The sequence below is a fragment of the Thiocapsa roseopersicina genome, from assembly GCF_900106925.1.
Classification (GTDB): domain Bacteria; phylum Pseudomonadota; class Gammaproteobacteria; order Chromatiales; family Chromatiaceae; genus Thiocapsa; species Thiocapsa roseopersicina.
The window spans coordinates 1-57,347 of the sequence record NZ_FNNZ01000016.1; the positions used below are offsets into that span (position 1 = coordinate 1).

Sequence of the window (57,347 nt, forward strand, 5' to 3'; positions counted from 1 at the left end):
TGTTGTTCAAGCACCCCGAGGGAGGCCCACCGCTCTCCCTCATACAAGTTGACGATTTAAGAGGAAAAACCCATCAGGGAAGGTGGCCGTACTCACCGCCGCCAAAGGGAATCCGGTGCTCGCGCTCCCCGCGCGCCAGAGCCTCGGCGCCCGCGATGAGACGCCCGACCGGCTTCTTGAAGTCGCGCACCAGCCACCAGAAGGCGGCTGCGCCGGCGATGGCCCCGAAGATCGCGACCAGGCCGGCAAGGAGCTGGTTCATCCGCGCTCTCGCCTCCAGGAGCGAACGCTGGTCGGCCAGCTCCTCGAGCTGGATGTCGAGTGCCTCCTGGATCAGCCGGGCGAAGTCCTGGTCGACACGCTCGTCGAGGATCCTGGAGAGTCGCCCCCACTCCTCTGTCAAGGGGATGGGGTCATCGGTCTCCAGGACGGTCTGGTACTCGGCGAGTAGATTCTGGATCTTGTTCTCGATGCGCGCCAGCCGGTCGAGATCCGTCACCATCTCGTCGAAATCCAGGTGGATCTCCTCGGCGATGATCTCTCGGATGGCGGCGATGTCTCGTCGAATCGCGGCCAGCAGCTCGGTTTCCATCGCGCCTTGGTCGAGATCGCCGATCGTCATCGCATCGCCGAACTGCTTGAACAGTTGGTAGGTGTGATTGGATAAGGAGAGATAGCCCTCGTAAGACCGGTGGGCCAGATCGATGCGTGCAAGATTTCGGCGGGCTTCGTGCGTGCCCCAAACGGCGAGCGAGGTTCCGACGACGGCGAGACTCAGGAGCCCTGCGAACAACAAGAAGAGCTTGGTTGCAAAACGCATGGCCTAGGCCGAGCGATTACGGCGTCTCATGAGCAAGCGGCCGGCAAGCCTTTGGGCTATCGTCGTAACAGACCTCAAGAAATCCTCGCGGGCGGTATTGCCGCGACATTGCGATGCCTTGAAATAGACGCTAGCGGGCATCGCATGGCGTCGATAGCGATTGCTCCGATAAAATAGATCCGATCGCCCGAGCCACACGAACATCCATCCGAGGAATCCTAGAGCGCCTACGGACGCGATATTGGCGCGCTCGATCTCGATCGTCACCCGAGTGCCGTCGGAAAGGCCGAATTGTGTGCGCAGATGGACCAGAGACAGGATTTCGACGACCTGCAACGGAGTCGCAGGCCAGCGATAAATCCACACGCGCGCGCCGTTGAAGCGCGCCGGCCACAGGAACCCCTGTCCGCCGTTGAACGTCCGCTTGGTCTCGCGGCTCAGTCGCAACGGTGTATCGAGCACGATGTTGAGCGATCCCGGAACGATGGATTCGCCCGTTACGCCGAGTAGCTCGTTGGACGTTCGCTCGATGGTTGCGGATGTCAGATTGCGGCCGGGTAGAACGGTTCCGCGGAAAACTCTTGAGTCAGCCACTTACTTCAAGTCCGTTGATTGAGCGGTGGTGGGGTTGAGGCAGTGCACGGGCTCGATCTGCCTTGCTTTGAAACGCGGCGACGGATTTGCCTTCGGTCCGATTAAAACCCGAGCAGGTGTGTGATGTTACCACCACTCTGCTTGTCGATTGCCGTCCCTGGCGCCTCCAAGACCTAGAGTCGGCGGCACTGGTCTTCCTTGCTGCCGGACACGCGATTGTTGCCGCCGGTCGGTGCCGGCCTGTTGCTCTTGCACTGCAGATTACCGTCGATCGTGTTGCCCCGGATCACGAGGCCGCCGGTATTGCTGAATGCCTGCACATCGCCGTCTACGATATTGGCTCGCACCATGATCGACCTACGGTTGCTCTCCAGCTGAATGTTGCCGTCGACGGTATTGTTCTCGATGTAGCTGGGCGAGCCCTTGAGGTATTTTGCCTGGATATCGCCTTTGACGTAGCTGCTTCTGACCGTCACGGCGTTGGCGTTCTCCGCTTGGATGTTGCCGTCGACTCGAACGCCCGTAGCCGTGAGGGTCCCGCCGGAATAGATCTTCACGTTGCCCTTGACGTTGGTGCCCCTGAGGTTGCAGATGCCTTTCACGACGATGTCGCCGTCGATGGTCACTGCGCCGCGGTTGGGCGGGCAGGGGTAATCCCCGGCGAAGGCGGCGGGCGCGAGCCCGATACATCCGAGGGCGAGCAGAGTGGCGAGGGGGCGAAATGCTGTGTCGACGCGCATGTTGGATCTCCGATTTGACTGTTATGGTGGCCTAAACCTGGATGGCTCATGCCAATCTCGGCTCGCGATTGGTTGCTGATGCCGAAGTGGTGCGGTTTGGGTGCTGTGACTCCCTCCGTCTTCGGGCTTTCCCTGATGACGCGAAGATGGGGCATGCCTCCTGAAAGCAGGCTGTCGAATGTATGAACATCGGTTGATAAGAACATGAAAAATTTCTAAAAGCAGACAAAGGGGTGAAGCGATGCGTGTTCTGGTGACGGGCGGGGCGGGTTACATCGGCAGCCACACCTGCGTGGAGATGCTGGACGCGGGCATGGAGGTCGTGGTGGTGGACAATCTGTGCAACAGCAAGGAGGAGTCCTTGCGGCGGGTGGGCGAGATCACGGGGCGAGCGCTGACCTTCGTCAAAGCGGATCTACGGGATCGCGCGGCACTCGATGCGATCTTCCGCGACGGCGCCTTCGATGCCGTCATCCATTTTGCCGGACTCAAGGCGGTAGGGGAGTCGGTCGAGATCCCGCTTGATTACTACGAGAACAACGTCGGCGGGACCATCACGCTCTGCCGGGCGATGGCCGCCGCCGGGGTGAAAAATCTGGTCTTCAGCTCGTCGGCCACGGTCTACGGAGATCCGGCGACGGTGCCGATCGGAGAAGGATTTCCGCTGTCGGCGACCAATCCCTACGGCCGCTCCAAGCTCTTCATCGAGGAGATCCTGCGCGATCTTCACGCCTCGGACGGGGCCTGGAACATTGCCCTGCTGCGCTATTTCAATCCGGTCGGCGCGCATCCGAGCGGGCGCATCGGGGAGGATCCCAACGGGATTCCGAACAATCTGATGCCCTATGTCGCCCAGGTCGCGGTCGGCAAGCTGCCGCGGCTGCGCGTCTTCGGCAATGACTATCCGACACCGGACGGCACCGGCGTGCGCGATTACATCCATGTGGTCGATCTGGCCCGCGGACATCTTGCGGCGCTGCGTCGGCTGGAGGCGGCGCCCGGCGTGGTCGTCTACAACCTCGGGACCGGGCAGGGCTACAGCGTGCTCGACATGGTCGCGGCCTTCGAGCGCGCGAGCGGACGGCCCGTGCCCTACGAGATCGTCGCGCGCCGCGCCGGCGACATCGCCGTCTGCTATGCCGATCCGGCACTCGCCAAGGCGGAGCTCGGCTGGCAGGCGCAATTCGGGATCGACGCGATGGTCCGCGATAGCTGGCGGTGGCAGTCCGAGAATCCGCAGGGGTTCGGTGACTGAAGGCACGCCCGCGCGGGACGCAACGGATGGGCGACCTTGCCGAGGGTCCAGGATAGACAAGCGTCGCGCGGAGCGGATACTTGCACCGAAGGCGCCGCCTGCGTCGAGCGCGATGGTCGAGCTCGAGGCGATGCCCATCAGCATCACTGGAGATCACGCATGTCCGTGTTCATCGAAGTCGAGCACGTCACCACCTACCGCTATGCCAAGCCGGTCGAGTTTTCCAGGCACAAGGTGATGTTTCGTCCGCGGGCCGCGCACGACATCCGCGTGCTGCGCGCACGTCTCGAGGTCTCGCCGCTTGCGCGGCAACACTGGGTGCACGACGTCTTCTCCAACTCGGTCGCGCTCGTCGAGCTGCTCGAGCCGGCGCAGGAGCTGCGTTTCGACGCGCGCTTCACGATCGAGCATTTCGGCGTCCGCAACCTCGAGCTTCCGGTCGATCCGGAGGCGCAGAACTATCCGTTCGATTACAGTGCCGACGACCGGATCGACCTCGCCCCCTTTCTGCCGCCCCAATACCCGAAGGATGCTCCGGGCGTGAGCGACTGGGTGAAGCAGTTCATGCCGGCCCGCGGTGTCATCCAGACCCGCGACATCCTGCGCAACATCTCCGAGGGGATTCGCGGCGATTTCGCCTATGCCTCCCGCGAGGCGATGGGAACCCAGCGCCCGGCCGAGACCCTGTCGCTGCGCAGCGGGACCTGCCGCGACTTCGCCCTCCTGATGATCGAGTCAGCGCGCGGCTTGGGTCTGGCCGCGCGTTTCGTCTCGGGTTACCTCTACGACCCCTCGCTCGACGGTCCGCCGCCGGTCGAGGTCGGCAGCGGCTTGCAGCAAGGCGTGCGTCAGTCCGAGAGCTTCGACGCAGAGGTCGACACCCGCGGAGCCGGCGCCACCCACGCCTGGCTGCATGTCTACCTCCCGGGCGCCGGTTGGGTGCCCTTCGATCCCACCAACACCCTGTTCGGCGGCACCGACCTCATCCGCGTCGCCTACACCCGTACCCCCGAGCAGGCCGCGCCGATCTCGGGCGGCTGGACCGGCTCGGCCAGCGACTATCTCGGGATGACCGTCAGTGTCAGCGTGCGCCGGATCGATGCCGAGCAGGCGGCCGCCGAAGCGGAGGATCCGGCCGGGGAGCCTTGAAAGATCGGAGCGTCGCAGCGCATGGTCGGTCGCTCTGCGGCCTCGGTCGCAAGATCAGGTTAGCACCTGTTAATCGGCGTCCAGAGCGAAGTCGAGACCCGAGCTTCGGCGGGGACGCGGTTAAAAGTGCTTATTTTTTATAATCCTAAATCGCGTCAGCTCCGGCGTTCTAAGGATCTGGCGGAGGCTGATCCAATCCAAAACGATGCATATCCCTCCGGACGCGATTTAGGCCGGGAGATTCAGACAGATCCTCGCTCCCCCGAGCGTCGATGACTCGACGCTGAGGCGGCCGCCGTAGGCCTCGCAGATCTCGCGGGCCACCGCGAGACCGATGCCGTGGCCGGGAACCGCCTCGTCGGCGCGGGCGCCGCGGGCGAGGAGGCGTTCGGCATCCCGCGGCGGGATGCCGGGGCCGTCGTCCTCGATGGCAATGACAAGCAGTCCCTTGGACCTGTGGGCGCCGATCCGCACCTCCTTTCGGCACCACTTGAAGGCATTGTCGAGCAGGTTGCCGAGCATCTCCAGCAGGTCCCCCTCGATGCCGTTGAGCTGGGTCTCCGGCGGGATCTCCAGGGTCGCGCGCACGCCCTTGTCCCGGTAGACCTTGCCGAGCGAGGCGATGAGTCGGTCCGCGATGCGTCCGATTTGGACCGGCGGGGCCAGGGTGGTGTTCAGGAGTCCGCCGGTGCGGGCCCGCTGCAACTGGTGGGCGATGATGTTGTCCATCCGCGCCAGCTGCTCCTTCATCAACTCGCCGACATCGGCCCCGCCGGCGGCATCTCCGATCGCCCCTCTGATCACGGCGAGCGGTGTCTTGAGGCTGTGCGCAAGGTCGCCGAGCGCGTTGTCGAGGCGCCTCTGGCGTGCCTGCTCATGGGCGAGGAGTCCGTTGAGGTTGTCCGTCAGGGCGCGGATCTCGCTCGGATAGGTGCCGAGGATCTTGGCCTGATTGCCTGACTCGATCGCGGCCACCTCGGTGCTCACGCGTCGCAGCGGCGCGAGTCCCCAAGCGAGGATCAAGACCAGCGCCGTCAACATGAGCAGGGCCATCGCACCGAGCCAGACAGCGAGACTGCCGCGAAAGCGCCCGACCTCCTCGTTGAAGGCGGCCATGTCCTCGGCGACCAGGAACACATAGTGGCGCGGCAGCTCCCCGGTTTCCCAAGACACGCCGAAGCCTTCCACCAGATAGCCCTCGCCATCGCCGCCCCGTCTGAGCTCGAGCCGACGCTGCCCCGGCACGAGGTCCATCGGGCTCGGCTCGGGGATTCCCATCGCTGACGCGGATTCCCAAACCAGCCGATCGGACATGTCGAAAACGCGCGCGTACAGGCCTGACCCAGGTAGGCTGAAGCGGGCCTCGGCAAGTGCATCGGGGAAGACCAGGCCGTCGCTGTCCGCCTCGGCCGCCGCCATCAGGAGAAAGATCTGGGCGAGGAGACGCTCCTCGCGCGAGGATTCGGCGGTCTCGCGAAAGGCCCGTTCCAAGGCGAGGCTGGTGAGCAGGATGAAGACCGCGAGCACCGCGGCGGCGGAGGCGACGACGCGTGCACGCAGCGACATCAGGAAGAACCCGGGTGCGCGTCCTCGCTTGCGAGTGCCAGGCGGTAGCCGCGACCGCGCAAGGTCTCGATCGGCGCGAGCGAGCCGTCGGGGTCGAGCTTGCGTCGCAGGCGGCCCAGAAGCACCTCGATGACGTTGCTGTCGCGATCCTCGTCATGCGGATAGAGCCGGTCCGCCAAGGCTTGCTTGGAGAGCACACCGCCGCGGGCGCTCGCCAGTTGCTCCAAGAGCCGGTATTCGTACGCGGTCAGCTCGGTCTGGCGTTCGTGGATCCAGACCGACTGGGCGACCAGATCCATGCGCAGCGGTCCGATGCGCAGCTCCCGAGACGCCGCCCCGTTGGCTCGGCGGATCAGGGCGCGCAGTCGGGCCAACAGCTCCTCGGCCTGAAAGGGCTTGGCGAGATAGTCGTCGGCCCCTGCCTCGAGACCTTCTACCTTGTCCTGCCAGCGATCGCGCGCGGTCAAAATCAAGATCGGCAGGAGGCTGTTCCGTGCGCGCAGGTTGCGGATGATCTCCAGCCCGCTCATCCCCGGCAGACCGAGATCGATCACCGCAGCATCGAAGGGGTATTCGGTCGCCAGGTACAAACCTTCGCGACCCTCGCCGGTGCCTTCCGCGAGGGCGCCCTCGCGACCGAGACGCTCGATGATTTGGCGACGCAGCTCCGCCTCGTCCTCGATCACCAAAACATGCATAGGCTCACCCTTCAGCGGCCCGAGACGAAGACGTATTTGACCTCGCCGGACGGGGTCAGAACCTTGACCTGATAGCCGCCGTCCGAGGGTTTCACGGAGAGGACGCGCCCGCCGCCGGTCTGGCGCCGCGCCGCCGCTTCCGCCTGTCCCGGGCTCATCTGCCCTTGGCGCGAGTCGTCTTTGCGGGCCCACGCGGTCCCGGTCATCGCGACGGCGACGACGACGAGCAACATGGCGAGGACGAGTCTGGTCGAGCGCATGGTGTTGGTGGCTCCGGGATCCGTTCCAGGTGTGAGTGAATCTAGCACAGACGGCCCGTCGGGCCGAAGGCATCCGCGCGCCGCAGCGCACTATCTCGGGTTGCGGTCGCTCCTGTAGCCGGGCTGCGAAGGATTCAGGATGACCGAGCGTGGAGGGACATAACCGCGAATGGCATGGCCGCCGTATTCCGGCGCCGTGATGGTCGTGGTGCCGCGCTCGGGGCGATAACGGCGGGGATAGGGCTGGCAGGGCCGGCCGCGATCGCAGCGCCACTCCCGACAGTCGCGCCCCTCGCACTCGGGAGGCTCCCGCGCGGTCGAGGTCGCAGGCGCGAGGGCGAGGGTCGCGAGACCGACAGCGGATAGGATCAACAGCGTCCGGCCGATGTTCATGGATCATCTCCAGCGAAGCGACGGGAAATGGATACCCCGTCATAACCCCAAGAGTAGAGTATCCACGCTGAACCGCACCTGAACCGCAGGGCTGTCGAAATCCTCATTCCTCAAACCGCGCCCGCCATGAAGCCCGCAGGTGTGCGCGACATCAACACGGGGCGACAGATCGCTGTCACCCCGAGGCGCGGTTTAATGCCCTTTAAGCCGCCTGCGCATCGCGTGCAGGGTCGGCTCGGTATAGCCGTTCGGCGCCTCGCGACCCTTGAAGATCAGGTCCGAGGCGGCCTCGAAGGCGATGCCGTCGAACCCGGGTGCCATGGGACGATAGACAGGATCATCGGCGTTCTGCGCGTCGACCACGGCGGCCATCCGCTTGAGCGTCTCCATGACCTGCTCGCGCGATACGATCCCGTGATGCAGCCAGTTGGCGACATGCTGGCTCGAGATCCGCAGGGTCGCGCGATCCTCCATCAGGCCGACGTTGGCGATGTCCGGCACCTTCGAGCAGCCCACACCCTGATCGACCCAGCGCACCACGTAGCCCAGGATGCCCTGACAGTTGTTGTCGAGCTCCTGCTGGATCTCCTCCGCACTCCAGGTGCAGCTCGGGTCCAGCGGAATCTGCAGGATGGTGTCCAGGCTGGCCCGCGGTCCGCCGGCGGCCAGCTCGGCCTGCACGGCGGCCACGTCGACCTGGTGGTAGTGCATGGCATGCAGGGTCGCGGCGGTCGGGGAGGGCACCCAGGCGCAGTTGGCACCGGCTTTGGGATGACCCGCCTTGGTCGCGACCATGGCGCGCATCTCGTCGGGCATGGTCCACATGCCCTTGCCGATCTGGGCATGACCGCGCAGACCGCAGGCGAGACCGACATCGACGTTCCAGTTCTCGTAGGCCAGCAGCCAAGGCGCGGTCTTCATGTCGCCTTTGCGCAGCACTGCACCGGCTTCCATGTCGGTGTGGATCTCGTCGCCGGTGCGATCCAGGAACCCGGTGTTGATGAAGATGACCCGCTCGGAGGCCACCCGGATGCACTCCTTGAGGTTCAGAGTCGTGCGGCGCTCCTCGTCCATGATGCCGATCTTGATGGTGTTGCGGGCGAGACCGAGCGCATCCTCGACCCCCGCAAAGATGTCGACCGCGAGCTGGACCTCATCGGGTCCGTGCATCTTCGGCTTGACGATGTAGACGCTGCCGGCGCGCGAGTTGCGATGGGCCCCGAAGGTGGGATGGATGTCGTGCAGCGCACAGGCCACCGTGACCAGGGCGTCGAGCATGCCTTCCGGGATCTCGTTGCCGTCGGCATCCAGCACGGCATCCGTGGTCATGAGGTGTCCGACATTGCGCACCAACATGAGTGAACGGCCGGGCAGGGTGAGTGTGCCGCCGAGCGGGGTGCGATAGCTCCGGTCCTCGTCCAGGGCGCGATCGACGGGTTTGCCGCCCTTTTGGAAACGCGCGGTGAGGTTGCCCTTCATGAGACCCAGCCAGTTGCGATAGACCTCGACCTTATCCTCGGTATCTACCGCGGCGACCGAGTCCTCGCAATCCTGGATGCTGGTCATGGCCGATTCCAGCAACAGATCGGCGACACCGGCGGGGCTGTCGCGACCGACCTGATGCTCGCGATCGATCCGAATCTCGATATGCAGGCCATGGTTGACCAGCAGGACGGCATCCGGCTTCTCAGGGGTGCCCAGATAGCCGACGAACTGGCCGGGCTCCGCCAGCATGGTCTGGCTGTTGTCCGGCAGGCAGACGACCAGCTTGCCGTCCTCGATCCGATAGCCGCAGGACTCCCCGTGCGAGCCGCGGTTCAGCGGTGCGGCCTCGTCGAGGAAGGCCGCGGCGCGGGCGATGACCTCGGCGCCGCGCTTGGGGTTGTAGGTCTTGCCGCGCTCCATCCCGTCGGCGTCCGGGATCACATCGGTCCCGTAGAGCGCGTCGTAGAGACTGCCCCAGCGGGCGTTCGCGGCGTTGAGTGCGTAACGCGCGTTGCTCACCGGCACCACGAGCTGCGGACCGGCGATCTCGGCGATTTCCGGGTCGACGTTCGCCGTGGCGACGCCGAAGCTCGGTCCCTCGGGGACGAGGTAGCCGATGTCAGACAGGAAGGCGCGGTAGGCGCCCTGATCCAGGGTCCGACCTCGATGCTCGAGGTGCCAGGCGTCGATACGGGCCTGCAACGCGTCGCGCTTCCCCAGAAGGACGCGATGACGTGGCGCGAGCTCCTGCACCATGTTCCCGAAGGACTGCCAGAATGCATCGGGTGCGATACCGGTGCCGGGCAAGACGTGGTCTTTGACTAAATCGAACAAAGGCTGCGCAACACTCAAGCCGCCCACATCCGTACGCTTCATCATCATCTCGATCTCCAACCCTCGGGTCGCGAGGGCCATTTCAGTGGTATCGGAGTGCCGTGCATTGTTGTCTTCAGCCTTCGAAAAAGCTAATCGGCACATGTGCCGGGCCGATCACCGAAGTACGTGTGATCCATGCGGGCCCGATTTTCCAACTAGACTAAAATGGAGACTTTGGCGGACCGGGGCAATCTTTGCCCGATGAATTCCGTCAAGTTAGAGGATTCATTGGTCCAATGCTACGGGAGTGATGCGCCGACATGCCGCCGGGTCTCCGGGAACGAAGTAGGAAGCGCCGAAATCAATGAAACACCTCTTGCGGCGGTCGCCAGCCCTGCGCATAGCCCTTATTTACCTTGTCTTTGGGCTCGCTTGGATCTTGGCTTCGGACGTGCTGCTGTCGCTTGCGACAGGCGAGCTGGGAATCCTGCTGGGCATGAGCCTGACAAAGGGCCTGCTGTTCGTCGCGGTGACCGCGATCCTGCTCTATTGGTTGCTCAACACCTCGATCGGTCGCGCCCTGGAGGCAGAGCCCTCGGCAGTCGAGGTGCCGATCAAGCCCGTCAAGCCACTTCGGATGATCTTGGGCGCTTTGGCCCTCTTGACACTGGTCCCGATTCTGAGCCTCGGTGTGGTCTTGATTCATGGTCCCCAGCTGGAGCGTGAAGCCTATTCGAGCCTAGACGCCGTCGCCGCTCTCAAGGCCGAACAACTGGGGCAATGGTTGGCGGAAAGGCACGGCGATGCGTTGCTGCTCGCGTCCGATGAACGCTTTTCTCAACAACTCGAACAATTGCTCGCCGACTCGTCTCCGGATCCGACCCTCGCCGCGGTCGTTTCCAGCCGTCTTGCAGCACTTGTGGATGTCTACGACTACGAGGGCGTTCTCGTTGTCGTCCCTGAGGGCGAGGTCGTGCTGAGGATCGGCGCGCATTCCGAGCTTATGCTGCCGCTCGACAGCTTGATCTTGCGCGCACAGGTCGAGAATCGCGTTCTGCAGAGCGCGCTCCAGCGGGACCAGGACGGCGGCGTTCATCTCGACTGGGTGGTCCCGTTTTCGGTCGAGGAGGGCGGGGGGCGACGAGCGGTCGCGACCATCCTGCTGCGCGCGGGAACCGAGGCTTTCTTGTATCCGACCTTGCGCGCTTGGCCGACCGCGAGCCCGAGCGCCGAAACCCTCTTGGTGGAGCGAAAGGGCGATTTCGCGGTTTTTCTGAGCGTCGCCCGGCATCACCAGTGGGAACCGCTTGTTCAAAAGGTTCCGTTGGGCGATCCGCTGCCGGCCACGGCTGCGTTGCTCCACGACAGCGACGTCGGGCATGTCCCGGGGCGGGACTATCGAGGGGTCGAGGTACTTGCCGTGTTTCGTCGCATCGCGGGGACCAACTGGCGTCTGATCGCGAAGGTGGATCGTGCAGAGGTCATGGCGCCGCTGCGGGTGTTGGTCTATTGGGTCAGTCTGGTTGCTGCGGCCGCGTTGCTGGCGCTCGCGACGTCCGCGTACTTCCTCTGGCGTCTTCAGCAGCGCAACCACCGTCTGGAGATGGCGGCGCAGGCCGCCGAGAAGGATCGGCTGTTGATGAAGTTCTACGAGCTCCCCTTTGTAGGCATGGCGATCACCTCGCCGCAGACCAAACGCTGGAGTCGCTTCAACGACCGGCTCTGCGAGATCTTCGGTTACTCGCGAGACGAGTTGGTGGAGATGACCTGGGTCGAGCTGACCTATCCGCCAGATCTCGACGCGGATCTGGCCGAGTTCGAGCGGGTGATCGCCGGGAAATCGGACGGCTACGCGATGGAGAAGCGCTTCGTGCGCAAGGACGGGCGTATTGTCGACACTGAGATCGACGTCCGTGTCGTGCGGCACGCGGACGGGAGCATCGACTATTTCATCGCGACCATCGACGACATCAGCGAGCGCAAGCGTCAGGAAGAGCGTCTACGGCTGGCCGCGGCCCTTTTCGACAACACGCGCGAGGGTGTCGTGGTGACGGATCGCGACACCTGCATCCTCCAGGTCAACAAGGCGTTCGTCGAGCTGACGGGCTATCGTGAAGACGAGGCGGTCGGTCGGACGCCGGCCCTCCTTCGATCGGATCGCCACGACGCCGCCTTTTTCGACGCCATGTGGCGGCGCATCGATGCCACCGGCCACTGGCAGGGCGAGCTCTGGAACCAGCGCAAGAACGGCACGCTCTACCCGGTGTTGCTCAACATCAGCGCGGTCAGGGACGACGCGGGGCGGGTCGTCCAGTATGTCGGCGCCTTCTCGGATCTGTCGCGGATCAAGGATTCCGAGTCTCGTCTGGACTTCCTTGTCCATCACGATCCTCTGACCGAGCTGCCCAATCGCCTTCTGCTCGTCTCGCGCCTGGATCACGCGATCGATGTCGCGGCCCGCGAAGGCCAGCTCGTGGCGCTGCTTCTGCTCGATCTGGACCGCTTCAAGGATGTCAACGACAGCTTCGGTCATCCCGCCGGCGATGATCTGCTTCGACAGACGGCGCGGCGTCTCGGCGGTTGTCTGGCTGCGGCCGATACCCTAGCGCGGCTCGGCGGGGACGAGTTCGGGATCCTGCTCGAAGACATCGTCGATCCGCAGGACGCTGCCCGTGTCGCCGAGCGGCTGATTACGGCGTTGGGCGAAACGACCAGGCTACCGGACGGCAGCGAGGTGCGCATCGGCGCAAGCATCGGCATCAGCGTCTACCAGGGGCAAAACGAGGATGCCGGAGAGATGCTGCGTCAAGCCGACGCCGCCCTCTATCGGGCGAAGGCGGGCGGACGCAGTCGCTTCGATTTCTATACCGAGGATCTCACGCGCAGCGCGCGGCTGCGCGTGGAGACCGAGCGGCGGCTGCGCTGCGCTTTGGCCGATGGCCAACTGGTCGCGCATTATCAACCTCAGGTCGAGATCGCCACCGGACGCGTTGTCGGTGTCGAGGCGTTGGTGCGCTGGCGCGATCCCCAGCGCGGTTTGATCCCGCCGGGCGAGTTCATCCCGCTCGCCGAAGAGACGGGTTTGATCGGCGCGCTCGGCGATTGGGTGCTGCACGAGGCTTGTCGCCAAGGGGTACTTTGGATGGAGGTCGGCATCGCCCCCTTGGTCGTCGCGGTCAACCTCTCCGCGCATCAGCTGCGTCAAGGCGACATCGTCGAGTCCGTTGCGCGCGTGCTTCGCCAGACCGGTTTCCCGGCCGAGCGGCTCGAGCTCGAGCTCACCGAGAGCGCCCTGATGGAGCGCGAGGGCGACACCGTGGGTGTTTTGGATCGTCTACGAGAGCAAGGGATCATGATGGCGGTGGACGATTTTGGAACCGGCTATTCCTCGTTCGCCTATCTGCGGCGATTCCATCTGGACGTGCTCAAGATCGACAAGCGTTTCATCGACGAGATCGACCAACAGCCGGATGCGCGCACCATCGTCGATGCCATCATCGCCATGGGGCACGCCCTCGGTCTGAAGGTCTTGGCCGAGGGTGTCGAAACGCAAGCCCAGCTCGATATCCTGCGTACACAGGGGTGCGACCTCTTCCAAGGGTACCTGAGGAGTCGCCCGTTGGAGCCGGATGCCGTCACCTCGCTGCTGCGCACCGATGGTCGGGGCCGATCCCTGGTCCTGCGGGTTGCGACCGAGGACCGGCGCGTGCAATGACGGATCAGCTCACTCCTACCCAGCGCTCGCGCCTCATGGCTCGGGTCATCGGGAAGGACACCAAGCCCGAGTGGATCCTGCGCTCCGCGCTGCACCGGCTCGGCTTTCGCTATCGCCTCGGCGGAGGCGGACTCCCCGGTCGGCCGGATCTGATCCTGCCCAAGTACCGCGCCGTGGTCTTCGTTCACGGCTGCTTCTGGCATCACCATGCCGGCTGCAAACGCGCGACCGTTCCGCGGACCAACGCGGCCTTTTGGAAGGAGAAGCTCGAGCGCAACGTCGCGCGCGACCGAGAGGTCACGGCCGCGCTCGATGCCGCGGGCTGGAAGGGCATCGTGGTCTGGGAGTGCGAGCTGTATCGCGATCCCGTCGCGGTCGCGTCTCGCGTGGTGTCGGCATTGACCGAGGGCGCTCACGTGCCGGAGGATGGCGGCTGCAATGTCGGGACACTCGATCCCCGTCGGTTGCTGCGGATCGCGGAAGAGAAGCGACGCTATCGGATCGGACCAAAAAAACTCGAAGACGATGTGGATCAAGACGGGTGAATGCATGAGCCAAGCGACGACCTGCTTTACCCTGGTCGATCTCTTTTCCGGAGCAGGCGGGATGAGCTTCGGCTTCCACCGGCACCCGAGCTTTCGGGTCATCGCGGCGGCCGATGCCGAGCTGGGCAAACCCAGCAGCGGGGGAGGGGCGCTTCAGTGCAATGCCACCTACGCGCGGAACATCGGCGTCACGCCCGTCGCCATCGATCTCTCGACAGTCGCCGCGGACGCGCTTCCCGAGCGCCTGGGGCTCGATGCATCGACCCGGATCAATGTCCTGTCGGCCTGTCCGCCCTGCACCGGATTCAGCCGCGCCAATCCGAGCAACCACCTAAGCGACGACCTGCGCAATAGCCTGGTTCGCCGCTGTGCGCAGTTCGCCGCCGTGCTGGACGTGGACATCCTGGTGATGGAGAACGCACGCGAGCTGATTCGGGGTAACTTCTCCCACCACTATCACGGTCTCTGTCGGGATCTCACCGAGCTTGGCTACGCGGTGTCCGGCGCGACCCATCTGCTCAGCCGTTTCGGTCTGCCCCAAATCAGGGAGCGCGCCATCGTCATCGCGGTCAAGCGCCCGCTCTCCATGCGGACGCTCGATGATCTCTGGGACGGCTGGCGCGTGCGCGACGAGGCGCTGACGGTCCGGCGCGCCTTCGCGGCGATCGATCCCCGGTCGAGCGGGGTCGAGACCTATCCGGGCTTCGCCTCCTCGGAGGTGATCCGCCGCCTCCGGGCAACGCCACGCGACGGCGGCTCATGGATGGACCTTCTGTCGCGACCGGATCGCGATCAGCTCCTGACCCCCGCAATGCAGCGCATCGCGCGGGAGCGTCGGTTCGGCTCCTATCCCGACGTCTACGGCAGGATGGCTTGGGACAAGCCCGCGCCGACCATCAAACGCGAATGCGCACACGTCGGTAACGGCCGCTATGCCCATCCGGAGGAGGACCGCCTCTGCTCGGTTCGAGAGATGGCCATGCTGCAAGGCTTCCCGAACGATTTCATCTTCGCCGACGCGGCCCTCTCGAACCTCTATCGGCATATCGGCGACGCCGTACCGCCGCTGATCTCTCATCAGATCGCGCATCTGTGCGAATGGATCTTGACGGGCCGGCGGCCGACGTTCATGGAGACGTTTTTGCCGGGTACCCACTTAACACCCGAGGATGTGATCCGAGATGGTCGGTCGATTCACGCCGATCCTCCGGATGGCAGCGCTCGCGTGAGCGGCTTCTGAAGGCTGTGCGCTCATCGGGGAGCTGATCGATGGATCAGGTCCAATTCGACCTCGGCAGGATCGACGAGGCGCGGCTCGACGCTGGTCAGTCATCAATCCTTTTTCGGGGCCCCCCCTCTATCGAGAACGTTTCGACTCGCCATGCGGATATTCCTGCCGCGATGCCGGTATCCAGGTCAGCGAGGCGCCGCCCGGTCAAGGGTTCTCGTGTCCATCCCAGGAATCGTCCAGACCAAACGATGCCCCAGGCGAACCTGCGCCGGGTCGACCAACAACAAGCGCGAGCCAACGTCAATCCGACGCATCTTAAGTTCGGGAAGATCGCAGCGTGCAGAACGCATCGGGCAGACATGCGTTGCGAGTCGTCAGTGACCCGGCCAGCGGTAAGTGCAGGCAGGGCCGGCGGCTTGAAATCCCTAGGGAAATCCTCGAACCGTTGGATCGGCCATTGACGGAACCTCTTCGGAACCTGACGACAGATCCGGAGATCCAGCCAACGGTCCCAGTGCGACGCCGAACCGCCCTCACGACGTGGGCTGCCGGGGTTGACGTGGGACATCCTTAGGCTACTCTTGCGCTCGACCGCATGCAGTCTAGTACACATATCGATGCGCGCAATCTAGAACACGTTAGCTTTAAAAACCCGACAAATTCGAAATTTTCAACGGACCCGTCTCGTTATGATCTTGGATAATGAAAAAATGGTTCGCTACCTGATGAACGTGATCGGTTTGGCAAGGGCAGACAATTCGTTATCGCCCCGAGAGTCCGGCGCCATAGAGTTCGTCCAAACCGCTATTGGAGCGAGAAAAACAGAACTAAATAAGGCGTACAAAATGGTGGAAGATCATGCCTTTACGCCCGAGGCAGTGGGAGCATGGTCCGATCAAATCAAGAACCTAGAACACATCATTTACGTTGCGCTGATTGATGGAAGTATTGATGAAAATGAAAAGCTCTATATTCTCAATTTCGCAAAGCAGGTAAAGATTTCCCAAGAACAGTTAAACGTCATCATTTCTGACGTCAAAACATCCATTGCCGCAACTACCCAAGAAATAAAATGCCCTGGCTGCGGTGCGAGCATAGCTGCTACCGCGAAATTTTGTCCCCAATGTGGCGCAAATGTTGTTGTTGCCGAGGCTGATCAGTCTGTTGCGGTCTCATATGAAATCCCGACCAATGGGGTAGCTATAGAATTTGCCGAATCTTCTTCAGCGAACTTTGGGATGGCGGTGAAGGCCATGAGAGAAGCTCCAGTGAACGGAGAATGCATTAGGGCAAAGAAGCAATGGTATATGGCGTGTTGGCCAAGATCAAACATAGCCGATGCTTTTGAGTTGGTTAACAATCTCAAAGGGCAGCGAAACAGGAAGGTTTACCTAGATGGCGAAGAACGGCAATGGAATGATGTTTTCGATTTTGTAAATTGTGCCAACGCAAGAAAAGCCGCGTATCGTCCCAACGAATACTGCTTTGGAATTGATGAAAAGCGTTTGAATATTTGGGGTTGTAGAAAGGCAGGAATGGATTGGAATGAATGGTCAAGCTGGTTCGGCTATGGTGCGTATAGCAAAACTGGAATGCTTGGTCGGACGGTTGTGTTTACCTTCGATAAGTCGCGCATACGCCATGAACTCGAAACTAGTCTACATAGTTGCCAACTTTGCCCTCATTTACGGTTCGATCTAATTGAGGCTGTATTGGAGGAAATTCCAGAACAAGTTACGCCGAGTCAAAACGGAGATTGGCGATACAAACGAGACTACAACGAAGCACCAGGTGCAATCGAAGTGAAAGAAGTATCGCGCAGTGGCGGTATGACATTTACAAATGAATATTATTCCTCTGGAGTGTCTCCTGCATCAGTGTATGTCGGCCTTGAAATACTGAAACGAGCTTTCCAGCGGTGCCAAGTCCCGAAAGATATTTCAGCCGCTGTACTTGAATACAAAGAATGAAAGCTAACAATCGGCTCCACAAGGACGCCAAACTCTCCTCTTCGCTCCGAGTTTGTCGCCTGTGAGCCGTGGCGTTAGCTGCGCCAGAATCGAAGAGAATCGTATGATCAAATTACATAATATTGGCGATAATGAGTGGGTTTTTGAAGATGGCTTAATTGATCTTTCGGTGCATGAAAGACTAGATGATGCTATAGATTTATGGCATTCAGGAAAGTCGGATAAGGCTGAAAGCATAATAAAAAATATTATCAGCAAGAATCCGTACCATATAGATGCTTATCATCATGCATCAATGATATATGAAGAAAGCGGATTAGACTTTGAAGCGTACCTTTGTTGTAGAGAGGCTGTAAGAATAGGTTTAGCCACAATGCCTGAAGAATTTTCATGGGCATCATCAAAGCTGGAGTGGGGGCACGTTGATAACCGTCCTTTTTTGAGGGCCTATCACAATCTCGGTTTGTGGTTAGAGAAACGAAATGAAATCAATGAAGCAATCGATGTATATGTAAATATGATTTCGGCATGCCCAAATGACAACATGGGGGTTAGATATATTCTACCAAAGTTGTGGATAGAAACCGGCGATCTACTCTCTATTGTACGTCTCAACAAAGAATACCCCGACGACTACTCGCCAGAGTTCATGTACACCTATCCATTGGCATTAGTCATGTTGGGTGAAATTGAAAAAGCAAAAACATTGCTTGATGACGCTAAGTGCGCCTTTCCACTAGTAGCAAAAGAGCTTAAAAAGAAAAGGCACCCAAAGCCAAAAACTAGTTTTGCAGGGGGCATCACAGTTGGAGGAGCAGACCAAGCTTATGAATACTGGAGGCAATATGGCAAGTTTTGGGGCAATTCAGAACAAGCTATGAGTCTTTTATGAAACGTGAATATGCAGCTAACAAGGCAAATTAAATCGGACGCTTCGCTGTCGCTCAGCGCCGGTTATTAGCTATCAGGGACAGACCACCAGAACGCGGGGTCTACCATCGAATTTGCAGGTAGCGGAGCACCCCGCCGAGGCCTTATCCTGACGCCTGAGGCGGGGGTGTGGCTCTTGGGGTCAGCGGTCGGCTGGTCCGGCTCGCACGACTTGAAATGCCGCCTCCGCCTCTCTGCATCATCCGTGTATGTCGTCCGGGATGGTGCCGACCGGTTTGGTTGTGGCTCTGTATGTAGACGAGACGAGCGGATGATTCCCCCTGATCTCGATCACGTACGGAGGCCCCATGTTGGTTCCCCCCAAACTTCACGTTGCCGTGGACATCGGCTGCCGACGCCACAGCGTTGCCATCGGCCTGTCCAGCGGTGAGCGGCTCGAAGAATTCGACATCGAGCACCGCCCGGAAGGCTTTGCGGACTTCTTTCGCCGCATCGAGCGTCATCACCGGCGTTACCCGGGCAGCGTCCCCACGGTCGCGATGGAAGGCTACAACGGCCACGCGCGCCCGCTCGACACCCTGATCGGCGAGCGCGGCTGGCGGCTGTTGAACGTCAACAATCTCAAGCTCGCGCGCTTCAAACAGATGTTCCCGGCCGCAGCGAAGAGTGATCGGATCGACACCCGCCGCATGCTGGATCTGCTGCAACTCGGCGAGCACATGCCGCAAGCGCGCCGGGCGCTGCAGGAAGTCCATGCACCGACGCCGGAGAACGCCGAGCTCAAGCGCCTAACGCGCCGTCGGCGCGCGCTGGTGGACGAGAAAAGCCGGGGGCTCGCGCGCATGCAAGGCGACCTGCGCGCGGTCTGTCCGGGGCTGCTCGACATCACCGGCGACGCCGAAAACCTGTGGTTTCTCAACCTGCTGACCCATGGCGACGACCTGGAGAAGCTCGCCCGGCTGCGCGAGCAGACCCTGCGCGGCATTCCCGCCATCGGCGCCAAGTACGCAGCCACTATCCGGCAGTGGCAACAGCACGCCCGGTTCAGCCACGAGGCGCCCTACGCCGGCCCCATGATCGTCGAAGATGCCCGGCGCATCCTCGCGCTGAAGGCCTCCATTAACGCCCTGGAGCGCCGCTGCAAAGCGTTGGCCGAGGCCTCCGACATCGCGCGCCTGATCGATACCGTGCCCGGCTTCGCGCTGGTGTGCTCGGCCGAGCTCGCGGGCGAGATCGGCACGCTCGATCGCTTCGCCGGCGAGGCGAGCCTGGCCGTCTACCTCGGCATGGCCAACCTGGACAACAGCTCCGGCGAGCGCGCCGGTGCGCGCGCCCCCGGTCAGGTCAACAAACGCGCCAAAGCGGCGATGATGACCGGCGTCGATCGGCACCGCAAACAAGTGCCCGAATCCCAACGCTACTACGAGAAGAAGCGCGCCGAAGGCAAGACCCACAACCAAGCCATCCGCGCGCTGGGGCGACACCTGTGCCGCGTGCTCTATCGCATGCTCAAGCACGGTCAGGCCTATCGCGTCCGCGCGCCCGCAGACGCCTGCACCGACGCCGAGCAGCGGTTCGCCGCATAGCATCGACGCCGTCTGCGCCTTCCTCGGCAGCGAGCGAGCACGTTGCACCCGGCCGGCGCCGGCGCAGAGCCCCGGGCGCAGGCCGCATGCGCCGCAGCGGCGAGGCTCTCCCGCGCGGCCTGCACCGGGCCATCCTTGTGAGCGAGCGACCGCTCGGCGAACCGGTCGACACGACTCCATTCGGCCCGCCACCTGCCGGTGCCGGATTGCCAGCTGACCACTGAGCAAATGCGCAGAGTTCCAGGCGGCGGGACCGGCATGCTTGGGCGAAAACGATCAGCGCTCGACGAGCGCTCTCACAGCTTGCCGGCTGCTCCATGCCAATGGCTTAGAAGCGCACGATTGGCGTTGAAAATTCCAGCGGGATGTTCAAGTCTTGAAATCACGCAATGCGAAGGGAGCGTCGGGGAGTAAGCGGGATCATGGGGTTACGTCTTGAAATCACGCAATGCGAAGGGAGCATCGGGGAGTGCCCGGCCTACTGAGAACCCCGATGCCTTTCTTTGAAGGATACCGGGAGTATGCCGCACGTCTAGCCTTCAGGAGGCGATGAGCGCGGGAACGTGGGGTCTTGAAATCACGCAATGCGAAGGGAGCGTCGGGGAGTAAGCGGGATCATGGGGTTGCGTCTTGAAATCACGCAATGCGAAGGGAGCATCGGGGAGTGCCCGGCCTACTGAGAACCCCGATGCCTTTTTTGAAGGATACCGGGAGTATGCCGCACGTCTAGCCTTCAGGAGGCGATGAGCGCGGTCTGGATCGCCACGGCGCGCTGGATCCCGATTAGGCTGCGTGACGCAGATGCAGCTCGATGTGCAGGCCCGCCGAGGCGGCCATATTGACCAGGGGATACCTCTGGGACAGGCCACGGTTTCTCAAGTCTGAATAAGCACAGAACACCGTTTTCCGAGTCGTCAAAAATAACGGTCGTCCGTCCCCGGTTTCCCCCGTGCCCGGCTTGCGGTTTTCTGCCCTTGGGGGCGTCGCGCGGCTTCATCTCAATACGACGCAGCGTCGCATGATCCGCACCTGTTCCTCCAGGTCGTAGGGTAACACCCGGTGCAGCAAGCTGCTGTTGTCCCAGATCAGCAGGTCACCCGACTGCCATTTGTGCGTATAGACCGTCTCCGGTCTGAATTCCATTGTGTTGATCTGCTGCATCAGACGAATTCCCCTTGGCCAGGGGGTTCTTGCTATACGCCACGCATGGTCTCCGATGAAAAGGGTGAGGCGGCCGGTATCAGGATGCGGCCGTATCAGCGGGTGGTAAACCGGCCCCTCACGCCGGCGTTGCCGCAACACCCGCCGCCACCACCGGAGTTGCGCCCGGAGCGATTCGCGGCAGGGGCCCGGTCGCGACCACTGCCAAGGCAGCCGTCGATAGCGGGCGGCCCGGCTGAGCTCGAGGTGATGCTCGGCCTGCAAGCCGGCGAAACGCGCCTTGCTCACCTGGTCCAGGCCTTCGTGTACCTGGTACAGGTTGACAAACTGGGTGTCGCCATTGGTCTCGGGCACACTCAGTGCATTCAACACCGTCGCCCGGGGTGGGTGGCGTGACCAGGAGCCGTCGCTGTGCCAGAAGGTCGAATCCGGGTCCGGATGGCTGCCTGACGCTACGCCATTGCGGTCGACGTTGCTCAGGTAGTGGACTTTCGGGTTGACGGCGGCGTAGTTCGGGTTCTGCCACATGGCCCGGCAACTGCCGAAAAGCTCTGCGAATCGTATCTGCTGATCTTCGTCAAGAAATTGCCGCCGGAACAACAGGACCTGATAGTCCATCAGGACCTGCCTCAGCGCCTTCCTTACCGGCTCGGAAACCGTGCCTGTGAAATCCAGGCCGCAAATCTGCGCACCGTAACCGTCTGAGAGTGGTTCACAGTCGAGCACTGCAGCCCCGCGCTGACTGCAACGGTCCATCTGCAGATATTCATCGGTTTGCATGATGTCATCCTCTTGTGACCGGCGCAGTCGAGAATACCAGGGACAGGCCACGGTTTCCGGCGCCGCTGGGGGACAGGAGAAATCATCACAGTGCCGCCGTTTCGGTGGGCGGGTGATGGCGGAAATCAGCGCCATTACGGGACCGTAAGAAAGTCGGCTGGCAGGTCTTGGTGGTTTGCCGCTGCGGCCAGTCCGGTATCGAAGGTGGAGAGGCGGCCGGCGATCGTCACGAGGCGCCAACATTCCGGGATCGACGACTTGCAGTCGTCTTCTTCCGCTGTCCCTACGGCTAGCGGCCTCGAGTGCAACTCCTCGATCTCATGAACCGCACCGAACAGGTGTTGGCCGGGCTTATGAATCAGGCCGCGCCGTGACTCGTTTCAAATTTCGGCCATGGTGGCACGTGGCGCGGAGCGCCACGGGGGATGCGTGACACCGCGGAGCGGGTGTCACGAGTCCGTTAAGGTTTGGTTGGCCACGCTATTAAACCGCGCCCGGTGCGTTATGCGTCATTTGTTGGCGCGGTTCAAAGTATTCAAAAATATTAGATTCTAAACCGCGTCTTGCCGGGATCGAGGACATCTCCGAAGCCAAAAGCAAAATGAAAACGACGCATGTCGCTCTGGACGCGGTTTAGCCGGCTTTGCTCGTCAGCGCTTGCCGCCGAACAACCGTCCGAAGAGTCCCGATGCGGGTGCCTTCGCGGGCGCTTGCGCGGCCAGTGCGTGCGCGGCCTCGGCGGCGGCTTTCGCATCCTCGGCCTCCGCCGTCTGCCAGGCGGTGCTGAGGGTCTCCCACCGGGGATCGGAGTTGTCCAAGCTCCAGGCCCGGATGTGCTTGTCGACGCTGCCGGAGTAGAGCCACTTGCCGTCGGGGCTGAAGGCGACGCAGTAGACGTCCTTTTCGTGGCCGGTCAGACGCGACATCTCAGCACCTGTGACGGCGTCCCAGAGAACGATCGTCTTGTCCGCGCTGCCCGAGGCGATGGTCTTGCCGTCGGGGCTGAAGACGGCACTCCACACCGGATAGGTGTGCTCCTCCATCTCCATGATGAGCCCGCCCTTCTCAAGATCCCACAGACCGATCGAGCCGTCGACGTTGCTGAGCAGGAGCCGGGTGCCGTCCGGGCTGAACTGGGTGCTGTTGATGCCGTTGTTGACGACGTCGAGTCGCAGCAGCTCTTCCCCGGAGTCGACATCCCAGACCGCCATGGTGCAGTCGCGGCTGCCCGAGACCAGACGCGTGCCGTCGATGGAGAAGACCACGCCCTGCACGTACTGCGGATGTCCCTCGATGGTGCGTACCAGGGTGCCGTCGGCGGATCTCCAGATGCAGATGGTCCCGTCTTCGCTCCCGGACGCCAGCAGTGCGCCGCCGGGCTGGAAGTCGACGCTGTAGACCAGGCTGCTGTGGCCGCTTTGGTTCCAGAGCTCGGCGCCGGTGGCGACGTCCCAGAGACGCACGGTGGTGTCCGTGCCGCCCGAGGCGACCCAGTGGCCGGCGGGGTGGAAGCGCACGGTGTAGACGCGTCCGTCGTGACCGTGCATCTCATGCTCGACGCGCCCTGCGGCGACGTCCCAGATCTTGACCAGGCTGTCCCAGCTTGCGGTGGCCAGGCGCTGGCCGTCGGGGCTCAGCGCGAGTCCGTAAATGGTGTCTGTTGCGGCCGTGCGCGGCACGGAACGCCAGTGTGGGGTAGGCATCGCGGTCTCCTTTTGACAGATGCGAATGGATTCTAAAGGCTGGAGCGACGCCGGCTCAGGACTCGATCATCTGATCAAGCCGATGACCGGGACGCACCATGGGGATGACGTTCTCGGCCTTGTCGACCCAGACATCGACCAGGACCGGGCCGGGCTCGGCCAGCGCTTGGGCGACGCCCTCGCGCAGATCCTTCGGATGCTTGATGCGCTGGGTCTTGAGGCGCGGATAGACATATTTGAGGCCGGTCAGGTTCGGAATCTGACGCCGACAGGTCTGGTCCAGATCCATGCAGTCCGGGTCGCAGCTCGCGTCGCGGGCGAGACAGGTCTCGTAGTGATGGCCTTCGTCCATCATGTCTTCCCATTGGCGGACCATCCCGAGAAAGCTGTTGTTCAGGACGAAGATCTTCAGCGGGATTCGGTTGGCGACCAGGGTGCCGAGCTCCTGGATGTTCATCTGAAAGCTGCCGTCGCCGTCGATCAGGACGAGCGGGTGAGCCGGGTCGGCGAACCAGGCCCCGATGGCCGCAGGCAGACCGAAGCCCATGGTCCCGAGCCCGCCCGAGCTGACCCACTGGCGCGGCCGGCGGAACCGATAATACTGCGCCGACCACATCTGATGCTGGCCGACACCCGTGACCAGGGTCGCATCACCGGCCGTCAGCTCCGAGATGATCTCCACGACGGCCTGCGGCTTGATGTATTCGGATTGGCCGTAGGGTTTGGGCATCTGCTTGCGCCATTGCGCGATTTGGGCCAACCAGTCGGCATGGTCGGCGGCCTGCCCAGTGCTTAAGGCATGCTCGAAGAAGGCGCCGAGCTCCGCGACCAGGTGCAGGTCGGTCGCGATGGTCTTGTCGATCTCGGAAGGGTCGATGTCGACATGCGCGATGCGCTTGCCCGTGGCGAAACCTTTGACCGCGACCCGGTCGTCGAAGCGCCCGCCGAGCGAGAGGATCAGGTCGGCATCGCGCAGTGCGTAGTTGGCCGGGATGGTCCCGTGCATGCCCGGCATGCCGAGGTTGTGCGGCAGCTCAAAGGGCAGGGCGCCGAGTGCGTTGAAGGTGGTGGTGACCGGGACCGCGAAGCGCTCGGCGAAGGCCCGCAGCGCCGCTGCCGCGTTGGCATGGATGATCCCGCCGCCGGCCTTCACCACCGGGCGTTCGGCGGCGGCCAGTGCGGCGAGGATGGCGTCGGCCTTGACCGGGTCGAAGGCAATCGGCTCGCGATGGCGGATTCGGGGCGGGTTCTGCCCGCTCGTTTCGGCCAGCTGAACATCTTTGCAGATGTCGACCACGACCGGGCCGGGCCGACCGCGGGTCGCCAGCGCGAATGCCTCGCGCAGCACCCACTCCAGGTCGCGCACATCCTTGACCAGATAGTTATGCTTGGAGATCGGCCGCGTAAAACCGACGGTATCGACCTCTTGGAATGCATCGGTGCCGATCGCCGCACTCGGCACTTGGCCGGTGATGAAGAGCGTCGGAATCGAGTCCTTGTAGGCGTCCGCGATCGGTGTGGCCAGATTGGTCGCGCCCGGTCCGGAGGTGGCGATCGCAACGCCGACCCGTCCGCTCGTCCGGGCATAGCCTTCAGCGGCATGACCGGCGCCGCCCTCTTGACGACAGAGGATGAACCTGGGTGCCGGATCGCGGCGGCGCATCCGCCGGTTGAGCTCGACATGCAAGGGGATGACCGCACCGCCCGTATGGCCGAACAGATACTCGACCCCGAGGTCGGTCAGGACATCGAAGAAGATGGCGGCTCCGGATCGGCGGGCATGGCTCATGGGGCGAATGACCAGGGCTCAACGGCTGAGAAGCCGATAATCATACCCTCACATGGCGCAAAGGGCAGGATGGATCGCCAACCGAACCGAGGTTTCGGTTATCCTCCGCGCCTGGTCGGTCCCCATGCACCTCGGGGTGCCGGGACATGAAGAATCGCGATCGAGGACGTTGTAGATGCAAGCGATCATTGAGCGGCTTGAAGGACTGCTCGAAAGACTGAAGCGGGTGAATTACGAGCGGCTCTTCGTCGTCTCGATCCTGGTTGCGACCCTGACGGGGTCGCTCTATCTGTACGTCGTGGACTTCTATTTTGCGCGCTCGGCGGATCAGGCGGTTGCCTTTGATCCGGAGATCGCGGACCGGGTCGCGCCGATCGGGCGGGTGACCCTCGCCGAGCCTGTGGTCGCCGCGCCCGCCGTCGAAACTGCTGCGGCAGCGACCGAACCACCGGCTGAAGTGTCCTCACCGGTCGAGGCATCCGCCGAGGGTGCCGTCGCCGAAACACCCGCATCGCCTGCCGAATCGACGCAGGCCGCAGTGGTGTCGGAGGCGCCGATCGAGCCGGCGATGGATCAGTCGGCAGCACAGGCCGCTGTTTCCGCGGGTCCGATCTCGGCCCGGTCCGCATCTGCCGAGGCGGGTGGGCGCGGGCCGGTCGCTGCCGTGCCATCCGTGCCGTCCGCGGATCTTCCGATAAGCCGCCCCGCCGTGACTGGCGGGCCGCCACGCCCGGCGCCGGCATACCCGCCGGTTCCGCCGGGTTACATGCCCATGCCTGCACAGGGTTATGCCCCGGTCTATCCGAGCTATCAGCCGCCCCCCGCGGCCTCACGGCAGCCCCCGGGCGAACCCTCCTGGTACGCTCCCGGTCCCTACCAAGCCTATCCGCCGACCGGGTACGAGCGTCCGGCGGTGCCGGCGGGCGGCTATCCGCCGCCGCAGGGTTGGATGCGCTGAGGTGTCGAGCGGTCCGGTCGAGCTGAGTCTGAACGGCGTCTACTACCCGCCTTGGCTACTGGCAGCGCTGCTCGGTTTTGTCTTGGCAATCGCCTTGGCCGCACTCGCAAACCGCACCGGGCTGAGTCGTTTCGTCTGGCATCCGCCGCTGTTCTTCACCGCCCTGGTCATCGCCTGTACCGTCCTGGTGGGCGCGACCCTGGTGCCGTCGTTTTTCGGCTGATCCGCCGCCTGCATCCGAGCAACGTCAGATGAGCACCCCATGAGCAACCCCGACGCGAAGCAATGGATCCTGGACAGCGTGCGCGTGCTGGTGACGCTGTCGATGGTCGCGATCGCCGCCGGCGCCGTCTATTGGGCCTGGCAGCAGGCCAAGGCGCATCCCTGGACCCGCGACGCGCAGGTGTTGGCCGACGTGGCGCATGTAGCGCCGCGGGTCGGTGGCCAGGTGACCGCGGTGCACGTCGCCGACAATCAGCAGGTGGCCAAGGGCGACCTCCTGTTCGAGCTGGATCCGAACCTGTATCGACAGGCTCTGGCGCAGGCGGAGGCCGACCTTGCATTACGTCGCGCGGAGGCGGCGGACCTCCGCGAAGGCGCCGAGCTTCGGTCGGACGGCGATCTCTCCGAGGCGGATGACGACGCCGAACAGGCGCTTGCGACAGCAAAGGCTGCCGCAGTCGTCGCGGCCGAGATCACCCTGGCGACTGCGCAGACACGCGTCGACGACACGCGTGTGACGGCACCGGTGGACGGCTATGTCACGAACCTCCAGCTCAAGGAGGGCACCTTTGCGGCGGCGGGTGTGCCGCAGGTCGCGCTGGTGGCAGCGGACTCCTTTTGGGTCGAAGCCTATTTCAAGGAGACCGACCTGCCCGACATCGGCATCGGCGACCCGGCCGCGGTGACGCTGATGGGCTATCCGAGCCAGCCGCTGACGGGTCGTGTCGAGAGCATTGCGTTCGGGATCGAGCGCCGCAACACCGCGGCCGGTCCGGGCGATTTGGTCCAGGTGGAGCCCATGTTCGAGTGGATCCGCCTTGCCCAGCGGATTCCGGTCCGTATTCGTCTCGACGAGCCGCCGGCCGGCATCGTGCTGCGCGTCGGCTACAGCGCGAGTGTTTCCGTCAATCCAACGACATCGGCGTCGGCATCGCTCGCGGCGGCCATCGGCGCCGCCTTCGACGCCCGTCCACCGGTTGCCCCCGACTCCGGCCCTGCCTCAGGCTCCGGCTCCGGCCCCGACTGACGGGTCGAGCGACGAGCGCGCGTTGCCGGATCAATCCACCGCCATGCCGCCGCTCGCGCGCACCTGGAGCCCAGCCGCCGCGCTCAATGCGCTGAAGACCACGCTCGGCGTCATCGCCGCCTGGGGCATCGTGCTCTGGCAGCAACTGCCGGATCCCTTCCTGGCGCCGGTCGCCGTCTTGTTCCTGCAGACGCCGTATCTCGGCGCGTCGCTGCGCAAGGGGCTCATGCGCGTCCTCGGCACCTTGGCCGGCGCGTTTTTGGTGCTCGTGCTCTTGGCGTTCCTGATCCAGGACCGCTGGGCCTTGATCGGCGCGCTCTCCCTGGTGGTGGCGGTGTCGGTCTACATGATCCGCAACAGCCGTTACGGCTACGCCTGGTTCATGCTCGCCATCACCGCCGCGATCATCGCCGGGGATGCGTCGCTGGAGCCGAGCATGGCCTTCGCCAAGGCGGTCTCGCGCAGCACCGAGGCGGTGGTCGGCATCCTGGTGGTGCTGGTGATCAACGGACTCCTCTGGCCGCGCACCGGCGGTGCCCTCTACGACCGAACCTATCGCGAGGCACTGACGCGGCTTGCCGACCATATGAGCCGCCTCGGGGAGGCGGTCTCGGCGGGTGCGGACGGACGCCTGCCCCAGCCGCCGAAGACCCTGCGCGGCGCGCCCGTGCAACTGCGGGAGATCCTCGCGGCCGCGGCACTCGACAGCGGCGGTTTCCGGCGTCTGCAACGCACCTACGAGGCGCAGATCGACGGGCTCGCCGCCGTGCTCGGCTCGCTCATGGCCTTCGGCGAGAACCTGCGCCTGGCAGCGGAGGGCGAGCGGGCCTTTCTGAGTGCCCCGCACCGGACGGCCTTGGGCAGCGCGCTTCTCGATCTCGCCACGGCCGTCGAGCGGATCGAGCAGGATCCGGGCGCCGTTGTCGGACAGCCGTCGGCGGCTGCCTTGTCCGCTGCGCAGGAGTGTCTCGGGCGACTCTCCGCCGCCGGCCCCGAGCCCCAAGGCGTCGCCGAGAGCGCCCTGCTGCACGCGACCGCCTTCGCCCTGAAAGGGCTGATCATGCGTGTCGAGCGTCTTGCCGATGCTGCCGTTGCTCTGGCCGCGGGGCGCTCGCTGCCGGTTGCTGCGCTGGCCGCCGAGGTACGCCCGCCGCTCGCCGAGCGGATGGCACGCGCACTGCCCAACGCGCTTGTCGCCGCCGTTGGCTTCTGGTTGATGGCCTTGCTGTGGATCGAGCTGCAATGGCCCCCGTTCGGCGTCATCGGGGTGACCATGGTCATCGTGGTGGTCGGTGTCGAGACGTTGGCGAATGTCCCCGTTCATCGGCGTGCGCGCCGGCTCGCGATCGGCGGGGCGGCAGGGGCCTTGCTGACGGCGCCGGTCTATTTCGCGGTGATGCCGCAGTTGGACGGCTTTCTCGCGCTGTCGCTCGTGCTCTTCGTCTTCTACTATCCGATCCTGTATTTCTTCCACGCCTTGCCCCCGCCGCGCAACGTCTTCTTCCTGGGCGCGGGTCTGATGGCGATCCTGATGGTCCAGCTCCAGCCGACTCAAACCTACAGCGCCGCCGGCTATCTTGGCCTGATGCTCAGTATCCTGACCGGCTTCATCGTCGGCATCACCCTGCTCGGCATCTTCGGGGGCAGGTCGCCTCGAGAACATCTGCGTCGGACGCTGAGGGACCTGCTCGCGACGCTCGACCGCGCACTCGGCGATCTGGCCGATCGCAATCGCCCCGACTTCGTCGTGACGCTCGCGCGCTACGAGCAGCGCCTGCGTGCCGACCTTCAGTCGTTGGCCGAGATCGTCCCGATGGCCTACGCCGCGCAGACGCCCGCCAACGACCGGGAGCGGATCGATGCGCTGTTGGATGCGGTGGAGACGCTGCTGATCCGCTTGGGCGCGCTCCAACGGGCGCGTGCCCGCTGGAGCGAGGAGTGCGGCGCCGACCGAGAAAACAACTGCCCGCGAACGGACTTCGGCCGGCACTGGCGGGAGGCGTTTCAGATCACCCTGCGCGAGCTCCTGCGCACGCTCGATCAACCGCGTACACGAGCAGGCCTAGCCGCGCTGGATGCCAATCGCGACTTCGCCTTGTCCGAGGTCGCGCGCGTCGATGCCATACGCCGGGGCGGCGACCCGCCGCCGGGTGCCGTCTACATCCTCGGGATTGCGGGCCACTACATCGGGGTTGCGCGTGGGTTGCGGACGTTGGCCGAGGCGCTGGATGCGATCGACTGGGCGGCTTGGCGGGTGCCCCGCTTCTGAGAAGCGGCGCGTGATACCGCTGGCCGAGATCCGACTTGGATCGATGGGGGCCTTGGTTCTGCGGCTGGTTGGGTCTGTTGCAGGTTGGGCCTCGCTGTCGCGCGGCCCAACCCGGGGGGCTAGCGCGCGAGCTTGCCGGCGCGACGCGCGGCGAGCGCCACGAACAGATAAGCCCAGCCGTTGAAGATCAGCTCGATGGCGACGAAGAGTCCGATGACCCACATGCCGGACATCGGCCACTTGGCGATGATCATGGCGCCGAGCGCGATCGAGATCAGGCCCGACAGCACGAGCCAGCCCCAGCCACTCTGTCCTCGATGCTGAACGGCCATGATGACGCGCGACACACCGACGGCGATCAGCACGCCGGCGAGCGCCAGCGTGAGGGTTTCGGAGGCGAGCAGAGGGTCGACAACGATGAGCAGTCCGCCTGCGATATAGAGAAGCGCGATCAAAACGTGCCAAAGTGCACCTTTCCAACCTTGGCACTTGAAGGCGTCGATGAGCTGAAAGGTCCCGCCGACGATCAGCAGTGCCCCGAAGAAGACGACGCTGACGAGCGTGAGTCCGAACGTCATCCCCATCCCCACGGTACCGAGGACGATGGAGAGGATGCCGAATGCGAGAAGCCATCCCCAATTGCGGCTCAGATCGCCGAACACGGGGTGCTGCGAGACGGGCGTATTCAGGTCGTTTGCCATGCGTGATCTCCTATAATGGCACTTGGCTCGGTAGGCTGTGTCGAAGCCGGTGACGGACTCGGATCGCTGTAACGGTGGGTCCGGAACCGACGCGAAAGCATACGCCGGTCCGGCTTGGCGGCCTATGACGATTTTAGGTACGCATGTCCGGTCCGGACGTTGCAGCCAGCTCGATTTTCAAGCGCAAAGGAGGTTCTAACCGCATGGTTTCTCACTACAATATGATCATCGTCCCGGTGGATGGCTCGGAGGGTGCCGCGCGCGCTGCCGTGTTCGCCGCCGATCTGGCCCGCGCCACGGACTCCCCGATCCAGCTGCTGCATGTGTTCTCCCCGACCAGCAACGAGCTGTTGGGCATGGCGCATCTCCCGCGCACGGAAATCGACTCGATCAGTCACGAAGCGGCCAACATTGCCTTTGCCAAGGCGCGGGATGCGATCGGCAACGCGGACGACCTGAAAATCGAAGAGAAGAGCGTCTGGGGCGAGCCGCGGGAGGAGATCGTCGCCGCCGCGGAGGCAACCGACGCCTTGATCGTGATGGGTCGCCGGGGTCTCGGCAAGATGCAAAAGCTGATTATCGGCAGCGTCTCGGATGCGGTGATCCGTACGGCGCATCGGCCGGTAACGGTGGTGAGCTGAGCCGCCAGCCGCCAGCCGCCAGCTTCGATTAGGCTGTGCGGGAGGCGGGAGGCGGGAGGCTAAAACCCGGCCGTTGTCGCTCTTAGGCTGCGTATCGCAGGATCGCCGCCAGCGCCTTGCCTTCCGGGATGTCCTGCGCACGGACGCTCAGTACCTCGCCGCCGGACAGGAGCACCCGGCGGGCGATCTCGTCGATGACCCCGTAGGTGTCTGCGCTCGCGGCATCCGCGAAGGTGACGGTGCCGTCGGCGTCGTCAACCGTGCCGTTCACCACCTGATCCATATCGACCAGCAGGCTCTGCACCGCGCCGAAGGTTGCCGCGCGTGCGGTGCGGGCGATGTCCGTGGTGGCCCGATCATCATTGGCGCGTTGTTGGAAGAGTGCATTCCAGTCGGCGATTTGCGATCGATAGAGCTCATCGAGCAGCGGGCGCGCGGCGGCGGCAAGCTCGGCTTCCGACATCCGCTCAGGATTGCCCTCGATTCCTTCGGCGACCAGGTGCGGATAGCTGTTGACCGAGCGGTAGATGGCGCCGAGGTTCTCGACCGAGGCCAGGATCAAGGGGGCCGTGCTGCCGGCCAGGAGTCCGCGCAGGGCGCCGTCGACCTTGCGTGCATATTGCCGCAGCCGGACCTTCTTGCCCTCTGATCCGCCGATGCGCCCGCTGTAGGAGCGGGTGGCGATGCTCGCTACGCCGACCGACGAGGCGGCGTCCGTCGGCATCCCCGCGATCTTCACCTCGCTTGCGGGCAGATCCGCCGAGACCTCGATCAGGCGCACGCCCCCGTCGGCCAAGGCCAAGACGTAGCCGCTATTGCGGAAATTGACCGAGCGCAGCAGGGGTTTCAGATGAAAGCGGTCGGAGACCTTGACCAAGGGCTCAAGTGCATTCGGGACGCGGAAGGTGCGCAGATTGTCCGGGGTGGCGAAGACCACCAAGCCGTGGGCTTGGAAACGCCAGAATTCGTCGTCCTCGACGAGATCGTCCAGCTCCTCGATCAGATCGTTGACGCGCCGCTTGTCGGCCCCCGCAGCCTCCAGCTGAGCGAGCGCTTCCTTGGTCAGATTCTTAAGCAGGATGCGATCGGCGTCCGTTTCGGTGCTGATCGGAGTAGTGGGCAGGATAATGGACACCGCGATGTCGTTGCGCTGGGTGGCCAGGTCGGCCAGCTCGTCGGCGGTCGGAAGATCGAGATAAAGCATGCGTGGTTTCTCCGGGGGTGATGGCCGGCGGCGAGATCGACGCCGGTCCGGCGTATGGACGGGTAGGGAAGAAAGGAGCGGTCGCTTTGGCGGGCCGCCCTGTCAGGCATCGTCGACCAGATGCTCGGGGCGCGGCAGGTCGACATGCGTTGCGGGCTCGGCACCGGAGCGACGGTTCAGCGCAAAGTCCCGCATGGCCGCCGCGCCCGAGAGATTGTAGACCTCCGCAAAACCATGCTGCGCCAGGATGCGCACCGCAGCATAAGCACGCTGCCCGCCACGGCAGGAGACCACCGTGGGCAGGGCGGGGTCGAGCTCACCGAGGCGGTCGCGCAGGTCGTCGAGTCGGATATGCTTCGCGTGAGGTGCGTCGTACAGCGGAAGCTCCTCGAGCTCCGTCGCCTCGCGGACATCCACGACCTGGAAGGCGGAGAGATCCGCGTCCGGCTGGATCAGCGGCGCGAGCCCGTCGAGGTCGTTCTGTGCGACGAAGGCGGCCATGTGCAGCGGATCCTTGGCCGAGCCGAAGGGCGGTGCGTAGGCGAGATCCAGCGCCCCGAGATCCTCGATCGTCCCCTTGAAGTGGATCAGGGTTGCGACGACGTCAAGCCGCTTGTCCACGCCCGCGGCACCGACGACCTGCGCGCCGAGCACGCGTCCCGTGCCTGCCTCGTAGACCAGCTTGATGCCGATCGGCGCCGCACCCGGATAGTAGCTCGCGTGATGATAGGAAACGATATGCACCGCGCGCGCATCGAATCCGACCTGCCGTGCCGCGCGCAGCGACAGACCAGCGATCCCGGCGGCGTAGCCGAAGACGCGCACGACCGAGGTGCTCCAAGCCGCGGGAGCCGGGCGCGAGGCACCCGTCGCGGCATGCTCCCCGGCCAGCCGACCGGTGCGATTGGCGATGCCGGCCAGCGGGACCCGCATGCGCTCCCCGGTCGGACCGAAGGCGTATTCGGCGGCATCCCCGACCGCATAGATGTCCGGGTCCGAGGTGCGCATGTAAGCGTCGGTGGCGATGCCGCCGCTGGCCCCGATGGTCAGCCCGGCCTCCACCGCGAGCGCCACGTTCGGGCGCACGCCGACACTCATCAGCACCAGGTCCGCCGGCAGCCGGGTTCCGTCGGCGAGGGTCACGCCGGACACGGTCCCGTCGGTCTGCTCGATCGCGGCGACACCGCGGCCGAGCTCGAGTCGCACCCCGTTGCGCTCGCTTTCGCGGTGGAGCGGCTCGGCGATCTCGCGATCGAAGAAGGGCATGACCTGGTTCTGCAGCTCCACGACCGTGACCTTCAGACCCCGACGGACGAACTGCTCCGCGACCTCCAGACCGATGTAGCCTGCACCGACCACGACGGCCTCTTTCGCGTGCGCCATTCCGGCGATGATCCGGTCCATGTCTCCGAGGTTGCGCAGACTGAAGACACCTTGTGCCGTCGCACCCGGGATCGGCGGCACGATCGGCGAGGCACCGGGCGAGAGGATGAGTTTGTCGTAGCCCTCCCCGTATTGCTCGCCCGTGTCGAGATTCTTGACCAAGACCCGCTTGGTCGCTCGATGGATGGCGATCACCTCGTGGCGGATGCGTGCGTCGATCAGAAACCGATCGCGAAACAGCTCAGGCGTTGCGACCAGGAGCTGGGCGCGATCGGCGATCTCCCCGCCGATGAAATAGGGTAGACCGCAGTTGGCGAAGGACACATAGGGGTCGCGCTCGAACATGATGATCCGGGCGTGCTCGTTGACACGGCGGGCCCGCGCGGCCGCCGATGCGCCGCCCGCGACGCCGCCGACGATCAGGATTCTCGGGGAGTCGTGCGCCTGTGTCCTGGTTGTCACCGCGGATTCTCCTGCGTTCTCGTTTAAGCCAAGAAACCCTATGTGATCAAGGGGACATCTTGTTGACGTCGACGGCTGGATTCTATCCGAAACGCGGAACCTGCGCCGCTCGACTCGAGCAGCGGAGTTCCGCCCCGTCTCCGGCCGTGCGCGACCGATGGCGCCTGTTGCCGTCCGGGAATCCAGGTGCTTACCCCGTTGCCGCGACCTTGTCGGTGGTTCGCCCCGCGGCTACTATCGCCGCGGCAACCGACCAGAAGCGATCCGGCGCGAGGAGCAAATATGAGAGTAGTGATCATCGGCGGCGTGGCCGCGGGCATGAGCGCGGCGAGTCAGGCCAGAAGGACACGTCCGGACGCCGAGATCCTGGTTCTGGAGAAGACGCGGGACGTCTCCTACGGCGCCTGCGGATTACCGTACAAGCTTCCCCCGGACACGGACATGAACGACCTGCTCGTCATCTCCGCGCAGCGTTTTCGAGATGAGCGCAACATCGACGTGCGTCTCGACCACGAGGTCCTGAAAATCGATCCGGGCCGCCGCGAGGTCGGCGGTCGCAACGCCGAGGGCGATTTCGTGCTCGCCTACGACAAGTTGATCATCTGCACGGGCGCGCGGGTCTGGGCGCCGCCGATCAAGGGGCTCGACGCGCTCTGGGGGCAGGGCGCCTATCCGCTCAAAACAATCGACGACGGGCGGGCCATCAAGGCGGCCATGGCGGCGCATCCGCCCAAGCGCGTAGTGGTCATCGGCGCCGGCTATATCGGGCTTGAGGCGACCGAGAACTTCCGAGAGATGGGCGCCGCGGTCACCGTGGTGGAGGCCCTGCCCGAGATTCTGCCCTGGCTGCCAGAGACACTGCGGGCGCGCGTGATCGACGAGGCCAAGGCGCATGGGGTCGAGATGCTGACCGGGACGCGGGTCGAGGCGATCGAGCGAACCGGCTCGGGCATCCTGGTCGAGACCTCCGCCGCGACGCTTGAGGCCGATCTTGTGCTGGTCGCGACCGGCGTTCGACCCGAGTCCGAGCTGGCCGCTGCGGCTGGGTTGGCGCTCGGGGCCGCCGGGGCGATCGCCGTGGACGAATACCTACGAACCTCCGACGAGCACATCTACGCGGCCGGCGACTGCGCCGACGCGATCCATGCCATCACCGGGGAGTCGGTCTGGTTTCCGCTCGCGCTGCGTGCCAATCGGGCAGGCAAGCTTGCCGGCGACAACATCTTCGGCCTGAAACGCCCGGCACCTCCGGTGCTCGGCACGGCCGTGTTCAAGTTCTTCGGGCTCGAGGTCGCACGCACCGGGCTGTCGAGCGAGGAGGTCGACGCGGCAGGACTCGATACCGCGACCGCCGAGATCGTCGGATCGACCCGTGCCGGCTACTACCCCGGCGGCGGCAAGCTCTCGGTCTGGCTGATCGGGGAGCGCAAGACGCGCAAGCTGCTCGGCTGCTGCATGGTCGGTCCCGAGGCGGCCGCGCACAAGATCGACACCGCCGCGGCGGCGATCCATGCCGGCATGACCGCGGAGCAGATCTACGATATGGACCTGGCTTACGCGCCGCCGTTCGGTCCCTCTTGGTCGCCCTTGCTGATTGCCGCTTCGCAGTTGAGCAAAGCACTCGATTGAGTACGTGACCGGCGACGGATGTGCGGTCGATTGCGTCGCCAGCATCGGCCGGCTCCGTGATCGCCCGTGTTGGGCTTGCTTGCGTGACCCAATCTCTGCCAGCGTGTTTAAACCGCGTTCAGGGCGACATCCGTCATTTTCATGTTGTATTCGGCCTTGGTGACTTCACCGGCCCTGGTGGAGACGCGGTTTAAAATTTTATATTTTTTATAACTTTAAACCGCGCCAGCTTAAACAATCGTCGAGTCTGCCGGGGCCGATCCCATCCAATAACATCACATACCGCGCTGGGCGCGGTTTAAGTCCAAGGGGCCCGACTTCATGAACACCGCCACGCACACCAATTTCCAGCGTCTGATCTTCGCCGTCGAAACCATTCCGTCGGCACCGACCGCGGTCGTCCATCCCTGCAACGCCGCGGCGCTGGGCGGGGCCGTCGATGCCGCGAAGGCGGGCATCATCACGCCCATTTTGGTCGGACCTCGCAAGAAGATCCTCGCCGCCGGGGCAGACGCGGGGATCGACCTTTCGCCCTACGAGATCGTCGACGCAGAGCACAGTCACGCATCCGCCGAGAAGGCCGTCGCCTTGGTACGCGAGGGTCGCGCCGAGATGCTGATGAAGGGCTCGCTCAGTACGGACGAGCTGCTCGGTCCGGTAGTGAAACGCGATGCCGGACTGCGCACCGCCCGGCGTCTGAGTCATTGCTTCATCATGGACGTGCCCGGTCACGCGAATGTCCTCTTCATCACGGACGCGGCGATCAACATCTTCCCGACCCTGGAGGAGAAGGTCGACATCGTGCAGAACGCGATCGATCTTGCGCGGGCCCTGGGGATCGAGACCCCGAAGGTCGCCATCCTGTCTGCGATGGAGAAGGTCAACCCCAAGCTCCAGTCGACCGTGGAGGCCGCGGCACTTTGTAAGATGGCCGACCGCGGTCAGATCACCGGCGGCGTCCTCGACGGACCGCTCGCACTCGACAACGCCATCAGCCCGGAGGCGGCACGGATCAAAGGAATCGGCGGCCCCGTCGCCGGGCACGCCGACATCCTGGTCGTGCCCGATCTGGAAGCGGGCAATCTGCTCTCGAAGAGCCTCGCCTTCCTGATGAACGCCGACTCCGCGGGCATCGTCCTGGGCGCACGCGTGCCCATCACGCTCACCAGCCGGGCCGACTCGGTCCAGAGCCGCCTCGCCTCCTGCGCCGTTGCGGCGTTGGTGGCCCACCGGCGTAAGGAGGCTGCGGCGATCGAGGGTGTCGTCTAAACCGCGCCCAGCGCGGTATGTGAGGATTTTGGATGGGATCGGCCCCGGCAGACTCGACGATTGTTGGAGCTGGCGCGGTTTAAAGTTTTAGAAGGACACCTTTGACATAAAGGATATTCCGCCCTAAATTCAGGCCCTAATTCAAGGCGGAATGATGGCCATGCAACCAATCTCGGTTTCCGAAAGCATCGTGCCTGTCGGCGAGTTCAAGACTCAGATAGCGCGTCATCTGAAGCGACTTGTCGACGGCGCCGGTCCACTCGTCATCACGCAGAACGGTCGGGCCGCGGGCGTCGTCCTGTCGCCGGCGGAATACGATCGAATGTGTGATCGGGAGCGGTTTTTCGAGTCCCTGCTTGCCGGGGCCGGAGACGCCGATGCCGGGCGGGTCATTGACATTGCAACCCTTCGCGAGCGCCTCGCGGAGCGGCGTGCAGGACGTTCCATCGCATGAAGGTCCTCTGGACCGATCAGGCCTTTGAGCGGCTCGCAGAGATCGAGGAGTACATCGCAAGGGATGATCCGGCCACTGCTGAGCGGTTTATCGACCGATTGATCGATCGGTCACAGGCTCTTGCGGATCACCCCGGCTTGGGGCGCACCCTGCCCGAGCTTCCCGGCAGTGATTTCAGGGAACTGGTCGAGGGAAATTACAGAATCGTCTATCGCTTGCACGGCGATGCCGTTGCTGTTCTTACGGTGTTCGAGGGCCATCGACGACCGCCGCTCGACGACCTGGCTTTGGAGGACAGGCCACTTCCCAGCTTTGACTGAGGCACGGGCGGGTTCGGGCGCGGTTCAGTAAAACGGAAACAGCCAAGGCACCAGGGCCACCGACACCGCCATCACGACGACGACGAACGGTAGGCCGACACGCACGTAGTCGCCGAAGCGGTAGTTGCCGGCGGTTGCGACCATCGCGTTGGGCGGGGCGATCGGGGTCATGAAGGCCGATGAAGCGGCCAAGGCGACGATGATCGCGAAGGGGTAGGGCGAGGCACCGAGCTCGGCGGCCAGCGCGAGGGCGACCGGAATCACCAGGACGGCGTTGGCGGCCGCGACCACGAAGAGTCCGATCAGCACGGTGATGAGATAGAGCGTCGCCAGGATCAGATAGGGTCCGGCGTCGCCGAGCAGTGCGACCAGCGCGGTGGCCGCGAGGTCGATCCCGCCGGTGCGCTCCAGGGCGATGCCGAAGGGCAGCATGCCCGCGATCAGCACCAGGGTGCGCAGGCTGATCGCGCGATAGGCGCTGTCGAGATCGATACAGCGGAAGAGTCCCATCAACAGGCAGCCGATAAGGGCTGCCTGTACCGCAGGCACCAGATCCAGGACCATGAGGGTCACGGTGATGGCGAGCGCCAGCAATGCGAAGGGCGCCTGCTTCGCGGCCGGCAGCACCTCGTCGAACTCCTTCGGGAGATTCAGCGCCACCAGATCGCGTCCGCCGCCGCGTAGCTGGCGGATCGCCTTCCAGGCACCGACCAGGAGCAGGGTGTCGCCGGGTTGCAGGCGTTCCTCCCGCAGTCGCTCGGGCGTGTGTGCAACCGTGCCTCGACGCAATCCGATCGCGGTCAGATCGTATTGCGCGCGCAACTGCAGCTCGACGAGCGTCTTGCCGACCAGGCGCGACTCCGCCGGCAGCATGACCTCGGCCATCCCGACGCCTTGTGCCTGGTCGGTGAAATAGGCCCCGGACAGCGGGAGACGCTCCAGCCCCAAGTCCGCACAGCGGGCGTCCGGTGAGGCGATCGGGGTGGGGCTGTCGATCAGCAGGATGTCGCCGGCGGCGATCTCGGTGGTCGGATCCGGGCCGATGAGACAGGTGTGGAACGGCCGACTGCGCTCCACGGCGAGGACCGCCAGCTCGGCATGGCCCGGCAGGGCGAGCGCGCCGAGCGGTTGCCCGACGAGCGGGGAGTCTTCGCGCACCCGCACGCGCAGCTCCCGCTCGGCCAAGCGATAGGTCTCGACCCAATCGGTCAGGCTCGGCCGCCCGCCGGTGCGCTGTCCGTCCGCTCCGCCGGTGCCCAGCCAGCGGCGCGCGAACATCATGTAGGCGACGCCGAGCAGCAGGATCGGCAGGCCGATCGGGGTCAGCGTGAAGAAGGACATGCCCTCTGCGCCGGTGCGCACCAGCTCGTAATTGACGATCAGGTTCGGTGCTGCGGCGACCAGGGTCAGCATTCCGCTGATGAGCGCGGCGAAGGAGACCGGCATCAAGACCTGTGCCGGCGACATGCCGGTGCTCTGCGCGATGCGCAGCGCGACCGGGATGAAGATGGCGACCACGCCGGTGGAGTACATCACCGAGCCCAGCGCGCCGACGATCAACATCAGCGTGGCGACCAGACGGGTCTCGTTCTTGCCGCCGCGAGCGACCAGCCAATCCCCGAGTCCTTGTGCGATGCCGGTGCGGGCCAGCCCCTCGCCGATCACGAACATGGCCGCGATCAGGATGATGTTCGGGTTGCTGAACCCGGCGATCGCCTCGCGAACCGTGATGACCCCGGTGAACGGCAACCCGACCATCATCAGGAGACCCACGGCATCGGCCCGCGGCCGCCCGAGGCTGAACATCAGAATGGCACCGACCAACAGGGCCAGAACTAGGAGCAGTTCAAGATTCACAAGTCCCCCTAGGCGCGGAACTTGCGCCATTCAGCTCCGGGTGTTGCGGGTCTACCGAATCGGCATCACGGGCACATCCGCCGGTACCTCGAGCTCCGCCTCGGTCGCCGCCAGCACCTGCTCGACGCTGACGCCGGGGGCGATCTCCATCAGCTTGAGGCGGCCGTCGGAAAGCGCGAGGACCGCCATCTCGGTGACGATCAGATCGACCGGGCGTGCCGAGGTCAGCGGCAGGTTGCACTTTGGGACGATCTTCGGCTTGCCCTTCGCCGTGTGCTGCATTGCCACCACAACGCGCTTGGCGCCGGTGACCAGGTCCATCGCACCGCCCATGCCCGGAACCATCTTGCCCGGGATCATCCAGTTGGCCAACAGGCCCGCGGCGTCGACCTGCAATCCTCCGAGCACCGTCATGTCGACATGCCCGCCGCGGATGAGCCCGAAGGAGACGGCGCTGTCGAAGGTACAGGCGCCGGGCAGTGCGGAGACCGCCTTGCCGCCGGCGTCGGTGAGCTTCGGATGCGCGAAGCCTTCCTCCGGGACCGGGCCCGTACCGATCAGTCCGTTCTCGGACTGAAAATAGACCTGGATCCCGTCCGGGACATAGTTGGCGACCAGGGTCGGGATCCCGATGCCGAGGTTGACGAGCATGCCCGAGCGCAGCTCGAGCGCGATCCGCTTGGCGATGATGGTCTGTGCGTTCATGGCGGTCAGAGATTCGCGACGAGGTGGTCGACGATAACGGCAGGCGTCATGACGTCGTCCGGCGGGATGACCCCGACCGGGACGATATGGTCGGCGGTCGCGATCACGGTCGCGCCGGCCATCGCGGCCATCGGGTTGAAATTGCGGGCGGTCAGGACGTAGCGCAGGTTTCCCGTGTAATCGGCGAACATGGCGTGCACCAGCGCGAAATCGGCCTTGATCGGTGTTTCGAGCAGATACTCCGAACCCTCGACCTCGATCTTGCGCTTGCCCTCCTCGGCGAGCGTGCCGACACCGGTCGGCGTGAGCACGCCGCCGAGTCCGTAGCCGCCGCAGCGGATCCGCTCGATCAGGGTCCCCTGCGGGACCAGCTCCACCTCCAGGGTGCCCGCGATCTTCTGTTGCTGGGTCTCCGGATTCAGACCGATGTGGCTCACGATGGCCTTGCGCACGAGCCCGGCGGTGATCAGCTTGCCGATGCCCACGCCGGGGAGCGCGGTGTCGTTGGCGATGACCGTCAGGTCGCGCTTACCCTGCCGCACCAGCTCGTCGCAGATCCGCTCCGGTGTTCCGACCCCCATGAACCCGCCGATGACCAGGCTGGCTCCGTTCGGAATCAAGGCGACGGCGTCTTCAAGCGAAATGCGCTTCACGATGGGTGTCTCCTGGTGCGCGTGCTCGAGCGGGTGAAGGGACCGACTGCCGGGGCGGTTCCCGGATAGGGTGCCGGCTCAGTTGCCGGCTCGATCATTGGGCCAGCCAGCCGCCGTCGACCGGAATCCCGATCCCGCGCATGTTCGCCGCGCCTTCCGAGCAGAGAAAGACCGCGAGTGCGCCGAGCTGATCGGGCTTGGTGAACTGCAGCGAGGGTTGCTTCTCGCCGAGCAGCTCGATGGTGGCGTCCTCTTCGGAGAGCCCCTCGCGCTCGGCGAGGGCGTCGATCTGCTTCTGCACCAGCGGGGTCAGAACCCAGCCCGGGCAGATGGCGTTGCAGGTCACCCCGGTGGTGGCGGTCTCCAAGGCGACCGCCTTGGTGAAGCCCATGATGCCGTGCTTGGACGCGACATAGGCCGACTTGTCGACCGATGCGACCCAACCGTGGGTGGAGGCGATGTTGATGATCCGGCCCCAGTTGCGCTCCAGCATCCCCGGCAGGACTGCACGCGTGATGAGAAAAGGTGCCGTCAGGTTGATGGCGATCACCGCATCCCAACGGTCGATCGGAAACGCATGCACGGGGGCGACATGCTGGATGCCGGCATTGTTCACCACGATGTCCACCTTGCCGAGCTCGCGGTTTGCCGTCTCGATCATGCGCTCGATCTCGGCGGGCTTGGTCATGTCCGCGCCGCAGTAGGCAACCTTCACGCCGTACTCAGCCGCCAGCTCCTCGCGTAGCGCCTCGATCTGCTGCGCATCGCCCAGGCCGTTCAGCAGGATGTCCGCGCCGTCCGCGGCGAGGGCCTTCGCGATACCGAGGCCGATCCCGCTGGTCGAGCCCGTCACGACCGCTGCCTTTCCGTTCAACATGCGAGCCTCCAGATGATTCACGCTTTCAATAGTGACCGCCGGTCAAATCCGCCGGCAAGCGTGCCATAAGAGCCCGGGCTCGGCAACGCGAACCGATGCGTACCCGGAAAGTGTTGTTTCTAAAACTATTTCGCCACGAACTTCTAGTAATCGCCCACCTCGCCATCGACCATCTATCCCACACCGGGAGACCGCGTAACGGATGCCGAGCGAGATCTGGAATCGACCTTGCCCGGTCACGGGTCCCGACGCGCCGGGCGGCGGCTCCGCCCCAGGAGCGGTCTGTGGCGGCCGCTCGGCCTCGCAACCCCGAATGGTCGCTGTCAGCCAATAGCGGTAACAGCTGCAGTCTCGATGACTGTCTGCCCAGCGACGTAGAGCAGGCACCCAAGCGCTTTATGCGGCATTGACGTATAATCATGCCATGCTAACCGTTGTGGAAACACCCTCCTTTTCGCGCCTTTGGCCCGACTACTGGACGGAGGACGAGCGTGGGGAGTTCTGCGCCTGGATTGCGGGCAGCCCGCTTGCAGGTGATGTCGTTCCGAGGACCGGTGGCGTGCGCAAGGTCCGTTGGTCCCGGTCCGGTAGCGGAAAACAAGGCGGTGTTCGGGTCATTTATTACAACCGGCTGGCAGACGGGCGCATCTGGCTCCTCTTGATTTACGCCAAGAGCGCGCGAGACAACTTGCCAGCGCATGTGCTCAATGCTGCGCGGGAGATGCTGGATCATGCCGAAGACTGAACAAGAGCTGCTCGCAAGAGACGCCGATCGTGATATCGGCGCTGAATTGCTTGAGTCCATTCGCGAGATGAACTCCGAGAAGGTGGGCGCAATCCACGGCCCGGTGGGGCTCGCACGCTATCGCGTCAAGATGTCCCAAAGTGAGTTCGCGAGGCTCCTAGGCGTGTCGGTCAGGACGCTGCAGGAATGGGAGCAGGGTCGGCGCGAGCCGAGCGGTGCGGCGCGATCGCTCATTCGTGTGGCACAGGAACGCCCGGAGGTTCTTCGCGAGCTGTTTCTCGACCAGGTCGCCTGAAAAACCCTCCGTCCTCTCAATGATCGCCTGAGAGAGTGTCCGCTTTGGATGCCTTCCGGATCGCTCGCGTAAATAGAGCGACTGACCGGAATGGGTTGTGACCGGTCCATCGGTCGCTGGACGGCGGGTGACCGGTATCAGGATTGAGGAGTCACCACGCTGCGAACGACCGTTGACGGCTTCCCGGAACACGGCGATTGGTCGGTTGGCTCGGCTCGTCGGTCGGTCTGGGTCGCCAGCCGCCTTTGCTCGACACTAAACGGCTCGTCTGATTAAACGCGAATCAGCCTGTCAGGAGGCACTCCGCGGTATCCGCTTCGGTCATACTCGGGATCGGCAGCGTGCCTGCAGGGCCTGGCACGGCGTCAGAATATCTGGATTCGCGGGTATTCATCCGCCATGTGCGCCCAGAAACCGCAGCTCCAGTCAAAGGGCACGGCGAGGAACCAGTCCGAGGGTGTGGCGGCAACAACGGTTTCCACCATCTTTCGCCCACAGCCCTGCTGCGCGGAAGTCATTCCGTAGAATTGCACCACGTGGGTTTTCGTGTCGATCAGTAATTCGACGCCGATGATCCCCGCGGCGCCGACCGCCACGACTGGACTCTGCTTCCCATCCGTCGACAGCTGGTTCGAGGCACTCAGCCTTCCCGGGAAGAGCTTGATGAAGCGAAGATCAGGAATCGTTGCGAGCGCTTGCGCGAGGACTTCATAGATCGGCTCGACACGGCGCAGCGTGCGAGCCTTCCGGATCCGTTCGCCGTCGATGAAGCTCTGTTGCCGCGGCATCCCCGTCTCCGCTGTTCAATAGGCTTACCCAAACACGTCACGCGTCCTGAGTGCACGCCCGTCGTCATCGCGCTACGCATTTTTCCGACACCACCCATTCGCATTGCGCGCCGGAGGTGTTTCGGTCCTCGTTGCAGGGGGCTTGGCCTCGGTGTATCCGGCACAACCCACGGCCCCTTGTCGGCTCGACTCGCATGCACCGGTGGTCTGCCAGCTGTAATCTGCGGTCGCGATGCTGTCCTTGCGTGGCCGTGCGTCGCACGCCTGCGTATCCGCGGCGAGGCTGACCGGGGAGAGAGCACGTCCGCACGGTAGGACGGAGCGGACTCGAACGTGGCATTGGATCATGGCTTATTCTCGCTGATTGTGGGGCGGCGTTGTCCAACACCAACGTCTCGTAGTGGATCTGAAACGGCATCCAAGCTTAACCTCGACACTGCCGGGGCGCCGGCGCGGGCTTGCTTCTCCACGTGTTCCCCGCGTCTGCGGGGATGAACCGCGTGGCGCGTGGGTACGAAGCGCCGGTGTTCCCCGAGTGCAATCAGCGCCAACCCGACCCCTCGCGCGGTCGATGTCCTTTCCTCGCCTGGGCGGCAGGTCGTCCGGCCTCCCGGACCTCGGAGCTTTGAGCTATGTTTCTCGATCCTTTCCGCGCGGCCGAAGACGGCACGCTACGCATCTCCGCGCAGCAAGGCAGCGCCTTCGCCAAGGAGGTCGCGGGCGACTTCAATCCGATCCACGATGCGACGAATCCGCGCTTCTGTGCCCCCGGCGATCTTCTCTTTGCACTTGTCCTCGCCAGATGCGGCCTTGCACGTCGGATGACCTTTCGCTTCACCGGAATGGTCGGAGCGGATGCCGCATTGAACGTCATTCAGAGCGGCGCCGGCGTCGTGGTCGAGACGACCGACGGCAAGCGCTGTCTCGAGGTCGAGCGTTCGGGACAGGTGACCGGGGATCCGGTCATGATTGAATCGCTGGTGCGCCGCTACGTGGCCTTTTCGGGTCGGAATTTTCCGCACATTCTGGTGCCGCTCATGGAGCAGCAGGGTGTGATGATCAACCCGGATCGGCCGCTGGTGATCTATGACCGGATGTCGTTCGAGCTGGACCGATTGGACTGCCCCGACCTGGACATTGCTCTGGAATCGACCGAGCTGGAGGTCACGGGCAAGCGCGGCGAGGCCCGACTCGGGTTCCGCCTGACGGCCGCCGGGGAGCCGGTCGGGCAGGGCGCGAAGACCCTGATCCTGAGTGGCTTGCGGGTCTACGAGCCCGAGGCGTTACAGGGGTTGGTCGAGCGCTATGCCGGGTGGAAGGCAGCCTATCTGGCTGGCATCTGACCGCCTCATGGATGCTGGCTCGGGGGCTGCTCGGGCTGAGCTGGAAATGCCCCCCGCTCGTGGACGTCGGCAAGCATCAGGCTGCAATCCATGTCGGGCAGGGTGATGCAGTCTTCCAAAGTGGGGTTTTTGTGCGGTTTGGGCTAAAAACTCCATGTTTCGGCCGCGACGGATCGCTAACAGGATGGGGCCGTCACTGCCTTGCTATCGATCGGTGACGCTGGGCCGGTTGCTGCCGTGAGGATCGCCCGAGCCGACCCAAGACCGTCTCGCTCGCAGGCACCCCGCAGCAGCGGTGGACGAACCCGGCAGGGTCAGCGCGGATTGTTCTGAGACATTCCCGGGGAACAAAGCGAGCGACAGCCCGAGTCTCGCAGTCGTCTCGGACCCATACGAAACAGAGGGATGAAGCAGGACGACTCGACCTGGACGAAGATGCCGATGATGGGGTCGGAGCGTGGCGCCGTGCCCTGCCGGTCTGGTAATCTGCCCGCCGCAGCAACCACATCGATATAAGGAGCGAGGCGGCATGTCGACCGGGGATCTGATCGGACTACTCGGAATACTCCTCGCTGTGGGGCTGCTCATCGGGCTGGCGTTTCGCGGGTTCAGCCTGTTGCTCGCCGCACCCGCTGTGGCCCTGCTGGCGGTCGCCTTCTCCGGTGGTCCGCTGCTCGCCAGCCTCACCCAGACCTTTATGCCCGGTGTCGGGCGATTCATCGTCCAGTTCTTTCCGATCTTCCTGCTCGGTGCGGTCTTCGGAAAGCTGATGGACGACAGCGGTGCGGCGCGCTCCATCGCCCGCGGCTTTACCGATCGGCTCGGCAGCGGACGCGCGGTCCTCGCCGTGGTGCTTGCCTGCGCGTTGCTGACCTACGGCGGGGTCAGCCTGTTCGTCGTTTCCTTCGCGGTGTTCCCGATCGCCGATGCCCTGTTCCGACAGGCGAACATCCCCCATCGGTTGATCCCGGCGACCATTGCGCTGGGAGCCTTCACCTTCACCATGACGGCACTGCCGGGAACCCCCGCGATACAGAACGCCATCCCGATGCCTCATTTCGGGACCACGCTGTTCGCGGCGCCCGGCATCGGCATCCTCGCCGCACTCGTGATGCTGGGCTTCGGGATCTGGTGGCTCAAGCGGGCCGAGAATCTGGCTCGGCGCGACGGCGAGGGCTACGGGCCGGACAGTCATCCGGCCGCGGACCCCGAGCTGTCCAGCGAGCGTGCCGTCAACGCCGACGCCTTCGACCCCGCCGAGCTGCCCCACGGTCATCATGCGCCGGAAGGGCCCTCGTTTCTCCTCGCCGTGCTGCCGATCCTGGTGGTCCTGGCGGTGAATCTGCTGATGACCTGGGTCGTGCTGCCGCGGATGGACACGGCGTTTCTGGCCGAGCCGCGTTGGGGCGGGATCTCGCTGGCGGCGGTCAGCGGTATTTGGTCGGTCATGACGGCGCTGCTTGCGGCGACGCTGGTGCTGATCCTCGTCAACCGCTCGCGCTTGACCGAGCTGCGCAAGAGCCTGGATGCCGGTGCCAACGCATCGGTCCTACCCGTGTTCAACACCGCGAGCCTTGCCGGTTTCGGCGCCGTGGTCGCCGCGCTGCCGGTCTTCGTCATCGTGCGCGACGGGCTGCTGGCGGTGCCCGGCGGCCCCTTGGTCTCGCTGTCGGTCGCGGCCAGCACCATGGGGGTGATCACCGGCTCCGCATCGGCGGCGCTGACCATCACCCTGGATGCCTTCGGCGAGACCTTCGCACAGATGGCGACAGTTGCCGGCATCGATCCTGCCCTGATGCACCGCATCGCCTCGTTGGCCTGCGGACCCCTCTCCATGCTCCCGCACAGCGGCGCGATCGTGACCTTGCTCGCGATCTGCGGGGCCACACAGAAGCAGAGCTATGCGCACATCGGCGTGGTGACCGTGATCGGCCCGTTGCTCGGCCTGATCACGGCGATCCTTCTGGGAAGCCTATTCGGCGCCTTCTGAGGTTTCTCGTCGGTTGTTCCGAGCGACAGCGAGATACAAGGAACCGGCGTCGTGCCTCGTGCCTCGTGCCTCGCGCCTCGCGCCTCGCGCTCGCTCGGCACGACCTACAGGATCGGGGCGAGCAGCCTCGCGGCCTTGGCGCCGACCTTTTGGTGAAAGGACAGCGTGTCGTAGGCGCGCGGGCCGACCTCTCGCGATTCGGCGAAATCGCGCTCGAACATCGCTGCGACCTCGGCGGCGAAACGGGCGTCCGTGACGGCGAGGGTGATCTCGAAGTTCAGCCTGAAGGAGCGGTTGTCGAAGTTCTTGGTGCCGACCGCGGCGAAACCCTCGTCGACGACCAATGCCTTGTGATGGAGGAATCCACCGGTAAAGCGGTGGACATGGATCCGAGGATGATCCAGCTCCTTGAGCAGGGCAAAGGAGGCGAGCCAGACCAGGTATTGATCCGGCTTCATGGGCAGGAGGATGCGCACGTCCACACCCCGGATCGCGGCGAGCTGCAGCGCCTGGAGGATGCCTTCGTCCGGCACGAAATAGGGACTGGCGATCCAGAGCCGGTGTTTTGCCATCGAGATGACATGCAGAAAGAAGTGCGTGCAGCGCTCGTGTTGGTCGGAAGGCCCGGAGGCGAGCACGAGAGACCGCTGGCCAGCGTCCGCGGGGGCGGGATCGTGCGGTTGCCAATGGGCGTCCAGGATCTCGCCGGTGGTGAAATACCAATCGGCCGCGAAGACCATCTGAAGCTGAAGTGCGGTCGGGCCCTCGACGCGCACATGGGTGTCGCGCCAACGGCCGTATTTCGGATTCTTCCCGAGATACTCGTCGCCGACATTGTGGCCGCCGATGAAGCCCACCCGGCCGTCCACGATCACGTTCTTGCGATGATTCCGAAAGTTGAGCCGCCAGCGGTCGCGCCAGCCGCTCAGGGCGCTGAAGGCCGTGATGCGCACCCCGCGGGCGCGCCAGTGGCGCATGACCCGCGGGGTGATGGCTGCGCCCCCGAAGCTGTCGATCAGAAAGCAGCAATCCACACCTTCGGCCGCCTTCGCCGCGAGCGCTTCGAGAAGACGTCGCCCGAGCCCGTCGTTGCGCACGATGTAGAACTGCACATAGACCGAATGCTTCGCCCGTGCGATCTCGGCCAGAATGGCAGCGAAGGTGGCCTTGCCGTCGATGAGCAGCTCGAGCCGGTTGCCGCGTAGAAACTCCTGTCGGGCGATCGCGGCGAGAGGCGAGGCGGTTTCGGGCTCGATTCCGGTTGGCTCGACACGAAAGGGTGCCATCTCCGCGCGGACCGCGTCGATCAGCTCCCGGTGTTTGTAAAGCTTCTCCTGCATGGCGAGCGAATGCGCGTCGAAGCGCCGACTGCCGAAGAACCAGTAGAGCGGAAGACCCAGCCAGGGGAAGGCCACCAGGCCCACCACCCAGGCGACCGTGCCCTGCGGCGTGCGCACGGTGAAGAGCGCATGGATCGCGCTCGCGATCCCGAGGAGCTCGACGACGATGAAGACAAGCGAGAAAGTGGAGATCATGTTCTTCTTGTTTCCTGATGCCGATGGCTGCTCGACCATCGCTGCCGGTGGCCTTGTGTGCCGCGCCAGACGCGCCGCCGCCCTGCTGTCCCGAGTGGAACGTCGTTTCGTATGATATGTCGCCCGCGCGGCCGTTACGCGTATGGCCGCACCTCGACCGCGATGCGGCCGCCGTCGTGCACCCGATCACCCGGATGGGTGACGACGATCTCGCCCGGCTCAAGCCCTATGGTGATCTGGGTCCAAAGACCGCTGCGCCGTCCGACCTCGACCGTGCGCAGGCGCGCCCGACCCTCGTCGGCGACGAAGACGGCCCAGCGGTCCAGGTGCCGAAAGAGTGCGCTGGTCGGGATCTGGACCACGTCCTCGCCCTCCCAGAGGATGAAGCGTGCCTCGACCCGATAGCCGTCGCCGAGATGACGCCATCGAGCGCGCGGCGTGACGATCTCGACCCAGACCGGCACCCGCTGCTCTTCCACGCCCAGGGCAGAGATCTTCTCGAACCCGGCGGGCTCCACGCGTCTGACCTGCCCGTCCAGCGCATCCTCGCCGCCCCAGCGTTCCAGCGTCACACGCATCCCGGGCCGCACACGCACGGCGTCCACAGACAGCAGGTCGACCTTGACCTCCAGCGCATCCAGGTCGCCGATCTCCAGCACCGCCTCGCCGGACTGCACCGGCCCCTCGCAGCAGCGATGACGTTGGGTCACGACCCCGTCGATCGGGGCGCGGACACCGAGAACCGGGTGGTCGCCCGGAGCGCGCTTGCCGGCGGCGATCTCCACGAGCGCGCGGGCCGATTCAAGCTCGAAACGGGCGACCTCCACCGAATGTCGCGCGGCGCGTGCCGAGGCGTTGGCGGCGTCGCGCTGCGCGAGCCGCCGACCTCGCTCCTCGGAGGAGATGAGTTGGCGCCGGTGCAGGGTCTCGCTGCGGTCGTACTCGGTGCGGGCCAGCTCGTATTCGGTCTGCCGAGCCGAGAGGTTTGCCTCCGCCTCCTCCAAATGGGCTTGTGCTGCGGCGAGCGACTCGCGCGCCTGACCGCGCGAGCGCGGGTCAAGTGCCGGCGCAGGCAAGGGTTCCAGCTCGAACAGCACCTGATCGGCAGCGACCGCATCCCCTGGCTCGAGCTCCACGCGGCGCAGATAGCCGCTGATCGGCGCAGAGACGCTATAGATATCGCGCAGGCGCATGCGACCCTCGTCCTCGATCGACTCGATAAAGACGTCCTGCCGAACCAAAGTCGCGCTGACCGGCACGGGAGACGGCATCAAGGCGAGCGCGAGCAAGCCGAGGATGGTTAGGCCGACGACGGTTGCAATCATTTGTTTTCGGAAGGACATACTGTCGATTATCCCCCTAAACTCCCGTCACCGTTCAGTGCCGGTCGGTACGTCGAATTCACGTGGCGTGGTCTGACGATCTGAACGACCCGAATTTTTCCTCCTGAACCGCGTCACCGCCAACGTCCAGAGCCGCGCCGAGGTCGACGACATCACGAACCGATAAAGGCCGCTCCGGACGCGGTTCAGCCCTACTCGATCGTCTTCAACGCCGCAATCATGTCCAGCCGCCCCAGCAGTCGCGCAATCGCGAGCACCGACAGCACCGAGGCCAGCAGTACCCCGGCGGCGGAGAAGGCGTAGGTCTGCGGGCTGATGACGAAGGGCACCCGGAACATGTCCATCGCCATGCCCGAGCTGAGCAGCGCGGCGAATCCGGTGCCGATCAGCCAGCCCAGCGGGATGGCCAAGAGGGTCAGAACGGCGATCTCGCCGATGAGGATCCAGCTCACCTCCGCCCGGCTGAAGCCGAGGACTCGGAGCGTGGCCAGCTCGCGCGAGCGCTCCGAGAAGGCGATACGCGCGTTGTTGTAGACTACGGCGAAGGTGATGGAGCCGGCCATCAGCAGCAGGATGCTCATCGTCACCAGCACGGTGTCGTCGATGTAGTCGCGGAATTGGCGCTCCGCATCCGCGACCAAACCGATGCCGGCGACGCGCGGCACCTCCCAAAGACGCGCGAAGAGCCGGTCGTGCTGCGCGGCGTCGGTCATCAGCCAGACACCGGAGAGTGCAGGGCCTTCGCCCATCAGTCGATTTAGGGCGCGCCGCTCCATGTAGGCGCTCACGCCGATCGGCTCGTCGACGATGCCGGCCAGCGGAACCCTGAGGGTCCGGCGATGCCCTTCCATGATCTCGACTTCGAGCGCGTCGCCGGGTGCGAGCCCGAGGTCTTCCGCCAGGAAGCGGGTCATCAGGAGGCCCTCGGGCGGCAGGCGAATCGGACGATGGTCGGCGTCGAGCAAGCCGCGCAGTCGCGGTTCCGGCTCCATGCCTTGAATGCTGGTGCGGTAGTCTCGGGTCCCGTTGATCAGGCGCACCGGCACGTTGCGAAAGCCCTCCACATAGGCCACGCCGGGCAGGGTGCGCAGCTCGGCCAGCGACCGCTCGGGTGTCGGGTCGGTGAAGCTGAGTTGAACATCCATGTTCATCACAAGCCGGTATTGGACGTCGAGCAGGTGATCGATTGCACCGAACTGATAGCTCCCGAGGAGCAGGAGTCCGCCGGACAGCCCGATCCCGAGCATCGAGAGCAGTGCCTTGGTGCGATGGCGCAGGAGGTTGCGCAGGATGATCCGGGTCGGCTGGTCCAGTCGCCGTCCGAGCGCGGAGCGTTCGATCCAGGAGGCATGAAAGCGCCGGGGCGCGGGCGGGCGCATCGCCTCCGCGGGCGGCATCGCGACCGCACGGCCCACGGCGCGGGCGGTGCCCAGCGCGGCAGAACAGGCGGAAACCAGAAGGGCTAGAGCAACGATCCGAGGCTGGAGGCGGAAGCTCGTTTCCGGGAAACGATAGTATTCGGCGTAGACCCCGGCCATCCCTTCCGCCGCCCAAGCGCCGAGGGCGATCCCGAGTAGCGATCCCACGACCACGATGAGTCCGGTCAGCAGGCCGTAATGCGCGGCGATGTCCCGGTTGCCGTAGCCGAATGCCTTGAGGATCGCGATCTGCCGGCGCTGGGTCTGGATGATCCGCGCCATCAGCAGATTCAAGAGGAAGGCCGCGACCGAGAGGAAGATGGCGGGAAGCACGATCGCCATGACGCGGAGCTGGTCGAGCTCCTCGGACAGGAAGCGATGCGAGATCTGGTCCTCGCGGCCCATGGCGCCGATTCCGCCGTAGCGGGCCAGATGCAGGTCCAGGGTCTCAATGACTGTCTCCGCGTCGGCCCCGGACTGGAGCGAGAGCAGGACGCTGTTGAAGGCACCGTCCATGTCCATCGCGTGGGCCAGCGCTCGGCGGTTCATCCAGAGGACCGCAAAGCGTTTGTAGTCCGGCAAGATGTCCGCCGGCCCCACCTGATAGACGAACTCGGGCGACAGGGCGACACCGCTGACGGTCAGGATTTGGAGACGGCCGTTGATGATCGCCTCCAACCGATCCCCCGCCCGTAGCGCCTGCGCCTCAGCGAACGGCTCGCTCAGTACCACCTGGTCCGATCGGTCCGGCTCGGGCAGTGCGCCCTCGCGCAGATACAGACGATTCAGCCCCGGCTGATGGCCGTCCGGGATCGAGAGCAGCAGGCCGCGGACCGGCTCGTCGAAACCCGGAACCTCCAAGCGCACCGGAGCCTGCACCCGCGTCTCGACCTGGTTGACGCCCGGGATCTCGCGCAGACGCGCCGCGAGCCCTTCCGGGGCGCGCTTGAGATCGGCAAAGACATGGGCGAAATGATGGCCGTCGTAGAACCGGGCCTGCGACAGGCGCAGGGCATCGAGCGTGGTCACGGACAGGATGAGCACCATCACGCCCGCGGCGATCACCACGGCGATGGCGGCAACCTGTCCCTTGAGGTCGAAGAGATCGCGCAGGAGCTTGGTGTGCAGTGCTCGCATCGGTCGACCTCGGCGACGCCGTCGGGAACCCGATCCGCTCAGAACGCGTCCGCTTCGACCTCCAGATAGGCGAGCGAGACGTGCTTGCCCAGTTCCTCCTCGAAGCCCGGCCAATCCTTGAAGCGGGCAAGCTGCTCCGCGATGATCGGATGCATCTCGAAGTCGCTGCCGCCGCTCTCGTACAAGGCCGCGACGCCGTCGTAGACCCCGGTCAGATAGTCGCGGTAGGCATCGACGATCTCCCATCCGCCGGTTCGGCCGTGTCCCGGAATCAGCACGCTCGCCGTCACTGCGGCTTTAACCCCGTCCAACGCGTTGATGCTGCCGATGAAAGAGCCGTCGTCCATGCGAACGATGCGTCCGTTGCAGGCGTTGTCGCCCAGGAACAGAACCTCGAGCTCCGGGATCTCGAACATCAGATCCGAGGTGCTGTGCACATGCGGGTAATAGTGGGTCTTGAAGGTGAGCCCGCCGATCGAAAGGGTCTCGCCACCCTCGAGCGGAAGCGTCGGACCCTCGGCGACCGTCCCTTCGGTGGCGCCTTCGGTCGCGCTCATCATGCGTTGGACCCACTCCTCGCCGGCCCCTTCGGCGATCAGTTTCAGCATCTCGGGATGCCCGTAGATCGGCACCTGCGGGGTCGCAGCCAGCATCGCCTGATTGCCCAGCCAGTGGTCCCCGTGGACGTGCGTGTTCAGCACGGCGAGCAGCGGCTTGTCGGTGACTTTGCGGATCTGGCGCAGGACCATCTCGCCGGTCTGAACGCTCGACCCCGGATCCACGACGATCACGCCGGTCTCCGTGACCAAGAAGGCCGGGTTGTTCATGAACCCCTGGTTCTCGGGGGTGGGATAGTCCACCGGTCCGTGGATCACATAGAGACCGGGAGCGACCTGCTCCGCCGGGTAGTCCGGCAGGTCCGGGCCGCGATCCGCCAGGGCGGGGAAGGCGAGGGCGAGCATCAGGCAGGAGAGCAAGGCGATCGGCCACGAGGGCCGGTGTGGGATTCGATCGAGCGGCATGGGTAAGGATCCTCACGGTGAGCCAAAATGTCTTTATACCGCAGCGGCGGTCAGGGAACATCGCGAGCTGGGTGCGATTCAAACCTTGGGTAAGGCCGCGAGCCCGAGACGGTCTCGGGCTGTAAGAACGAAATCGAGCGGACGTCATCGTTTCGCCCGCGGGGGTCAGCGTATGAGCACGGAGAAATACGAGCATCCCGACCCGAGCGTCGAGAACGGGCACCTCTACGGCCGTCAGACCCGGCTCGCGCTCGACAACTTCGCGATCGGCGGGCGTCCCCTGCCGCCGGCCTTCATCCAGGCGCTGGGGCTGATCAAGGCCTGTGCCGCGCGGGTCAACGGCCGTCTCGGGGTGGTCTCTACCGACCTCGCCGAGGCCATCGAGGTTGCGGCGCAGCACGTCGCCGCGGGCGAGCTGGATGACCAGTTTCCGGTCGACATCTACCAGACCGGCTCCGGCACCTCAAGCAACATGAACGCGAACGAGGTCATTGCGACCCTGGCCTCACGTGCCTTGGGGCGGACGGTGCACCCGAACGACGACGTTAATCGCGGCCAGAGCAGCAACGACGTGATCCCCACGGCGATCCATGTTGCCGCGGCGCTTGCGCTGCCCGCCCTGCGCCGGGCCGTCGAAGACCTCGCAGGCGCCATCGAACGACGCGCAGACGCGCATCGGAGCCTCGTCAAGACCGGCCGAACCCACCTGATGGACGCGGTCCCGCTGACCCTGGGCCAAGAGTTCGGCGGCTGGGCGGCACAGCTTCGCACCGATCTCGAGCGCCTCGACGACACCGCCCGGCGTCTGCTGAAGATCGCCCAGGGCGGCACCGCGGTCGGCACCGGCGTCAATACCCACCCCCGCTTTGCCGAGACATTCGCCGCCGAGCTGTCGCACCGGACCGGACTCGCCTTCGCACCGGCGGACGATCTCAGGGCAGCGATCGCCGGTCAGGACACGGCGGTCGAGCTCAGCGGCCAGCTCCGGGTCCTGGCGCTGACCCTGATGAAGATCGCCAACGACCTGCGCTGGATGGCCAGCGGACCGGCCGCCGGGCTCGCCGAGATCCGGCTGCCGGCGCTGCAGGCCGGCAGCAGCATCATGCCGGGCAAGGTCAATCCGGTGATCCCGGAGGCCGTGGCCATGGCCTGTGTTCAGGTCGTCGGACTGGATACGGCCATCGCACTGGCCGCGCAGGACAACCGCTTCCAGCTCTGTACCATGCTGCCCTTGATCGCTGCGGACCTGCTCGAGCAGATCGGCCTGCTGACGCGCGCCAGCGGGGCGCTGGGCGAGAAAGCCATCGACGGCCTCGGCGTCAACGCGGCGGGAATCAAGCACGCCTTGGAGCGCAATACGATGCTCGCTACCGCACTCGCCCCGGTCATCGGCTACGACGCCGCGGCGGCGATTGCCCGGCGCGCGCTGGACGAGGACCGACCCGTGCGCGAGATCGCCCGAGAGGACACCGATCTGGCCGACGCCGAGCTGGATCGGCTGCTCGACCCCCGCCGCCTTGCGGGCTTGACGGACTGACCGGGACGCCCGGTCGGGTCCGGCAGCCGACCGGCCGCTAGAAACTGGACCAGCCGAGGGTCTCGCCGATCCATGCCCGCAAGGACCGCACCGCGGAGCGATCCTCCCAGGTGTCGTAGGGATCGGAAACCTGCCAATCCGGCTCGTTGCGCCAGCGTTGCTCGAACCAGGTCAGCGCAGCGCGGAGGAAGGGATCATCCGCCGGACCCACGACAAGGACATTCGTCTCCAGGTTGAAGTCGTCCAGATTTCGTCGGGTGAAATTCGACGACCCGGTGATGAGGACGACTTGGCCATCGGCGCGTTCCAGAACAAGCTGCTTGGCGTGACATTGCTCCCCGGTAGTACGACACCAGCGCACCGGGATTCCGGAATCGTGGAAACGTCGCCCGGTCTGGCGATTGGGGATTCCACTCTTCTCCCGGCCGAACGCATCCCGGTTGGGGTCGAGTAGGATTCGGACATCGACCCCTCGACCCGAGGCGTCCTTGACGGCCCGGATCAGCGCCTCGTGCGAGAAATAGAACATGGCGATATCGAGCCGATCCCCGCGAGCAGCGCTTTGGATCGTGTCGAGTGCCGCCTCCCGGATTCGGCTTTCGGTGATGATCCGTGCCTGAAGTGGACTCTGCGCCGGCGCGCCCTGATCGGCGGGGATCTCGAAGGGCACCTGCCCGGCTGAAAAGCGGATCACGGCGGTTTCGGTGTCCAGGAGATCCAGTGCCGCTTGGCCGCGAAACACCACAGCCGTGTTCACATGGGCGCTGCTCGCGTCGTGTGGATTGGCCGACGTCACCAGTGCCACCCAGTCATCGCCGTCATCGGCCACGAGTGTCTTGCGGTGATTGGCCTTGAGGTTTAGCAGGGCGAAATAGGTCCGAAGCGTAACCGCCTCCTCGCCCACCGGATTGGGCAGCCAGCCCCGGGTACTGTTGCCGAGCCACTTGCAGCAGAGTCGCCACGGCGCCGACCAGAAGGGGTTGGGATCGCGCAGTCGGCCCAGATCGGTATAGACCAGATGCGCACCTGCTGCCTCGAGCGCATCCAGGTGCGGCGCCGCGACGCCCCCGTAGAGGTTGTTGAAGGGGTCGGTGATGATGATCGTCACGAGCCCCGGCCGGTCGCGCATGCGCTGCAGCAGGTTCTCCGTCAGCTCCCGAGACAGGGGCCGATGGGTCTCCGTGATCGTTTCCTGCATGGCATTGAACAGAAACATATCCAGCACCAGCAGCCTGTCTGCACCCTGGATCAGCTCGAAAACGCGATCGAAGATGACCTGTCGCGTGTGGCGTTCTCCCTCGGCATCCACCCAGGTGTGATCGGCGAGAAACTCCATGTCATGCACCGGGCGCAGCGGTGCGGCAACGCTGATTCCGGGCGGCAGGGGCTTGTACGCATGATAGAAGCCGTTGCCCAGAACAAGGGCGAGGAGCAGCAGCAGAATGCGTTTCATCACCGAATTCATCGACAGGTCATGGGTTTAATGAGCCTACTCTGCTTCACCGTGGATCCGAGTCCGCCCGGGGGCACGCCGCGCAACCTGATCTGACCGAGACGCGCCCGGCCGACAGTCGAAAAACCGTCCCCATCGCCCCATGTCGACGAAGGGCGAGCATCTCGACCGAGCGCCGACGCATCGCCCTCGACAACAGGCGCATCCACCAGACGAGGATCACCATGAGCCAGACACTCGAAGAGGTCTTGAACGCCAACGCCGCCTATGCGGCGGACTTCGACAAGGGCGACTTGCCGATGCCCCCGGGGCGGCATTTCGCCATCTTGACCTGTATGGACGCACGCCTCGATCCGGCCAAATACGCCGGACTCGCCGAAGGCGATGCACATGTCATCCGCAACGCCGGCGGTCGCGCCAGCGACGATGCGATCCGCTCGCTGGTCATTTCCTACAAGCTGCTCGGGACCAGAGAGTGGTTCGTCATCCATCACACCGATTGCGGCATGGAGACCTTCACCGACGAGATTATGCGCGGTCTGCTCGCCAGTAGCCTGAAAACCGCCAGTGTGGATGCCTCCGGCTGGCACGACAGCGGCGAGGGGCCGGGCTCGACCGAGGGGAACTACGTCGACTGGCTGACCATCAAGGACAACGCACAAAGCGTCGTCGAGGACGTTCGGCGGATCCGTCGGCACCCCCTTGTTCCGGGCGAGATTCCGATCTACGGCTACATCTACGACGTGCGCACCGGCAAGTTGGTCGAGGTGCCGGACGCGACTCGCATCGGTGCGGCATTGCCTTGATTTAAGCCGGGCGAACGTTCTCGTGACACCGCTCCGGCGGTGTCACGTCTCCTTCGGCCCACCGCGCCGTGAGTCACCCGTTCGAATACCTCGGCAAGCCTCCCACGCAGAAACCTGCACCAAAAAAAACCCGCTTGCGCGGGCTTGTTCTAAAGTG

47 protein-coding genes are annotated in these 57,347 nt (G+C 64.5%); 23 read left to right on the plus strand and 24 right to left on the minus strand.

From position 1 onward, the window contains the following. Positions 1-73: 73 nt before the first annotated feature. The 3 genes from BLV04_RS16045 to BLV04_RS16055 form a co-directional block, all read right to left on the minus strand. Positions 74-820, minus strand: a complete 747-nt coding sequence (locus tag BLV04_RS16045; protein ID WP_093034367.1) for a methyl-accepting chemotaxis protein — start codon at positions 818-820, stop codon at positions 74-76. A gap of 3 nt (positions 821-823) precedes the next feature. Further along, the gene (locus BLV04_RS16050; protein ID WP_139191947.1) at positions 824-1,414 is read right to left on the minus strand and encodes a hypothetical protein; all 591 of its coding nucleotides are present in this window, start codon (positions 1,412-1,414) and stop codon (positions 824-826) included. Between the two features lie 173 nt (positions 1,415-1,587). Further along, positions 1,588-2,154, minus strand: coding sequence for a bactofilin family protein (locus BLV04_RS16055; protein ID WP_093034373.1), 567 nt, complete (start codon positions 2,152-2,154; stop codon positions 1,588-1,590). A gap of 241 nt (positions 2,155-2,395) precedes the next feature. On the opposite strand from BLV04_RS16055, the gene galE reads away from it, so the two are divergent. Both galE and BLV04_RS16065 read left to right on the plus strand, forming a co-directional pair. Further along, entirely contained in the window at positions 2,396-3,409 is a 1,014-nt protein-coding gene (gene galE, locus BLV04_RS16060; protein WP_093034376.1) for a UDP-glucose 4-epimerase GalE, read from the plus strand. Between the two features lie 159 nt (positions 3,410-3,568). Continuing rightward, complete coding sequence (locus BLV04_RS16065; protein WP_093034379.1) at positions 3,569-4,558, plus strand: transglutaminase family protein; 990 nt, start codon at positions 3,569-3,571, stop codon at positions 4,556-4,558. A 228-nt stretch (positions 4,559-4,786) separates the two neighbouring features. Here the strand turns inward: BLV04_RS16065 and BLV04_RS16070 are convergent, their stop codons facing one another. The 5 genes from BLV04_RS16070 to BLV04_RS16090 all read right to left on the minus strand — a co-directional run bounded on the left by BLV04_RS16070 (position 4,787) and on the right by BLV04_RS16090 (position 9,839). Next, positions 4,787-6,124, minus strand: a complete 1,338-nt coding sequence (locus BLV04_RS16070) for an ATP-binding protein (protein ID WP_093034382.1) — start codon at positions 6,122-6,124, stop codon at positions 4,787-4,789. Beyond that, entirely contained in the window at positions 6,124-6,822 is a 699-nt protein-coding gene (locus tag BLV04_RS16075) for a response regulator transcription factor (protein ID WP_093034385.1), read from the minus strand. Before BLV04_RS16075 ends, BLV04_RS16070 begins: the two co-directional genes overlap by 1 nt. Positions 6,823-6,833: 11 nt before the next feature. Then, on the minus strand, positions 6,834-7,082 hold the full coding sequence (locus tag BLV04_RS16080) for a PepSY domain-containing protein (protein ID WP_093034388.1): 249 nt from the start codon (positions 7,080-7,082) through the stop codon (positions 6,834-6,836). Positions 7,083-7,172: 90 nt separating this feature from the next. After that, positions 7,173-7,475 (minus strand): hypothetical protein, encoded by a 303-nt coding sequence (locus BLV04_RS16085; RefSeq protein ID WP_093034391.1) that lies wholly within the window; start codon positions 7,473-7,475, stop codon positions 7,173-7,175. A gap of 192 nt (positions 7,476-7,667) precedes the next feature. Further along, the gene (locus BLV04_RS16090; RefSeq protein WP_093034639.1) at positions 7,668-9,839 is read right to left on the minus strand and encodes a malate synthase G; all 2,172 of its coding nucleotides are present in this window, start codon (positions 9,837-9,839) and stop codon (positions 7,668-7,670) included. 301 nt (positions 9,840-10,140) lie between these two features. Here BLV04_RS16090 and BLV04_RS16095 point away from each other — a divergent pair, with 301 nt between their 5' ends. From BLV04_RS16095 to BLV04_RS16115, 6 genes are all read left to right on the plus strand, one after another. Continuing rightward, positions 10,141-13,491: a bifunctional diguanylate cyclase/phosphodiesterase gene (locus BLV04_RS16095; protein WP_093034394.1), complete on the plus strand. Its 3,351-nt coding sequence runs from the start codon at positions 10,141-10,143 to the stop codon at positions 13,489-13,491. Continuing rightward, positions 13,488-14,036, plus strand: a complete 549-nt coding sequence (locus BLV04_RS16100) for a very short patch repair endonuclease (protein ID WP_093034397.1) — start codon at positions 13,488-13,490, stop codon at positions 14,034-14,036. The genes BLV04_RS16095 and BLV04_RS16100 overlap by 4 nt, the downstream gene beginning before the upstream one ends. 4 nt (positions 14,037-14,040) lie before the next feature. Beyond that, complete coding sequence (locus tag BLV04_RS16105) at positions 14,041-15,276, plus strand: DNA cytosine methyltransferase (protein ID WP_093034400.1); 1,236 nt, start codon at positions 14,041-14,043, stop codon at positions 15,274-15,276. A gap of 680 nt (positions 15,277-15,956) precedes the next feature. Next, positions 15,957-17,237, plus strand: a complete 1,281-nt coding sequence (locus BLV04_RS24475) for a zinc ribbon domain-containing protein (RefSeq protein ID WP_139191948.1) — start codon at positions 15,957-15,959, stop codon at positions 17,235-17,237. A gap of 103 nt (positions 17,238-17,340) precedes the next feature. Continuing rightward, positions 17,341-18,129: a tetratricopeptide repeat protein gene (locus BLV04_RS16110; RefSeq protein WP_093034403.1), complete on the plus strand. Its 789-nt coding sequence runs from the start codon at positions 17,341-17,343 to the stop codon at positions 18,127-18,129. Positions 18,130-18,475: 346 nt separating this feature from the next. Beyond that, positions 18,476-19,714, plus strand: coding sequence for an IS110 family RNA-guided transposase (locus tag BLV04_RS16115; RefSeq protein ID WP_093034406.1), 1,239 nt, complete (start codon positions 18,476-18,478; stop codon positions 19,712-19,714). 993 nt (positions 19,715-20,707) lie between these two features. On the opposite strand, the gene BLV04_RS16120 is transcribed toward BLV04_RS16115, so the two are convergent. From BLV04_RS16120 to ilvB, 3 genes are all read right to left on the minus strand, one after another. Further along, entirely contained in the window at positions 20,708-21,655 is a 948-nt protein-coding gene (locus BLV04_RS16120) for a TauD/TfdA dioxygenase family protein (protein WP_175534662.1), read from the minus strand. A 650-nt stretch (positions 21,656-22,305) separates the two neighbouring features. Further along, the gene (locus BLV04_RS16125) at positions 22,306-23,358 is read right to left on the minus strand and encodes a WD40 repeat domain-containing protein (RefSeq protein WP_093034412.1); all 1,053 of its coding nucleotides are present in this window, start codon (positions 23,356-23,358) and stop codon (positions 22,306-22,308) included. 55 nt (positions 23,359-23,413) lie between these two features. Further along, a complete protein-coding gene (gene ilvB, locus BLV04_RS16130; RefSeq protein WP_093034414.1) occupies positions 23,414-25,147 on the minus strand; it encodes a biosynthetic-type acetolactate synthase large subunit in 1,734 nt (577 codons plus the stop codon). 175 nt (positions 25,148-25,322) lie between these two features. Here ilvB and BLV04_RS16135 point away from each other — a divergent pair, with 175 nt between their 5' ends. From BLV04_RS16135 to BLV04_RS16150, 4 genes are read left to right on the plus strand one after another with little or no spacing between them, the layout of a single operon-like run. Next, complete coding sequence (locus BLV04_RS16135; RefSeq protein ID WP_093034417.1) at positions 25,323-26,105, plus strand: hypothetical protein; 783 nt, start codon at positions 25,323-25,325, stop codon at positions 26,103-26,105. 1 nt (position 26,106) lies between these two features. Next, a complete protein-coding gene (locus BLV04_RS16140; protein WP_093034420.1) occupies positions 26,107-26,328 on the plus strand; it encodes a DUF1656 domain-containing protein in 222 nt (73 codons plus the stop codon). A gap of 39 nt (positions 26,329-26,367) precedes the next feature. Further along, positions 26,368-27,354, plus strand: coding sequence for an efflux RND transporter periplasmic adaptor subunit (locus tag BLV04_RS16145; protein ID WP_093034423.1), 987 nt, complete (start codon positions 26,368-26,370; stop codon positions 27,352-27,354). Positions 27,355-27,376: 22 nt separating this feature from the next. Then, positions 27,377-29,623, plus strand: a complete 2,247-nt coding sequence (locus tag BLV04_RS16150) for an FUSC family protein (RefSeq protein ID WP_093034426.1) — start codon at positions 27,377-27,379, stop codon at positions 29,621-29,623. 119 nt (positions 29,624-29,742) lie between these two features. Here BLV04_RS16150 and BLV04_RS16155 read toward each other — a convergent pair whose 3' ends face one another. Next, a complete protein-coding gene (locus BLV04_RS16155) occupies positions 29,743-30,324 on the minus strand; it encodes an HdeD family acid-resistance protein (RefSeq protein ID WP_093034429.1) in 582 nt (193 codons plus the stop codon). Positions 30,325-30,467: 143 nt separating this feature from the next. Here BLV04_RS16155 and BLV04_RS16160 point away from each other — a divergent pair, with 143 nt between their 5' ends. Then, entirely contained in the window at positions 30,468-30,965 is a 498-nt protein-coding gene (locus tag BLV04_RS16160; protein ID WP_093034432.1) for a universal stress protein, read from the plus strand. 82 nt (positions 30,966-31,047) lie between these two features. Here BLV04_RS16160 and BLV04_RS16165 read toward each other — a convergent pair whose 3' ends face one another. Together BLV04_RS16165 and BLV04_RS16170 are read right to left on the minus strand one after the other, a co-directional pair. After that, a complete protein-coding gene (locus tag BLV04_RS16165) occupies positions 31,048-32,169 on the minus strand; it encodes a baeRF11 domain-containing protein (RefSeq protein ID WP_093034435.1) in 1,122 nt (373 codons plus the stop codon). A gap of 102 nt (positions 32,170-32,271) precedes the next feature. Next, a complete protein-coding gene (locus BLV04_RS16170; protein WP_093034438.1) occupies positions 32,272-34,014 on the minus strand; it encodes an FAD-dependent oxidoreductase in 1,743 nt (580 codons plus the stop codon). Between the two features lie 282 nt (positions 34,015-34,296). Between BLV04_RS16170 and BLV04_RS16175 the strand changes: the two genes are divergently transcribed. The 4 genes from BLV04_RS16175 to BLV04_RS16190 all read left to right on the plus strand — a co-directional run bounded on the left by BLV04_RS16175 (position 34,297) and on the right by BLV04_RS16190 (position 37,686). Next, positions 34,297-35,643 (plus strand): FAD-dependent oxidoreductase, encoded by a 1,347-nt coding sequence (locus BLV04_RS16175; RefSeq protein ID WP_093034441.1) that lies wholly within the window; start codon positions 34,297-34,299, stop codon positions 35,641-35,643. 321 nt (positions 35,644-35,964) lie between these two features. Further along, on the plus strand, positions 35,965-36,912 hold the full coding sequence (locus tag BLV04_RS16180) for a phosphate acetyltransferase (protein ID WP_093034444.1): 948 nt from the start codon (positions 35,965-35,967) through the stop codon (positions 36,910-36,912). A 160-nt stretch (positions 36,913-37,072) separates the two neighbouring features. Beyond that, positions 37,073-37,366, plus strand: coding sequence for a type II toxin-antitoxin system Phd/YefM family antitoxin (locus tag BLV04_RS16185; RefSeq protein ID WP_175534663.1), 294 nt, complete (start codon positions 37,073-37,075; stop codon positions 37,364-37,366). Continuing rightward, positions 37,363-37,686, plus strand: a complete 324-nt coding sequence (locus tag BLV04_RS16190) for a type II toxin-antitoxin system RelE/ParE family toxin (protein WP_093034450.1) — start codon at positions 37,363-37,365, stop codon at positions 37,684-37,686. Before BLV04_RS16185 ends, BLV04_RS16190 begins: the two co-directional genes overlap by 4 nt. A 24-nt stretch (positions 37,687-37,710) precedes the next feature. Here the strand turns inward: BLV04_RS16190 and BLV04_RS16195 are convergent, their stop codons facing one another. From BLV04_RS16195 to BLV04_RS16210, 4 genes are all read right to left on the minus strand, one after another. Continuing rightward, positions 37,711-39,543 carry an SLC13 family permease gene (locus BLV04_RS16195; RefSeq protein WP_093034453.1) on the minus strand — a complete coding sequence of 611 codons (1,833 nt, stop codon included), beginning with the start codon at positions 39,541-39,543 and terminating at the stop codon, positions 37,711-37,713. Between the two features lie 51 nt (positions 39,544-39,594). Further along, the gene (locus tag BLV04_RS16200) at positions 39,595-40,248 is read right to left on the minus strand and encodes a 3-oxoacid CoA-transferase subunit B (RefSeq protein WP_093034456.1); all 654 of its coding nucleotides are present in this window, start codon (positions 40,246-40,248) and stop codon (positions 39,595-39,597) included. A 5-nt stretch (positions 40,249-40,253) separates the two neighbouring features. Then, positions 40,254-40,901 carry a CoA transferase subunit A gene (locus BLV04_RS16205; protein ID WP_093034459.1) on the minus strand — a complete coding sequence of 216 codons (648 nt, stop codon included), beginning with the start codon at positions 40,899-40,901 and terminating at the stop codon, positions 40,254-40,256. A 94-nt stretch (positions 40,902-40,995) separates the two neighbouring features. After that, a complete protein-coding gene (locus tag BLV04_RS16210) occupies positions 40,996-41,778 on the minus strand; it encodes a 3-hydroxybutyrate dehydrogenase (RefSeq protein WP_093034462.1) in 783 nt (260 codons plus the stop codon). 424 nt (positions 41,779-42,202) lie between these two features. On the opposite strand from BLV04_RS16210, the gene BLV04_RS25275 reads away from it, so the two are divergent. Together BLV04_RS25275 and BLV04_RS16220 are read left to right on the plus strand one after the other, a co-directional pair. Beyond that, positions 42,203-42,523 carry a type II toxin-antitoxin system RelE/ParE family toxin gene (locus BLV04_RS25275; protein WP_093034465.1) on the plus strand — a complete coding sequence of 107 codons (321 nt, stop codon included), beginning with the start codon at positions 42,203-42,205 and terminating at the stop codon, positions 42,521-42,523. Then, positions 42,510-42,818, plus strand: coding sequence for a helix-turn-helix domain-containing protein (locus BLV04_RS16220; RefSeq protein WP_093034468.1), 309 nt, complete (start codon positions 42,510-42,512; stop codon positions 42,816-42,818). Before BLV04_RS25275 ends, BLV04_RS16220 begins: the two co-directional genes overlap by 14 nt. A 365-nt stretch (positions 42,819-43,183) precedes the next feature. Here the strand turns inward: BLV04_RS16220 and BLV04_RS16225 are convergent, their stop codons facing one another. Next, positions 43,184-43,606 carry a hypothetical protein gene (locus BLV04_RS16225; RefSeq protein WP_093034471.1) on the minus strand — a complete coding sequence of 141 codons (423 nt, stop codon included), beginning with the start codon at positions 43,604-43,606 and terminating at the stop codon, positions 43,184-43,186. A gap of 632 nt (positions 43,607-44,238) precedes the next feature. Between BLV04_RS16225 and BLV04_RS16230 the strand changes: the two genes are divergently transcribed. Continuing rightward, the gene (locus tag BLV04_RS16230) at positions 44,239-44,949 is read left to right on the plus strand and encodes a DUF3581 family protein (RefSeq protein WP_093034474.1); all 711 of its coding nucleotides are present in this window, start codon (positions 44,239-44,241) and stop codon (positions 44,947-44,949) included. A 529-nt stretch (positions 44,950-45,478) separates the two neighbouring features. Beyond that, positions 45,479-46,939, plus strand: a complete 1,461-nt coding sequence (locus tag BLV04_RS16235) for a GntP family permease (RefSeq protein WP_217633713.1) — start codon at positions 45,479-45,481, stop codon at positions 46,937-46,939. A 104-nt stretch (positions 46,940-47,043) separates the two neighbouring features. Here the strand turns inward: BLV04_RS16235 and cls are convergent, their stop codons facing one another. From cls to BLV04_RS16255, 4 genes are all read right to left on the minus strand, one after another. Beyond that, positions 47,044-48,474, minus strand: a complete 1,431-nt coding sequence (gene cls / locus BLV04_RS16240; RefSeq protein ID WP_175534664.1) for a cardiolipin synthase — start codon at positions 48,472-48,474, stop codon at positions 47,044-47,046. A gap of 134 nt (positions 48,475-48,608) precedes the next feature. Beyond that, positions 48,609-49,817 (minus strand): efflux RND transporter periplasmic adaptor subunit, encoded by a 1,209-nt coding sequence (locus tag BLV04_RS16245; protein ID WP_093034480.1) that lies wholly within the window; start codon positions 49,815-49,817, stop codon positions 48,609-48,611. 191 nt (positions 49,818-50,008) lie between these two features. Further along, positions 50,009-52,372 (minus strand): ABC transporter permease, encoded by a 2,364-nt coding sequence (locus BLV04_RS16250; protein WP_093034483.1) that lies wholly within the window; start codon positions 52,370-52,372, stop codon positions 50,009-50,011. A gap of 38 nt (positions 52,373-52,410) precedes the next feature. Next, on the minus strand, positions 52,411-53,394 hold the full coding sequence (locus tag BLV04_RS16255) for an MBL fold metallo-hydrolase (RefSeq protein ID WP_093034486.1): 984 nt from the start codon (positions 53,392-53,394) through the stop codon (positions 52,411-52,413). Between the two features lie 172 nt (positions 53,395-53,566). Between BLV04_RS16255 and BLV04_RS16260 the strand changes: the two genes are divergently transcribed. Continuing rightward, complete coding sequence (locus BLV04_RS16260) at positions 53,567-54,931, plus strand: class II fumarate hydratase (RefSeq protein WP_093034489.1); 1,365 nt, start codon at positions 53,567-53,569, stop codon at positions 54,929-54,931. Positions 54,932-54,968: 37 nt separating this feature from the next. On the opposite strand, the gene BLV04_RS16265 is transcribed toward BLV04_RS16260, so the two are convergent. Continuing rightward, the gene (locus BLV04_RS16265) at positions 54,969-56,384 is read right to left on the minus strand and encodes a phospholipase D-like domain-containing protein (protein ID WP_093034492.1); all 1,416 of its coding nucleotides are present in this window, start codon (positions 56,382-56,384) and stop codon (positions 54,969-54,971) included. 224 nt (positions 56,385-56,608) lie between these two features. Here BLV04_RS16265 and BLV04_RS16270 point away from each other — a divergent pair, with 224 nt between their 5' ends. After that, complete coding sequence (locus tag BLV04_RS16270; protein ID WP_093034496.1) at positions 56,609-57,190, plus strand: beta-class carbonic anhydrase; 582 nt, start codon at positions 56,609-56,611, stop codon at positions 57,188-57,190. Positions 57,191-57,347: the final 157 nt, after the last annotated feature.

Excerpts from the sequence above, each read along its gene's own strand:
- BLV04_RS16085 (WP_093034391.1), bottom strand. The coding sequence starts at position 7,475 with ATGAACATCGGCCGGACGCTGTTGATCCTATCCGCTGTCGGTCTCGCG.
- BLV04_RS16225 (WP_093034471.1), bottom strand. The coding sequence starts at position 43,606 with ATGCCGCGGCAACAGAGCTTCATCGACGGCGAACGGATCCGGAAGGCT.
- galE (WP_093034376.1), top strand. The coding sequence starts at position 2,396 with ATGCGTGTTCTGGTGACGGGCGGGGCGGGTTACATCGGCAGCCACACC.
- BLV04_RS16180 (WP_093034444.1), top strand. The coding sequence starts at position 35,965 with ATGAACACCGCCACGCACACCAATTTCCAGCGTCTGATCTTCGCCGTC.
- BLV04_RS16250 (WP_093034483.1), bottom strand. The coding sequence starts at position 52,372 with ATGCGAGCACTGCACACCAAGCTCCTGCGCGATCTCTTCGACCTCAAG.
- BLV04_RS16070 (WP_093034382.1), bottom strand. The coding sequence starts at position 6,124 with ATGTCGCTGCGTGCACGCGTCGTCGCCTCCGCCGCCGCGGTGCTCGCG.
- BLV04_RS16115 (WP_093034406.1), top strand. The coding sequence starts at position 18,476 with ATGTTGGTTCCCCCCAAACTTCACGTTGCCGTGGACATCGGCTGCCGA.
- BLV04_RS16065 (WP_093034379.1), top strand. The coding sequence starts at position 3,569 with ATGTCCGTGTTCATCGAAGTCGAGCACGTCACCACCTACCGCTATGCC.
- BLV04_RS16185 (WP_175534663.1), top strand. The coding sequence starts at position 37,073 with ATGCAACCAATCTCGGTTTCCGAAAGCATCGTGCCTGTCGGCGAGTTC.
- BLV04_RS16270 (WP_093034496.1), top strand. The coding sequence starts at position 56,609 with ATGAGCCAGACACTCGAAGAGGTCTTGAACGCCAACGCCGCCTATGCG.
- BLV04_RS16245 (WP_093034480.1), bottom strand. The coding sequence starts at position 49,817 with ATGTCCTTCCGAAAACAAATGATTGCAACCGTCGTCGGCCTAACCATC.
- BLV04_RS16075 (WP_093034385.1), bottom strand. The coding sequence starts at position 6,822 with ATGCATGTTTTGGTGATCGAGGACGAGGCGGAGCTGCGTCGCCAAATC.
- BLV04_RS16255 (WP_093034486.1), bottom strand. The coding sequence starts at position 53,394 with ATGCCGCTCGATCGAATCCCACACCGGCCCTCGTGGCCGATCGCCTTG.
- BLV04_RS16105 (WP_093034400.1), top strand. The coding sequence starts at position 14,041 with ATGAGCCAAGCGACGACCTGCTTTACCCTGGTCGATCTCTTTTCCGGA.
- BLV04_RS16095 (WP_093034394.1), top strand. The coding sequence starts at position 10,141 with ATGAAACACCTCTTGCGGCGGTCGCCAGCCCTGCGCATAGCCCTTATT.
- cls (WP_175534664.1), bottom strand. The coding sequence starts at position 48,474 with ATGATCTCCACTTTCTCGCTTGTCTTCATCGTCGTCGAGCTCCTCGGG.
- ilvB (WP_093034414.1), bottom strand. The coding sequence starts at position 25,147 with ATGAGCCATGCCCGCCGATCCGGAGCCGCCATCTTCTTCGATGTCCTG.
- BLV04_RS16145 (WP_093034423.1), top strand. The coding sequence starts at position 26,368 with ATGAGCAACCCCGACGCGAAGCAATGGATCCTGGACAGCGTGCGCGTG.
- BLV04_RS16110 (WP_093034403.1), top strand. The coding sequence starts at position 17,341 with ATGATCAAATTACATAATATTGGCGATAATGAGTGGGTTTTTGAAGAT.
- BLV04_RS24475 (WP_139191948.1), top strand. The coding sequence starts at position 15,957 with ATGATCTTGGATAATGAAAAAATGGTTCGCTACCTGATGAACGTGATC.
- BLV04_RS16100 (WP_093034397.1), top strand. The coding sequence starts at position 13,488 with ATGACGGATCAGCTCACTCCTACCCAGCGCTCGCGCCTCATGGCTCGG.
- BLV04_RS25275 (WP_093034465.1), top strand. The coding sequence starts at position 42,203 with ATGCTAACCGTTGTGGAAACACCCTCCTTTTCGCGCCTTTGGCCCGAC.
- BLV04_RS16160 (WP_093034432.1), top strand. The coding sequence starts at position 30,468 with ATGTCCGGTCCGGACGTTGCAGCCAGCTCGATTTTCAAGCGCAAAGGA.
- BLV04_RS16175 (WP_093034441.1), top strand. The coding sequence starts at position 34,297 with ATGAGAGTAGTGATCATCGGCGGCGTGGCCGCGGGCATGAGCGCGGCG.
- BLV04_RS16265 (WP_093034492.1), bottom strand. The coding sequence starts at position 56,384 with ATGAAACGCATTCTGCTGCTGCTCCTCGCCCTTGTTCTGGGCAACGGC.
- BLV04_RS16055 (WP_093034373.1), bottom strand. The coding sequence starts at position 2,154 with ATGCGCGTCGACACAGCATTTCGCCCCCTCGCCACTCTGCTCGCCCTC.
- BLV04_RS16260 (WP_093034489.1), top strand. The coding sequence starts at position 53,567 with ATGAGCACGGAGAAATACGAGCATCCCGACCCGAGCGTCGAGAACGGG.
- BLV04_RS16120 (WP_175534662.1), bottom strand. The coding sequence starts at position 21,655 with ATGCAAACCGATGAATATCTGCAGATGGACCGTTGCAGTCAGCGCGGG.
- BLV04_RS16125 (WP_093034412.1), bottom strand. The coding sequence starts at position 23,358 with ATGCCTACCCCACACTGGCGTTCCGTGCCGCGCACGGCCGCAACAGAC.
- BLV04_RS16230 (WP_093034474.1), top strand. The coding sequence starts at position 44,239 with ATGTTTCTCGATCCTTTCCGCGCGGCCGAAGACGGCACGCTACGCATC.
- BLV04_RS16090 (WP_093034639.1), bottom strand. The coding sequence starts at position 9,839 with ATGATGAAGCGTACGGATGTGGGCGGCTTGAGTGTTGCGCAGCCTTTG.
- BLV04_RS16155 (WP_093034429.1), bottom strand. The coding sequence starts at position 30,324 with ATGGCAAACGACCTGAATACGCCCGTCTCGCAGCACCCCGTGTTCGGC.
- BLV04_RS16220 (WP_093034468.1), top strand. The coding sequence starts at position 42,510 with ATGCCGAAGACTGAACAAGAGCTGCTCGCAAGAGACGCCGATCGTGAT.
- BLV04_RS16045 (WP_093034367.1), bottom strand. The coding sequence starts at position 820 with ATGCGTTTTGCAACCAAGCTCTTCTTGTTGTTCGCAGGGCTCCTGAGT.
- BLV04_RS16080 (WP_093034388.1), bottom strand. The coding sequence starts at position 7,082 with ATGCGCTCGACCAGACTCGTCCTCGCCATGTTGCTCGTCGTCGTCGCC.
- BLV04_RS16190 (WP_093034450.1), top strand. The coding sequence starts at position 37,363 with ATGAAGGTCCTCTGGACCGATCAGGCCTTTGAGCGGCTCGCAGAGATC.
- BLV04_RS16235 (WP_217633713.1), top strand. The coding sequence starts at position 45,479 with ATGTCGACCGGGGATCTGATCGGACTACTCGGAATACTCCTCGCTGTG.
- BLV04_RS16135 (WP_093034417.1), top strand. The coding sequence starts at position 25,323 with ATGCAAGCGATCATTGAGCGGCTTGAAGGACTGCTCGAAAGACTGAAG.
- BLV04_RS16210 (WP_093034462.1), bottom strand. The coding sequence starts at position 41,778 with ATGTTGAACGGAAAGGCAGCGGTCGTGACGGGCTCGACCAGCGGGATC.
- BLV04_RS16200 (WP_093034456.1), bottom strand. The coding sequence starts at position 40,248 with ATGAACGCACAGACCATCATCGCCAAGCGGATCGCGCTCGAGCTGCGC.
- BLV04_RS16165 (WP_093034435.1), bottom strand. The coding sequence starts at position 32,169 with ATGCTTTATCTCGATCTTCCGACCGCCGACGAGCTGGCCGACCTGGCC.